Origin of the sequence: Dermabacter hominis NBRC 106157, from assembly GCF_001570785.1 — a bacterium.
GTDB classification, from domain to species: Bacteria; Actinomycetota; Actinomycetes; order Actinomycetales; family Dermabacteraceae; genus Dermabacter; species Dermabacter hominis.
On the sequence record NZ_BCSI01000004.1, the window covers coordinates 57,202 to 113,742 of the forward strand.

Below are 56,541 nucleotides of genomic sequence, written 5' to 3' on the forward strand. Positions count from 1 at the left end.
CGGATTATCGGCAAGGGGCCGAGTACCGGACGCGTGGGTGCTGTTGCTTTTAGCGTCGAGGGGCGGCACCCTCACGACATCGGCCACGTTCTCGACTCCCTTGGGGTTGAAGTACGCGTGGGGCATCATTGCGCGTGGCCGCTTCATCGTCGATATGGTGTTCACGGAACGACGCGCGCAAGTTTCAGCGTGTACAACACAATCGACGAAGTTGACCGCCTCGCGTCTGCACTCGAGGAAGCCATCTCGTTTTTCAAAGGATTTGATCGATGAACCTCAATGCGATGTACTCCGAGCTCATTTTCGAGCACGACAAGCGCCCCCAGAATTTTGGGCTTCGCGAGCCGTTCCAATCCGAAGTTCACCACGTCAACCCGACGTGTGGGGACGAGATCACGCTGCGCCTCCAGCTTGATGGCGACGCGGACAACCCGACGATCACGGATCTGTCCTATGACGCGACGGGGTGCGCCATGAGCCGCGCCTCCGCCTCCATCATGAGCGATCTGCTCATCGGCGAGAGCCTCCAGGATGCACAGAAGACGTTTGACCACTTCGACGAGGTCATGCACTCTCGCGGCAAAAACGAAGGCGACGAAGACATCATTGGTGATGGGATCGCACTCGTGGGCGCAGCAAAGTTTCCCGGCCGCGTGAAGTGCGTGCTCATGCCGTGGAAGGCCTATCAGGCGGCCCTCGCCGAAGCTCAAGCTGCGCGCGGATCGCAATCCTGACTCTCGTTCACCGACAACCGCTGAGGTACAACCCATGACGACCATCGACCGCGTGACCGCGCTGCTCGAGAGCCTCTACCCGCTCCAATGGGCGGAAGAGTGGGACCGCGTGGGCCTCGTGCTCGGGGACCCCTCCTGGGAGGTTCAGCGGATACGCCTCGCGGTGGATCCGACGGTTGCCGAGGCTCGCGAGGCTGCGAAGCGTGAAGGAACGCTCCTCATCACGCACCACCCGTTGCTGCTACGAGGCGCGAACTTTCTGCCGGCAACGACGGGTAAGGGGGCGGTGGCGACCGAGATCCTCCGCTCACGCGGAGGGCTGTGGTGCGGTCACACCAACAGCGACCGTTCGCGAAACGGCACCGTCGGGGCATGGCTCGAGCTGCTGGGCCTTTCCGACGCCAGGGCGCTTGAGCCGGGTAGGCCCGTGGACGATGAGTCCTTCTTCGGCCTTGGTGCCGTGGGAGAGTGTGCGCAGCCGTCGACCGTCGGTGACGTGGCCCGGCTTATCGCGAAGAGCGTGCCCGCCACTGCTCAAGGGGTCCTGTATACCGGCGAAGCGGATCGCGAGGTGCGCAGTATTGCGGTGTGCCCGGGCGCCGGGGACTCTTTTCTTGAGGCTGCAACGGACGCGGGGGTGGATCTTTACATCACGTCGGATCTTCGCCACCACCCGGCGCTCGAGCACCTCGAATCGCGTGCGGATCACTCTCGCGTGCCCGCGCTCATCGACCTTCCGCACTACGCGAGCGAGTACCTCTACCTGCCGCATCTCGCGGAAACTCTCCGGGCAGAGTTCCCCGACCTCGAGGTCGAGGTATCCGAAATCTCGAGCGACCCGTTCACGGGAGCAGCGCGATGAAGCCTCTCGTCAAGCCGGCGTCCGTGCGCGAGGGTGACAAGGTTGCCGTGCTCTCGCCCGCGTGGGCCGCACCGGCGTATTTCCCGGCCATCCACGAGCAGGCGATGAGACGGCTCGAGGAGATCTTCGGGCTCGAGGTCGTCGAATACCCCACGACCCGTGCACTTGGCGCGAGCCCCGAGGAGCGTGCCCGCGACGTGAACGCCGCTTTTGCCGATTCCGAGATCCGCGCGGTGGTCTCAACCATCGGCGGGGACGATCAAATACGGATTCTTCGTCACCTTGACCCGACGCTTCCCCTCGCCGACCCAAAACCGTTCTTCGGCTACAGCGATAACACGAACCTGAGTAACTGGCTTTATGCACAGGGCCTTTCGAGCTACTACGGCGGCTCGACCCAGGTGCACCTCGGTAGCGGCCCGACGGTTGATAGCGAACACGTCGCCTCCCTTCGCGCGGCGCTCACGGGCACGGGGGATATCGCCTATACACTTCCGGCCGATAGCCAAGACTACGGATACGACTGGAGCGAGGAGCGCGCCCTCACCGAGGCCTCTCCCCGCGAAGCCTCGGCACCGTACGAGTTCTACGGCGCGAAAACACGTGTACGCGGGCGAACGTGGGGAGGCTGCCTCGAGGTGCTCGACCAACTCGCGTGGGCGGACCGTCTGCCCGACCCGGCCGAACTCGAGGGCGCAATACTCGTGTGTGAAACATCGGAAATGCTCCCGAGCCCCGACCTCGTGGGCCGCTGGATCCGTGGAATGGGAGAGCGCGGCTACCTCGAAGTCGCCGCCGGGATGCTCGTCGCGCGGCCCGTCGTCGACGACCGGGACCAACCCGCTCCCGAGAATGTGCGCGCGGCTCGCCGTGCGGCGCAGCGTGATTACGTGCTCGCCGAACTTTCGCGATACGCGCCGGGTCTTCCCGTGTGTTTCGGTGTTCCTTTCGGACACACGCGCCCGCAGTACGTCATCCCTTACGGTGGGGACGTCACCATCGATACGGGCCGGAAAGAGGTCGTGGGCCACTACGGGCAGTGAACGTCAGCGGCGCTCCCAATCGTCGATCACGGTGAGCGTCCGTCGAGTTTTGCCATCGGTGATCTCGAAATCTAATGCATCGCCGAGGGCGGAGGTGAGCACGTCGAGGACGCCCTCAGCTGTTGTCGCAGCCTCTGGCGCCGCGCAAAGAGCACGCGCAACGAGGCCTCGGTAACGCTTAGCGTCGTGGCTGATCACCTGACGTGTGCCATCGCGCACCGCTACCGGGGACACCTCGAGAACCTGTGCGCCCTTAAGTGGCATCATCGAGCGATACGCACCAGAGCGGCAATCGATCACGATCTCGCCGCTTTCCTCGATTGCTGCGCCAATGTCTTTGAGATGCTGCTTCCACCACGTCGAGACTTTTCCGAGTCCCAACACTTCGCTTGCCGCTGAAAGACGATAGGCAGGGATGAGGTCCTCGGTGCAGTCGACCACCCCAAAGAGTGCGGACTGGACGAGAAGCCGGCAGCCGTCGGACACGGAGACCGTGCCGAGGGCATCGTAGAGAACTCCCGAATACACCTCGAGTGGCGGCGCGACCGGTTCCCGCTCGAGGTGGGCCATGCGCTCGCGCAGCTCCGGTTGAGTAGTCGGGATTTTGAGTGCGCTCATCGCGGTGTCGCTCTCGGCAGTGAGCTTTGCCGCGCCCAGCATGTCCTCACGTGCTTCACGTAGTTCACCCCACGACATCGAGGCGAGATCGAGACTCGGTGCTTCGAGGGCGGTGGGGCGAGTTTTCGTTTCCGAGGGTGGTAAGAGAATTAACATCTCGCGCGTGCTCCTGTTGGGCGGGCGTGGAGTAAAGTTGAGGACTGGACCAGTCAGCTGGACAGTCGCGAGGTATTGCCTCGAGGAAAGTCCGGGCTCCCCCTGGCACGGTGGTGGGTAACACCCACCCGGAGTGATCCGCGGGCCAGTGCCACAGAAAGCAAACCGCCTGCTACGCAGGTAAGGGTGAAAGGGTGGTGTAAGAGACCACCGCGGCGCCAGCGATGGTGCCGGCACGGTAAACCCCACCGGGAGCAAGGTCATGCAGGAGGCGCCAAGGCTGCCAGGCCGAGTCTCCGGGTAGGCCGCTCGAGGTCGTCGGTAACGGCGATCCTAGATAGATGACTGTTGAAACAGAACCCGGCTTATAGGCTGGCTGGTCCGCGCCTTAGGCGCCCCCGATACCCTTCGCCTCAGGCCTCTTCGACCGACTCAGCAGCGAGTTCCGCCGCCGATTCGTTCTTCTTGTCTTTTTTGGCCTTCTTCTCGCCCTTGTCTTTTTTCACTTCGAGCTTACGCTCGGCGTGCGCAAGTGCGGCCGCACCGATGATGCCTGCTTCGTTGCGGAGTTTCGCGGGCACGATCTCGGTTTTGAGATCGAGGAAGTGAAGGTACTTCTTCGCGTCTTTCGACACGCCACCGCCCACGATGAACAAATCGGGGGAGAAAAGGAACTCAACGTGGCCGTAGAACTTTTGCAGGCGCTCCTTGGCCCATTCCTCGTAGCTGATACCGGCCTTCTCGAAAACCGAGCTCGCGGCGAACTTCTCAAAGCTCTTTCCCTCGTACGTGAGGTGGCCGAGTTCCGAATTAGGAATGAGCTTGCCGTCCATAAACATTGCCGAGCCGATTCCGGTGCCGAGAGTCGTCATGATGACAAGGCCGGACTTGTCCTTGCCTGCGCCAAACTCCATTTCGGCGATGCCGGCGGCGTCAGCATCGTTGACAACGAAGACCGAGTGGCCCGTGACCTCAGACAGGAGGGTATCGACATCGGTGCCGATCCACGAATCGTCGACATTTGCCGCTGACTTCGCGACCCCGTGCTGAATGATCGCGGGGAAGGTCACGCCCACGGGCATGTCCGCGGGAACATCAAAGGAGTCGATGAGCTCCTTGACCGTTTTCGCGACCGCATCGGGGGTTGCCGGTTGAGGCGTGGGGATGCGCACGCGCTTGTGGGCGAGTTCCCCCTTCTTCAGATTAACGGGCGCACCTTTGATGCCGCTGCCGCCGATATCGATTCCGAATGCTTCCTTGGCCATGGTGAAAGGTTTCTCCTTGCGGGGTGACAATGTCCTTTAGTCTACGCGGAAATCTCAGCGTCCGGATCGGTCAGAACCTCGTAGCCGTCCTCGGTGATGAGGAAGGTGTGCTCAAACTGCGCCGTATAGCCCTTATCGCGTGTCGTGACCGTCCAGCCGTCGTCCCACTGATCCCACTCACGTGAGCCGAGCGTCACCATTGGCTCGACCGTGAAAATCATGTTGGGTTCGATGACGTCGTCGTAATGAGGCGCGGAATCGTAGTGGGGGATGATCAGGCCGTTGTGGAAACCCTCGGCGACACCGTGCCCCGTGAACTCCCGGACCGATTCGTAGCCGAAGCGGCCCACGTACTTCTCGATCACGCGGCCCACGACATTGACCTCGCGGCCGATCTTCGCGGCTCGGATCCCGCGGAACATCGCTTCCTCAGTGCGTTCGATGAGATCCGCTGCTTCCGGAGCGATCTCGCCGACGGGGAATGTCGCGTTCGTATCGCCGTGCACGCCATCGAGGTACGCGGTGACATCAACGTTGAGAATGTCGCCCTCTTCCATGACGGTGGAGTCGGGGATGCCGTGGCACACCACTTCGTTGAGGCTCGTGCAACACGACTTCGGGAAGCTCAAATATCCAAGCGTCGAGGGGTAGGCGCCGTGATCGAGGATGACCTCGTGGACGATGGCATCGATCTCGTCGGTCGTGATACCCGGTTGTGCCGCCTTGCCCGCTTCTCTCAGCGCGATTGCGGCAATGGCGGAGGCACGGCGCACGCGCTCGATGACCTCCGGGGTTTGCACGTAGGGGCCGCAATTATCGGATTTGGCCTCGTCTTTGAACGCGTATTCAGGTCGCGCGATCGACGGGGGAACCTGTCGAAGGGGGCCGATGGTACCCGGTTCAAGCACGGAACGGTTTTCGGGGCGAAGCCAGTGGTCTACAGTCATGGTTACCAGTTTGGCAGGTTCATCTGGATAACGACTAACGAAAGGCCGTGTGATGAGCGAGTTCTATTACAACACCAAGACCTCTGAGATCGAAGAAGGTATGCAGAGCCCGGCGATTGAGCTCATGGGCCCGTACCCGACCCGCGAAGCGGCTCAGCACGCGCTTGAAAGCGCGGCTGAACACAACGAACAGTGGGAGGAAGAAACCGAGGAGTGGAACGAGTACTACCGCGACGACGATCAGGACGACGAAGACCGGTAGTGCATCGACCTCACTATTGTTCGAAGGTGTGCTCGGGCGCGGGGAAGCTTTTCGCGCGCACAGCGTCGGCGTATTCTCGCGCCGCCCTTGACAGTTCGGAGCGCAGGTCGGCAAACGCCTTGACGAATCGAGGTTCGAAGCCGCTCAGCCCCGCCATGTCTTGCCACACGAGTACCTGACCATCGCATCCTGCCCCCGCGCCGATGCCGATCGTTGGTACTTCGAGCGTTTCGCTCACGCGTGTAGCGAGAGGAGCCGGCACGAGTTCGAGGACGACGGCGAAGGCGCCAGCCTCTTCGAGAGCAACCGCGTCGGCCAGGAGAGCGTCGGCCCCCTCCCCGCGGCCCTGCACCTTAAACCCACCGAGCTGATTGACCGACTGAGGCGTGAATCCCACGTGCCCGCACACGGGGATTCCCGCGTTGACGAGCGCCTCAACCTGGGGAAGGATTTCACGGCCGCCCTCGAGCTTGACCGCGTGTGCCCCCGCCTGCATGAGTTCGACACCGTGACGCACCGCGTCCTCAACACTCGCTTGGTAAGTCCCAAAAGCGAGGTCGGCAAGAACTAGGGGCCGCGTGCACGAGCGAGCAACGGCCCCCGTAAAGCGCACGATGTCCTCATGCTTGGTGTACACGGTCGAGTCGTACCCGAGCACGGTGTTTCCGGCAGAATCTCCCACGAGAAGAACATCGATACCGGCCTCATCGAAAATGCGGGCGCTGAACGTGTCGTAGCTCGTGAGCATCGTGATTGGCCGGCCCTCCCTCTTGAAATCGTGGAGGGTGTGGGTGCGGACCTTGCGCGGTGTGGCGCTCTCGCTCACGGGAATTCCTTTCGTGCGTGTCCAATGCAGCGGGTGCGACCTCAGCGTAGTCGGCTCGGCGGGGGACTTCTGAGGCGCAGTGGGTGTGGGGCACAATTGATGTATGGAACGCCACCAGGATTCAGTGCTCAGGCAGGTCGAGGAACAGGGGATCGATTACATCCGCCTATGGTTCAGTGATGTCGTGGGGCGGCTCAAGTCGATCGTGATTTCTCCCCACGATCTCGACAAAGCCTTTGACGAAGGGATCGGAATTGACGGGAGCGCGATCGAGGGCCTGACCCGCTCCTATGAATCCGACATGCTTTTGCGCCCAGATCCCTCGACCTTTCGGGTTATGGGGGCGCCGCGCGGAGGCGAAGCGGGCGTCATGATCTGTGATGTCTTCACGCCCGATTCCGAGCCGGCAGCTTCGGATCCTCGCCGGGTTCTTCGCGATGCCCTCGCGCGTGCCGAAGCCAAAGGCCTCGAATTTTTTACCCATCCCGAAGTGGAGTTTTACCTGTTCGAACGGGCCTATGAACAGGGGGTTGGCCTTACCCCCGTCGATCAGGGCGGGTATTTTGACTACGTGCAGCGAGTCGACGGTAGTCGGTTTAGACGCGACGCTATGCGAGAGCTCGAGCGCATGAACATTCACGTCGAGTACTCCCACCACGAGGGCGGGCCGGGCCAAAACGAGATTGACCTTCGCTACGCGGACGCACTCACGACCGCAGACAACCTCCTCACGCTTCGCGCCGTCGTGAAAGGCATCGCGCTCAGCGAAGGAAAATTCGCGAGCTTCATGCCGAAGCCCATGATTGAACACCCGGGTAACGGCATGCACACTCACCTGTCTCTTTTTCAAAACGGCACGAACATTTTTCACGAACCGGGCGCCGAGTACGGGTTGTCGCGAACAGCGCGCCACTTCATCGCAGGATTGCTTGTGCACGCGCGCGAGTACTCGATCCTCACGAACCAGTTCGTCAATTCCTACAAGCGTCTGTGGGGAGAACAAGAAGCCCCGAGCTACATCGTGTGGGGGCACAACAACCGCAGCGCCCTCGTGCGCGTCCCGTTCCATAAGCCTACGAAAGGCACGAGCTCGCGCGTCGAGTTCCGCGGTCTCGATTCGGCCGCCAATCCCTACCTCGCATTCGCGGCGCTCTTAGCCGCGGGCCTCAAGGGCATCGAGGAGGAATATCCGCTGCCAGAAGGTGCAGAAGACACCGTGTGGGAGCTGACTGAACGGGAAAGAAAAGCCATGGGCATCGAGCCGCTCCCGTCGGATCTTCTGCGCGCGATCGAAAGCTTCGAAACCTCCGAGCTCATGGCTGACGTCCTCGGCGAGCAGGTCTTTGAATACATCCTGCGTGATAAGCGCCGTGAGTGGGAGGGGTACCGCCGCCAGGTCACCGACTCAGAGCTGCGCACGACCTTCGATATTTAGACCACGCATGAGACTCGAGACCGGCGCGATTCAGGCGCTCCAGGCGGGCACAGACGAAGGCGAATTCAGCCACTTCGATCTGGCGCGCCTCGGTTTCGTCCGCACGGAAAGGAGCGCCGCTCTCCTCGCGAGTGATGCTCTCTCTCGGGTTCCTCCCGCGCTTGTGCGAGACATGGGCGCGTCGGCGGACCCGGACGAGGCGCTCCTTGCTCTGACGCGCCTTGCCGAATCTGCAGCGGAAGCCGGCGAAAGCGCGCAGTTTGACAGGGTCGTTGCGGATGAAGCACTGGGGCGCACGCTCGTGAGGATCCTCGGCAGTTCGGTCGCGCTCGGGGATGCGCTCGCACGTCACGTGGATGCACTCGAAGAAATCCTCGAGTGTCCGACGCTTGCCGGCCCCACGCGTGAGCGTTTTCGCGAGGTGATGCTCGCCGCCGTCGGCACCCACCCGGATGCTGCCGTGGCCGTGGCGAAAGAGGGGCCCGCGCCGCGTCATGCTTTCCGCCGCGCGTACTATTTTCTCCTCGCTCAAATCGCGGCTCTCGATGTGTGCGCAACCGATCCGTTTGCGCATCAGGAAGAGATCTCGACGCTCCTCAGCGACCTCGCCGACGCGGCCCTCGAGGGGGCGCTCGCCCTTGCTCGCGCGGCAACACCCGAGCACGACAAGGTGCGACTCGCGATCATTGCCATGGGTAAAGCTGGCGCGCGCGAGTTGAACTACATCTCAGATGTTGACGTCATGTATGTCGCTGAAGCCGCTCGTGGCGGCGTGAGTCAAGAAGAGGTCTCCGCCATTGGCAGTGCCCTCGCGCGTGAGGTCGCGCGCGTGTGCGCGGAACGGACAGCGGAGGGAAGCCTGTGGCAGATTGACGCCAACCTGAGGCCGGAGGGGCGTAACGGCGAGCTCGTGCGAACGCTCGAATCGTATGCCCAGTACTATCGAAAATGGGCTCATTCGTGGGAGTTCCAGGCGCTGTTGAAAGCCCGCGCATGCGCGGGAGACACCGAACTCGGTGCGGAGTTTGAGCGCCTCACGGCGCCGCTCGTGTGGCAGGCTTCGACGCGTGAGGGGTTTGTTGAGGACACTCGCGCGATGCGCGCCCGCGTGCTTGCCAGGGCCGATGCGGACCGGGATCTCAAGCTTGGTCGCGGGGGACTGCGCGATATTGAGTTCACCATCCAGCTGCTCCAAATGGTGCACGGGCGAACAGACGAGCGAATCCGCGAAGCTGGCACCCTGAGCGCACTGGACGCGCTCACCCGGGGTGGGTACGTGGGCCGAGAGCACTCGGTTGAGCTCGCCGATGCCTACCGCTACTTGCGCGTATGCGAGCACAGGCTCCAGCTTTGGCGCCTTCGGCGCACACACATGCTGCCGTCATCAGACCCCGACGAGCGGCGCCTCGCCCGCGGCATTGGCACGCGGGTGGAGAACCTTCGCGCCGACATCGATGCCGTGCGCAGGCGCGTGCGCCAGCTTCACGAGGAGATCTACTACCGCCCGCTTCTCGTGACATCCGCGCGCCTGAGCGATGGCCAGATTGCGCTAAGTCCCAATGAGCAGCGCGCTCGCCTCGAAGCGATCGGCTACCGAGATCCTAAGCGCGCACTTCACCACATCGATGCGCTCACCAAGGGGCTCAGCCGAGCATCCGCGATTCAAAAACAGCTGCTGCCCGCCTTCCTCGAATGGTTCGCGAACGGTGTCGATCCCGACCTCGGCCTGCTGTCCTTCCGGCGACTTTCGGATACCCTCCGCGAAACGCACTGGTTCCTTGGGATGTTGCGCGACTCCGGCGCAGCCGCCGAGCGTCTTACGCGCATCCTCTCGAGCTCTCGATACGTCGGCGAACAGCTCGTACTGCATCCCTATGCCGTGCGCTGGCTCGCGAACGATGCTCAATTGACGCCCTTGAGCCGCGCACAGCTTTCGGGCGAGCTTGACGCGATCGCGGGGCGCGCGGACAGCGAAGACGACGTGATTGACGCCCTTCGAACCGTGCGCGCGCGAGAAATCGTCCGTATCAGCATCGCGCACCTATGCGGTCTACTCGACCTGCCGTCGCTAGGGGAGTCTCTGACGACCCTTGCCGAGGCAATCCTCACCTTCACGGTTGAATTCGTGCAACGGGATACAGATGTCGAGCTCTGCGTCGTCGCGATGGGGTCGTTCGGCGCTCGTGAAATGGGTTTTTCCTCCGATGCAGACGTCCAGTTCGTGTGCGCGAGAGACGCGGAAGAAGCGATCGCCGCCGCTTCACGCGTGCAGAAAATACTCAACGCCCCCGCCTCGGGCATCAACATGCGCGTCAACGCCGATCTCCGCCCCGAAGGCCGTTCCGGCCCGCTCGTTCGCACTCTCGCGAGTTTCGACGACTACTACGCCCATCACGCCGAACGGTGGGAAAGCCAAGCACTGCTGCGTGCCCGCGTCATCGCAGGCTCCGAAGACACGAAGGCAGCCGTGACCGCAGTCCTGGACCGCGCGAGATACCGCGCGGGCGGTATGGACGATTGCGATCGGCGCGATTTTGCACGGATGAAGGCCCGCATCGAAGGGGAAAGGCTCCCGCGAGGCGTGAAATCGACGCACCACCTCAAACTCGGTCGCGGCGCGACGACCGACGTCGAGTGGAGCGTCCAACGGCTTCTTCTTGAATACGCGGGGGACGACGTAAGCCTCCGAACCGTCGGAACCCTCGACGCGCTCGCCGCCCTCGAGACCGCCGGGCACCTGAGTAGCGCCGACGCAGAGGCGCTGCGTCGAGCATGGCTCCTCGCATGGGAGCTACGCCGCGCACTCTTTTTGTGGCGGGGGCGTGAAACCGATGCACTCCCTACCGACCTGGTCGACTTGCGCGCGCTCGCAGCACTCGTGCACGAACCCGTGGACAACGCCCGCGCAATCGAGGAGAGATACCTCAAAGTCACGCGCCACTCGCGCCAGGTAGCTGAACGCCTGATCTTCGGCGAGTAGCCTGAAGAGGTTATGACCTCACCCGAATTGAGCGCCCAAACCGCACGCGGACGCATGTATCGCATGGAGCCCGGAGGAAAGCTCATCCATCCCTCCATCACCACGGTCGCCGGGATGCGCGCAAAAGATCACCTCAACGGATGGTACGCGCGCATGGCCTCGAAGCGTGCCCTCGAGATGTTCTCGTACCTCGACCGCAACCCGTCGCGTGCCTTCGACGAAATTCGCCGCGTCAACCGCAACAGCTGGACCACCCAAAAGCGCATCGCAGAAGCCGCCCCCGACTACACGAAAACAACGGCAGACTTCGGCACCTACGTCCATGCCTTGTGCGAGGCGTGGGAGCGATCGGGCGAGCGCCCCACTGATGCCGACATGCGCGATCTTGCCACCGAGATGCGCAGCGGCGGCGACCTGTTGAGCATGGAGACGAACCTCGGCGAGCTCGTTCGGCGTGCCAACGTACGCCTCGATGGCTTCGCGGGCTTCCTCGACGATTTCCAACCGGAGTTCATTGAGATCGAACAAACCGTGGTGAACCGCACGGTGGGTTATGCCGGCACGACGGACGCGATCGTCAAAATCGGCAACACCCTCCTCACCGGCGACATCAAAACCTCCAAAAAGGTGCGAGGAGACTACGCGCTGCAGGCAGTCGCGGTCATGAACGCCGAGAACCTCCTCGACAATGACGGAACCCTTCGCGACATGCCAGAGCTTACGGGCGCCTTCATCATCCACCTGCCCGAGTCCGGCGGCTACAGCGCTGTTCCGCTGCGCACATCACAAGCCGAGTGGGAAACCTTTAAAGCCTTGCGAAAGGCGTGGGACTTCGCGCCAGATGACTGCGCGCTCAGCGAGGCACAGAGCCCAAAAGAACTCTTGCTAACGCTGCTGAACGCCAAGCTCTAGCACGAAGCCCCACGGCTCTAGCTCCGCTTACAGGTCGTAGTAGAGCTCGAACTCGTAGGGGTGGGGGCGCAGCCTAAACGGCTCGACCTCAAACTCACGCTTGTACGCGATCCAGGTCTCGATAAGATCCTCCGGGAACACGTCCGCTTCGGTGAGGAAGTCGTGATCGCGTTCGAGCGCGTCAAGTGCCTCCTCGAGCGAAGCGGGAAGAGTCTTGATCTCCGCGTGTTCTTCCGGCGGAAGCTCGTAAAGATCCTTATCAATCGGCTCGGGCGGCTCGACACGGTTCCTGATCCCGTCGATCCCCGCCATGAGCTGGGCTGCAAACGCAAGGTAGGGGTTTGCCGAGGGGTCGGGCGCACGGAACTCAAGGCGCTTCGCCTTCGCCGAACTGCCCGTCACGGGAATGCGAATCGCTGCGGAGCGGTTGCGGGCCGAATAGACCATGTTGACCGGAGCCTCGAAGCCCGGCACGAGGCGCTTGAAAGAATTGACGGTGGGGTTCGTGAACGCCGTGAGTGCGGGGGAGTGTTCGATCAAGCCACCGATGTACCAACGGGCGAGGTCCGAAAGACCGCCGTAGCCGCGCTCATCGTAAAAGAGAGGCTCTCCGTTCTTCCACAGCGATTGGTGGCAGTGCATACCTGAACCGTTATCGCCGAAGATTGGCTTCGGCATGAACGTCGCCGAGCGGCCGTTCTCCCACGCAACATTCTTGATGACGTACTTGAACTTCATGACGTCGTCGGCAGCCTGAAGAAGCGTCGAAAATCGATAGTTGATCTCCTGCTGGCCGCCCGTGCCTACCTCGTGGTGGGCGCGCTCGACCTCGAGCCCGACCTCGTCCAGGACACGCACCATTTCGTCGCGCAAATCAGCCATTTGATCCACGGGAGCAACGGGGAAGTACCCGCCCTTCATCGCGGTCTTGTAGCCCTGATTACCGAATTCTTCCTCGCGACCCGTGTTCCAGGCAGCCTCGTTCGAATCAATCTCGTAAAAAGCGCCTTTGGCTTCGGTCTGGTACCGAACCGAATCGAAAATGTAGAACTCGGCCTCGGCGGCAAAGAAGGCGGTATCGGCGATGCCGGTCGAACGAAGGTATTCCTCTGCCTTCGCGGCGACCGTTCGCGGGTCACGGCTGTAAGGCTCATCGGTAAACGGGTCAACGATGGCGTAGTTGATGACAAGGGTCTTTTGGTCGCGGAATGGGTCCACGTAGGCGGTGCTCAGATCCGGGATGAGCTTCATATCGGACTCGTGGATTGCCTGAAAGCCGCGAATCGACGAGCCGTCGAACAACTGCCCCTCAGCGATCGCCTCTTCGTCGAACGTCTTTGCCGGAACATTGAAGTGCTGCATCACGCCTGGCAGGTCGCAAAAGCGGATGTCGATGAATTTGACGTCCTCTTCCTCGATAAACTTCACGGCTTCGCTGGGATTGCTGAACACGTATCCTCCGTCCGTGCTGGGTGCACGATTGCTATGAGTGTTTTGCGCGTCCTAGTTTACGTCCCCACATTGGACGGTTTGCGCACTGCGGGTGCTCGAACGTACGGTTCAGGGATGAATAGCAGCCTCAATAGTGACGAGTCAGTCTCCAGCGCCAGTAAGTCTGACTCTTTCGCGGGTGCGGGTCTTGGCCTGCCAGACCAAGGGTCCGGCTCGCTCGCGCCCATCCCGCTTCGCTTCTTATCCACGTGCATCGATTGGGCTGCCGCGGCGGCGGTGTCGGCCGCTGTTTTTCACTACGACCCGCTCGCCACCCTTCTACTTTTTCTCGCGCAGATCATCTTCATGCAAACGCTCTTCGGGGCGAGTATCGGGCAGTTCGTCACCTCACTTCGAGTACTCCCCGTCACCGGGCGCTCACCCATGATCGCCCGTGCCGTCGTGCGCAGCGCGGTCATGCTCAGCATCATCAGTGCTTTCGTCGTGAACGATAATCGGCAGACCCTTCACGATCTCGTTGCAGGTGTCGTTGTCGTGCGTGCATAAACGCTCGTGTCCACATACAGGTTGGCCCCCGCGAGTCGAGACTTGCGGGGGCCGCGTGTGAATGAGTACCGCCTTAGCGGCCGCGCATCGCTTTGCGATTCGGGCGCGCACGCATTGGATCCACGCCCTTCGGGATCGCCTGACGAACGGGGTTCGGCAGAGCGTGAAGACGGCGCCCAATCTCGCCCGCCTCAGCCTTCGTAAGCTCGTTCTTCATTCCCGTGAGGTGGCGGTTGAGCTTCGGAAGAGGAACCTCCCCCTCGCTGTGGCCAACGAAAACCGCGTGAACGGGCACATTCGGGAACATGCGGTTCATGCGCTTGACTTCTTTCGCCATGAGCTTTCGCGAGCCGCCGCCGGAACCCTCAGACACCAGTGCGATGCCTTTACGGCCGCTCGCCCGGAAAAGCATCGATCGACTACGCGCATCGAAAGCGGCAGGCTCCTGCTCGACGTTCCACCCGCGCGAAATTTGCTGCATCACCGCGATCGAAGCGCCGGGCTGATCCTCGATCTTTGCGTACGTTGCTTTCTGTGCCTTCCGGCCAAGGATGATCATCGCGATGAGAATGCCGAAACCGAGCCCGATGAAAGCGCCGTAGATCGGGTGACCGAAAGCACCGAACACCAGGGCGAGCACGACGGGGAGCCCCACGATTGAGAGAACCATGAGCGGGGCTGTCGAGCGATCGTACGCCTGTGTCTCCTTGAAGACGTCGATCGTCTGCCGGATGCGGCCGGGCTTTTTCGCCTGAGCGGGGGCGTCGGTCGTATTCTTGCGTGCCATTAATCCTTGTCCTTAACGCGATGCGAGTGATCCGAAGACCACCCCTAAGCATAGCGGGGTTGAGTACCTAGGCGTTCGCCGCAGCCTTGCGCGCAGCGCGCTCCTTGTCACGCTTTTCACGCGCCGCCTGACGCTCCACAACGCTCGTCGCTTCCTGAAGGGCAGGCGCCGAGGAATTGAGGTGAGAAAGTTCCTCGGGGATCTCCCGCCCCAGCTTCTCCATGGCTTGTGCCCACAGGCGGCCGGCGCGATACGACGAGCGCACCATGGGCCCCGCCATGATGCCCGCGAAACCCATCTCGTAACCGGCCTCGGATAGCTCGAGGAATTCCTGAGGCTTGACCCAGCGGTCGATCGGATGATGAAGCTTCGACGGTCGCAGGTACTGAGTGAGGGTGAGGATATCGCAGCCATGATCGCGAAGGTCCTGCATCGCGGCAAGGATCTCCGCGGTGTCTTCACCCATGCCGAGGATGAGGTTCGACTTGGTGATCATGCCGTTGTTTTTTGCATCGGCGATCACGCCGAGGCTGCGCTCATAGCGGAAGGCGGGGCGAATCTTTTTGAAGATTCGCGGCACGGTCTCGAGGTTGTGGCCGAACACTTCTGGCTTCGAGTCGTACACCTGTTGCATCGCGCTCGAGTTGCCTTTGATGTCGTCGATGAGCAGCTCGACCCCGGTGCCGGGGCTGATCGCGTGGATCTGGCGGCACGTCTCGGCAAAGAGGCCTGCGGCTCCGTCTTCGAGGTCATCGCGTGCCACGCCGGTCACGGTTGCATACTTCAGCCCCATCTCCTTGATGGACGTCGCCACCTTAAACGGCTCGGCGGGATCGATGGCTTGCGGCTTGCCGCTTGCGATATCGCAAAAATCGCACCGACGTGTGCACGTATCGCCACCGATGAGGAACGTCGCCTCGCGATCCTCCCAACACTCGAAGATGTTGGGGCATCCAGCCTCCTCGCACACCGTGTGCAAACCGCGCGAGTGCACGCGCTTTTTCATGTCGGTGTACTCGGGGCCCATGTTCGCCGTGGTTTTGATCCAGTTGGGCTTGCGTTCGATCGGGGTTTCCGCGTTGCGGGCCTCGACCCTGAGCAGGCGGCGTCCTTGAGGTTCAACTGCCACGTCACACTCTCCTTGCGAATAGGGGTCTCAAGATTCTAGTGGGCTTCACTGCCCAGGCCGCACAGCATTGGTGTGATCTCCGCGGCCCAATGGTGTTTAGTTAAGGCCGCGTTCGGCCTCGAGCTCTCTCATGACGTCTTCGACATCGGCGAGGACATCTCGAGGACGCACCGCGCGTCCGCTTTCGACGGAAAGCGATGTCACGCCCGCGTCGTCGATGCCGCAGGGAATGACATTCATCGCCCATGAAAGATCGTTTTCACAGTTCAATGCGAAGCCGTGCATGGTGCAGCGCTTAGCGACCCGCAAACCGATCGCACAGACCTTGCGGTCCATTCCAAGCTCATCGAGTACCCAGACACCGCTACGGCCCTCCACGGGCGCGGTTGCAACTCCGGCGCGAGTGCAGACCTCCATGATGGCTTGTTCGATGCCGCGCACGAAGCCCACCACATCGATAGGGGCGGGAAGCTTCACGATGGGGTAGCCCACGAGTTGGCCCGGGCCGTGCCAGGTAATCTTTCCGCCTCGATCGACATCGACGACGGGGGCGCCATCGCGTGGACGTTCGATATCGAGTGTGCGGCGACCCGCGGTGTACACGGGCTGGTGTTCGAGGAGGAGAAGCGTGTTGGGGCGCTCGCCCGCAATCACTTCGGCATGAATTTTCTTTTGGACATCCCACGCTGCGTTGTAGTCAACGGGGCCCGGGGGAAGATCAAACTCTTCGTGAGCGGATTCGATCCCGGAATCTTCTGAAAACGCGAGGTGGATGATGTCAAGCACCACCCCATGCTAGTTCGCCAAGGGCCTGCACAAAAGTTTCCTATGAGCGATCGAACGAGTGCCGGCACCGACTTATCCACAATTTCGGATATCCACTGAAAAGGTACCGGAATGGGGCTCGAATAGAGACATGAGCCTTTACCCATCGCGCCTCAGCGCCATCGTCAGTAACGGTCTGCGTCCCGTGCGCCTCATCCGCAGCGAGGAGGGCCGGCAGGTGTGGCACGCCCGCGATCACAGGGGCCGACGGTTGACGCTCGTCCGTGCCCGCTCAATTCGCGCGCTCAAGAAGGTGCGCCAAGAAATCGGGCTGCTTCGCGCGTTGGGCGCCCGCAACACCCCAGCCGTGCCAGTTCTTAAATGGCGCGGTGTCGCGGCCTATGCCATAGCGGAAGGACCGAGCGCTCTCGCCCCGCCGCGAGGCAAACGCGCCGAGCGCGGTCCGATTGCCGGTGCGGGCGCAGGCGAAGCACAGGCAGCGTCGGATCTCACCGCGCTTTTGTCCACCCTTCACTCGCAGAATCTGGCCTTGGGTCTCCAGGGCGTCCGGGGGCTTGAACTTGCGCCAAACGGGTGCGTCGTTGTCACGGATTTTTCACGCGTGACGGACCTTACGCCTGTGAGCAAACGACATGATGAGCAGTGGCGCGAGAGGCTCACAAGCGGAAGTGGAACCTACCGATACGCCCATCGTCGGGCCGGGGCCGTGACCGAAGCTCCCTCCTCAAACCCACAAGAGCGGGCTACTTTGCCAACGCGTTCCGAGGCCGCGCGTGCGGATCGCGCTACAAGGGTCGTGCCGCGCTCTCGACACCAAGACGGGCATTCGCGGCGAAGCGGCCGGAACTTTCGACGGCTATCCTTCGGGCTCGGAGCGATCGCCGTTGTTGCATGCGCCTTACTTGTAGGGGCTACCGCGCCGGCGACGGCGCCCCAATCTTCGGCAACGGCGGCCTCACAACACGCGGTAATGGAGGACCCCGCTAGCGTCATCACGGCTCTCGCCGCCGCGCGCCACCGCTACCTCGTGGGTGTGACGAGCGAAAACACCTCTGCCGCTCCCGGAAGCGAGGCGGAAGTGGCCGATGAGAAACTTCGCGCAGCCATCGCACACGCACACGTCGATGGTGGAGACATTCGCATCCTCAACGCCCGGATACTTGATTGTCGAGATAACAGCGCCCGTGTGCGTGTTCGTGTGATCGACTCGGGCGCCCGCATCACGGGTGCAGGGGAGTATCGCGAGCTGTCCGAAAGCGAGCCCTATGAGCTGGACGTGCAGCTTGAGCGTGTGCGCGGTGCATGGCGTATTTCCTCGACAGCACCCGTGAGCGACGGCCAGCGGCGCTTTACGTGAAAGCCCGGGCCATACTTTCTTGCGAAAGTATGGCCCGGGCACATTCAGCGTGTCAGGCTCAGAGGCCGAGGTCTCCCTCGAACGCGCCGTCCTCAAGCCGCTTCTTCATCGTCGAGAGGAATCGAGCAGCGTCGCCGCCATCCACGAGGCGGTGATCGTAGCTGAGGAACAGGTACATCATCGAGCGGATCCCGATCGTCTCGTTACCGTCCGCGTCCTTCACGACAGCCGGGCGCTTGACGATCGTGCCGCAGCCGAGAATACCCACCTGCGGGTTCGGAACGATCGGCGTATCGAACAGAGCGCCGCCCGAACCGGTGTTGGTGATCGTGAACGTCGCACCCTGCAGGTCGTCCGGCGTGAGCTTGTTGCCCTTCGCCTTCGCACCGAGCTCGCCGATCTGGCGAGCGAGACCGGCGAGGTTGAGATCCCCGGCGTTCTTGATCACCGGCACGACGAGTCCGCGTTCGGTGTCCGCGGCCATGCCGATGTTCTCGACGCCGTGGTACTTGATCATGTCGCCCGCGATCTCCGCGTTGAGCTTCGGGTGTGCCTTGAGGGCCTCGACAGCCGCCTGCATGATGAACGGGAGGAACGTGAGCTTCGCACCCTCACGCGCGAGGAAGTCGTCCTTTGCGCGAGCACGCAGGGCGGCGATGCGCGTCATGTCGACTTCGACGGCGGTCGTGAGTTGTGCCTGAGTCTGGAGCGACTCCACCATGCGCGACGCCACAATCTTGCGCAGGCGGCTCATCTTCTCCTCGGTTCCGCGAAGCGGGGACACCTCGACCTTGGGCGCTTCCTTCTTCGAGGGGGCTGCGGCGGCAGCCGGCGCGGCTGCAGGCGCGGGAGCCTCGGGCTTTGCCTTCGCGTCGATCGCATCCTGCACATCCTGCTTGCGGATGCGGCCACCGATTCCCGAGCCCTTCACCGAAGCGAGATCGATGCCGTTGTCGGCAGCGAGCTTACGCACGATCGGCGTGACATACGCCTGGGAGTTGTTGCTGGAGGAAACGGTCTGCGAGGCGCTCGCCGCTGGGGCGCTGCTCTCTTCAGTCTTGGGGGCCGGCGCATCGCTCGAGGCCGCAGGGGCGGCCGGAGCCGGGGAAGCGTCGGACGGTGCACCCGAACCGATCACGGCAATCGCCGCGCCGACCTCTGCCTCTTCATCTTCCTGCACGAGGATCTTCTGGAGCGTGCCGGAAATGGGGGAGGGAACCTCGGTGTCGACCTTGTCGGTGGACACCTCAAGGAGTGGCTCATCGGCCTCAACCTCGTCGCCCACTTCCTTGAGCCAGCGCACCACGGTGCCCGAATCAACGGATTCACCTAGTGCGGGCATCGTGACTTCCTGCCCGTCAGCCGCACCCGAGGCCTTCGCGGCTTCAGCAGGGCGCTCGCTCTCGCCGGCGGGAGTCTCCTCAGCGGTCGATGGAGCCACCGTCTGGTCCGAGGCGAGGTTGTCGCCCTCGCTAGGCGCTTCAGTACCGGAGCCATCGCCCACAACTGCGAGATCAGCGCCGACCTCCGCGTCCTCATCTTCGTTCACGAGGATCTTCTCGAGAACACCCGCAACGGGTGAGGGGACCTCGGTGTCGACCTTGTCGGTGGAAACCTCAAGGAGTGGCTCATCGACGGCGATCTCCTCGCCGACTTCCTTGAGCCAGCGGACAACGGTGCCCTCGGTGACGGACTCACCGAGCGCGGGCATCTTAACGATTTCAGACATGTTCGTTTCTCCTCGTGATCAGGCGTGGGCGTGAAGCGGCTTGCCAGCGAGAGCGAGCGCGGCCTCGCCCATCGCCTCGTTCTGAGTGGGGTGGGCGTGGATGAGCGAAGCAACATCCTCGGGCTCCGCCTCCCAGTTGACGATGAGCTGCGCCTCGCCGATCTGCTCGGACAAGCGTGCGCCGATCATATGGACACCGACAATCGGGCCGTCCTTCTCGCGCACGAGCTTGATGAAGCCCTGCGTGCCGAGAATCTGCGACTTACCATTGCCGCCGAGGTTGTAGTCGTATGTCGCGACATTGTCCTCGCCGAACTTCTCCTTGGCCTGCTTCTCGGTGAGACCGACGGAACCGATGTTCGGCTCGCAGTAGGTCACGCGCGGGATGCCGGATTCGTCGATCGGCTGGGGATTGAGGCCGGCGATCTGCTCGGCTACGAAAATGCCCTGCTGGAAGCCGCGGTGAGCGAGCTGAAGACCAGGCACGATGTCGCCGACGGCGTAGATACCGGGAACATTCGTTTCGAGGGTCTCTTTGTTCGCGAGCACGAACCCGCGATCCATCTCGATCCCCTGCTCTTCGTAGCCGAGGCCCTTCGTCTGCGGGCCGCGGCCCACGGCGACGAGAAGGTAGTCACCCTCGTAGGTCTTGCCGTTGGCGAGCGTGACCTTGACGCCGGTCTCGGTCTGTTCGGCCTTTTCGAAGAAGACGCCGAGCGAGTACGCGATCTTGCGCTTCTTGAAGGCGCGCTCGAGGTTCTTCGAGATGGCTTCGTCTTCGTTTGCAACGAGGTGCGGCAGGCCTTCGATGATCGTGACCGATTCAGCGCCGAGCGACTTCCATACCGACGCGAACTCGACGCCGATCACGCCGCCGCCGAGGATGATGGGGTTCTTCGGGACTTCGGGGAGCTGAAGCGCAACCTCGGAGTCGATGATGCGGCCACCGAGCTCGAGTCCCGGGAGGGTCTTCGAGAAGGAGCCGGAGGCGAGGATGATGTTGTCACCGGTGAGGGTCTGCTTTGAGCCGTCCTCGGCTTCAACTTCGATTGTGTTCGGGCCAGTGAGGCGACCGAAACCGTTCACGAGGGTCGCGCCGGAGGCGCCCACGAGCCCCTGGAGGCCCTTGTAGAGGCGGCCGATGACCTTGTTCTTGAAGTCGAGCATCTTTTCGGTGTTGACCGCGGAGGCAGTCATCTCGATGCCCACGGCCTTAGCTTCGGTCGGCGTATCGGCGATCTCGCCTACGTGAAGCAGGGCCTTGGTGGGCACGCAACCGCGGTGCAGGCACGTGCCGCCGAGCTTGTCTTTTTCGACGAGGGCGACGCTCTTTCCAAGCTGGGTGGCGCGCAGCGCGGCCGCGTAGCCGCCGCTGCCACCTCCCAGAATCACGATGTCGAACTTCTGGTCTGTGGAGGTATCCGCCACGTTCAGCTCCCTAACTGTTGAGGATTGGGGGCATGTCGCCGAAAGTCCCGGCCTCGAACGCTAAGCCAGCCGGTGCGGCATGCACGTCCATTATCGTAAGACACGCCCCTGGATGTCGCCGTGGGTGGACCGTGAGCGGGGCCAGAGTGTGGGAAAGCCCCCAACTTCGCTCGCGGCTGCGGGGCAAAAGCGGGGGCTTTCCGACGGTTGCTGCGCGTGAATCGCGCAACGTTTTACTTGGCGGCTTCGCGCTCAATAACCTCAACGAGAGTGCGCATGCTCATGCCGGTTCCGCCCACATTCGAGTACCCAAATGCTTTCTGGGTGAAGGCAGGCCCGGCAATGTCGACGTGTGCCCACTTGGTCTCGCCGACGAATTCCTTGAGGAAGATGCCCGCGCTGAGGGCGCCACCGGGGCGCTCGCCGATGTTGCTGAGGTCGGCAACACGGCCGTTGAGGCCTTCGCGCAGCTCTTCGGGGAACGGGAGCGGCCACATGGGTTCGCCAACCGCCTTCGATGCTTCCCATACCTCGTCGCGAGCATCGTCGGTGCCCATGACTCCCGCGGTGCGGTTGCCAAGCGCGACGATAGCGGCACCCGTAAGCGTCGCAACGTCGATGAGGAGATCCGGTTCGAGAGCGGCGGCGTCCACGAGGGCGTCTGCCATGACCATGCGGCCCTCGGCGTCGGTGTTGAGTACTTCGACGGTCTTGCCGTTACGCATCGTGACGACGTCGCCGGGGCGCTGCGCGCCGCCACCGGGGAGGTTCTCGGCGAGCGCGAGGAACGTCGTGACGTTGACGTTGAGTTCGAGCGCGGCTGCGGTGACGGTCGCGGCCAGAACGGTTGCGGCACCGCCCATGTCCATCGTCATCTCATCCATGCCGGCGCCGGGCTTGAGGGAAATGCCGCCCGAATCGAACGTGATGCCCTTGCCGACAAAGGCGACGTGGCGCTTGGCGCGCTTGGGTGCGTACGAGAGCTTCACAAGGCGTGGCGGGCGAGTCGAACCCTGGCCCACGCCCACGATGCCGCCGTAGCCGCCGTCGGCAAGTGCCTTCTCATCGAGGACCTCGATCGTCACGGGCAGCTTCTTCGTGAGCTCCTTTGCGCGCTTCGCGAAAGACTCGGGGTACAGAAGATTCGGCGGGGTATTGACCAGGTCGCGAACGAGGTGAACGCCTTCGGCAATCTTTTCAGCGCGATTCGCCGCGCCTTCGAGGGCCTTGAGTTCCTTCTTATCGGCGACGGCGAGAACGATCTCCTCAACGGGCTTTTGGTCGTCCTTGAGGTCACTCTTGTATTCGCCGTAGGCGTAGGCGCCGAGAGCTGCACCTTCGAGAGCCGCAGCGATGTGTGCCTCGGAGGCGGCCGGGAAGGCAAGGGCGATGCTTGTGTGGCCGGTGAGGGTTCGCGAAGCGGAACCAAAGGCGTAGCGGATGTCTTCGCACGTGACATCTTCAAGGGCCTCGGCGCCGAGGCCAACGCCGACGATTGCGTGAGCGTGGTAGGCAGCGGGCGCCGGGATCGTCGTGAGCGCACCCTTGGCGCCACTGGCCTTGACGGCAGTGAAGGATTCTTCGAGCGATGAAAGCCCAACCGGGTTTGCCGGTGCATCCTTTGCACCCTTAAGGAGGGGGACGACGAGGACGTCCGTCGTGATCGAGTCAACGTTGCTGATGCTCAGAGTTATATGTGCCATGTGTTTATCGTAGGGGAGTCACTCGAGTTTGAGGTGGGAGTGGGCAAATGCTGATCGCCCTGTACGTTGTTGCGGCTCTCGTAGCCGTTCTCGGCGCGGTCTACGTCATCAAGGACCTTGCAGCAGACCTGTTGCTCATGGGGGCCTCGCTCGCCCTAGCGCTCGTGTGGCTCATCGGAGCTCTTGCGTGGCTACTCGCTCCGGAGAGCCCTGGCGATGCCGTGATTTTCTGGGGCTATGTTGCCACCGCAATCGCGCTGCCGATCGCGGGCGTGTACATCTCGTTCCTCGAACGTACCAAGTGGGGGTCGTTCGCCATTGCCGCCATCGCGCTCACATGCGTCTTTCTCGCCTACCGTCTGCCCCAGATCTGGCCCGCGGGGTTCGCGAAATGACGCCCGCCGGTTCGACGAAATCGTCGATAACGCAGGAGAATTCACGCGGCTTCCGCATGGCCCTGTTCGTGGTGTACGGGGTGTTTGCCGTATCGGCGACGGCGCGTGCACTCGTGCAGTCGATTCGCGATTTTTCCGAGGCGCCGCTCGCCTTTTCCCTCAGCATTGTTGCTGCGCTTACGTACGTCGCGATCGCGGTCTTGCTGTTTCGGAAGGCTCCCCACTGGCGAGCGATCCTGATTCTCGTTGGTGTCGAACTCGTCGGCGTTGTCGGCGTGGGCGCTTTGAGTTTCGCGCAGCCCGAGTGGTTCCCCAAGGCGACGGTCTGGTCGCACTTCGGCGAGGGATATGGGTATGTTCCACTCGTGTTGCCCCTTGTCGCGGGTATCTCGATCATCGTTGCTCGGCGGCGCGAATCTCGCGCGCCCTCGCTACGCTAGACGTGTGGACGACGATCTTTTTTCCCTCAAGCCAGGCGTGCAGGCCCCAAAGACTCTCGCGGACCGCAACGTCGATCACCGCGCGCCGCTAGCCGCCCGTATGAGGCCGCGTTCGCTCGAGGAAATCGTCGGTCAAAAGAACGCTCTTGCCGACGGCTCACCCTTATTTCGTCTCGTGGGGGAGGACGATTCGCATACGGCCCCGAGCTCAATCATCTTGTGGGGCCCACCCGGAACAGGCAAAACGACGATCGCTTACGCCGTCGCGCGGGAGGGCGACCGCGAGTTCGTCGAGATTTCAGCGGTGCTTGCGGGAGTCAAAGATATCCGTGCCGTTGTTGATGCGGCGCGCTCGCGCCTGCGCACGACTGGCCGCGAAACTATTCTCTTCGTCGATGAGGTGCATCGGTTTAATAAGTCGCAGCAAGATGCGCTTTTGCCGTCGGTTGAGAACCGGTGGGTGACACTGATCGCCGCGACGACCGAGAACCCCTACTTTTCAATCATTACCCCGCTGATCTCGCGCTCGATTGTGCTCACCCTCGATTCGCTCGGTGGAGAGGAGATTGATGCACTGCTGACGAGAGCGCTCGCCGAGGAGCGGGGGCTCGGCGGTTCGGTCGAACTTGAGAGCGATGCCCGCGAGGCGCTCGTGCGTCTCAGCGGAGGCGATGCCCGCAAGGCCCTCACAGCGCTCGAGGCTGCTGCTGCTTCAGCACTGAAGACCCCAGATAAGCGGATCACGGGCGACATCCTCGCCCACGCGATCAACCGTTCGATGTTGACCTACGATCGCGAGGGCGATCAGCACTACGACGTCATCAGCGCGTTTATCAAGTCGATGCGGGGAAGCGATCCGGATGCGGCCCTGCACTATCTGGCCCGCATGATTGAGTCGGGTGAAGACCCGCGGTTTATCGCGCGGCGAATTGTGATCGCAGCGAGTGAGGAAGTCGGCATGGCCGACCCGACCGCGCTTCAGGTTGCCGTGGCTGCAATGCAGGCGGTGCAGATGATTGGGATGCCCGAGGGGCGGATCCCGCTCGCCCAAGCGGTGGTGCACATCGCAACGGCCCCGAAGTCCAATGCGAGTTACGTGGGGATCAATCGCGCGATCGCCGATGTGCGCGAAGGAAAAGGGCGTTCGGTTCCCGCGCATCTTCGCGATGGGCATTACAAGGGCGCCGAAAAACTTGGGCACGGCGTTGGGTACGTGTACGCGCACGACGAGCCGCGGGGAGTGGCACGTCAGCAATACGCCCCCGACGACCTCGTCGGCGTCAACTATTACGAACCAACGGATCGCGGTTTTGAAGCGCGTGTGAAGAGCTCGCTTGAGATCTTGCGCTCGCTCACGCGCGGCGCAGGTGGGGTGCAGGGGTCCGACGGTTGACGCGCGGTGAGCGATCCCACAGAGGCTTGAGTCTCCCAAGCCTCCGAAACACTTGAGGCTCGGCACCCGGCACGGTAAAGTTTTGCGCTGAATCCGCGGCTGCCAAATGGATTCATCGCATCGAAATTGAGGTAACTTACGTGACCAGTGTCACCAAAGCACGTCGTACCGCACGCCTTTCGCGTGCGCTCGGTCTTGCGCTTACCCCGAAGGCCGTCAAGTACTTCGAGAAGCGCCCCTACCCGCCGGGCCAGCACGGTCGTGGCCGCCGTTCGAACTCGGACTACGCGGTTCGTCTGACCGAGAAGCAGCGCCTTCGCGCTCAGTACCAGCTTCGTGAGAAGCAGCTTCACCGCGCCTACTTCGAGGCCAAGAAGCTCCCGGGTCTGACCGGTGAGTCGATGATCGAGCTTCTCGAAACTCGTCTCGACGCCCTTGTTCTTCGCGCGGGCTTCGCTCGCACGATCCTTCAGGCTCGTCAGTTCGTCTCGCACCGCCACATCCTCGTGGACGGCGAGATCGTGAACATCCCCTCGTACCGTGTGAAGCCGGGCCAGACCATCCAGGTCAAGCCGAAGTCGCAGACTCTCGAGGCTTTCGCGGACGCCGCTGAGGGTTCGAACTCCGACGTTCAGGCGTCGGTTCCTTCGTACCTCTCGGTGCAGCTCGAGGAACTCAAGGCTCAGCTCGTTGCTCGCCCGAAGCGCTCCGAGGTCCCCGTGACCTGCGACGTCGCGCTCGTCGTCGAGTACTACGCTCGCTGATTTCCTTATGAAGGAGGCCTCACGGCCTTCTCTTCAGGCGGCTCCGACCAGTACGAGAACGTACACTTGGTCGGGGCCGCTTTTTCGTTAAAGGCCCAGCCCAGTCCACGCCCGCGAGGGCTTAGGGAAGGAAGAACCCATGCAGACAGCCGAGGTTTCACGCCGGTGGCTCGAATTCTTCAAGAGCAAGGACCACGAGATTGTCCCGAGCGACTCGCTCGTCTCCTCTGATCCTTCGATCCTTTTTACGGTTGCCGGCATGGTGCCGTTCATTCCCTACATTGTTGGCACGGATACGGCTCCGTGGCCGCGTGCGGCGAGCGTCCAAAAGTGCATCCGAACGAACGACATCGACAATGTCGGCAAGACCACGCGTCACGGCACGTTCTTCCAGATGGCCGGGAACTTCAGTTTTGGGGATTACTTCAAGGAAGGCGCGATCGACTTCGCGTGGGAACTTCTCACGACGAGTGTGGATGAAGGCGGGTACGGGCTCGACGGTGACCGGCTGTGGATCACCCTGTGGGAGAACGATAATGAAGCCTACGATCACCTCACCCGTGTAATCGGTATCGATTCTCGCCACATTGTGCGCCTTCCGAAGGAAGAGAACTTCTGGTCGACCGGCCAGCCGGGCCCGGCCGGCCCGTGTGCCGAATGGCACTACGATCGTGGCCCCGAGTTCGGACCCGAGGCCGAAGGAGGCAGCGTCGACCCGGGTGGCGATCGCTACCTCGAGATCTGGAACCTCGTCTTTGACCAGTACATGCGAGGCGAAGGTAGCGGGAAGGACTACCCGCTGATCGGTGAACTCGACCGCAAGGCGATCGATACCGGTCTCGGCGTTGAGCGTCTCGCCTATCTCTTGCAGGGCAAGAACAACATGTATGAGACCGATCAGGTCTTCCCCGTTATCGCGCATGCAGAGGAACTGACGGGGCTTCGGTACGGGACGGGCGACGAGCAATCGGATGTGCGCATGCGCGTCGTTGCCGACCACGTTCGCAGCGCCATGATGCTTGCGTCGGATGGCGTGCGCCCAGGCAACGAGGGGCGCGGTTACGTGATGCGCCGACTTATTCGGCGCGCGGTGCGCTCGATGCGTCTACTTGGGTTTGATAAGCAGGCGCTGCCGGAGCTGCTGCCAGTCTCGAAGAACGCCATGGCGGCGTCGTATCCCGTTCTCGAGGAGAAGTTCGCGAAGATCGAAGAGGTACTGTACACGGAAGAAGATGCCTTCCGTCGCACACTCTCCAACGGCACGCAGATTTTCGAGGGCATGAGCGCGAACCTCAAGAAGAGCGGATCGGATCTGCTCGCGGGAGATGACGCCTTCACGCTCCACGACACCTACGGCTTCCCAATCGACCTCACCCTCGAAATGGCTGCAGAGGCTGGTCTGCGCGTTGACGAGGCTGGCTTCCGGACAGCGATGCAGGAGCAGCGAGAGCGCGCCCGCGCCGATGCCCAGGCCAAGAAGGCAGGGCACACCGATACGGCACTGTTCAATGACATTGTGAACACCAACGGCCTCACGCGCTTCGTTGGGTACACGGACGACACTGTCTCGACGACAGTCGGCTCGATCCTGGTCAACGGTGCTCTCACTGAAACCGTCAGCGCTCCCGCCGATGTGGAAATCGTTCTTGCGGACACACCGTTCTACGCCGAGATGGGCGGTCAGCTCGCCGACCAGGGCACGATCAGTCTTGCCGGCGGCGGCATCATCGAAGTGGACGACGTCCAAGCGCCCGTCAAGGGGCTTTCGGTCCACCGAGGTCGCCTCATCGAAGGGACTGCCCGTACCGGCGAGTCTGCGATCGCACGCATTGACACAGAGCGTCGCGGTGCCATTGCCCGTGCCCATACGGCAACGCACATGGTGCACCAGGCGCTGCGTGAAGAGCTTGGCGAAGGCGCGACCCAGGCCGGTTCCGAGAATTCGCCGGGCCGTATGCGCTTTGATTTCCGCTACGGCCAGGCCGTTCCGCAGAGCTCCCTCGCGCAGGTCGAGGGCAAGGTCAACCAGATGCTGCAGCAGAACCTCGAGGTGACAGACGCGCAGATGCCGATCGACGAGGCGAAAGCGCTCGGCGCTCAAGCATTGTTCGGTGAGAAATACGGCGACATCGTGCGCGTCGTGTCGATCGGTGGCGACTGGTCGCGCGAGCTGTGCGGCGGCACGCACGTGCCCGTCACCGGCAGCCTCGGCTCAGTCCAGCTCGTTTCGGAGGCTTCGATCGGTTCGGGCGTCCGTCGCGTTGACGCGCTCGTTGGCGAAAGTGCCTATAAGTTCCATTCGAAAGAGCACGCGCTTGTCTCGCAGCTCGCGGAGATTTTGAAAGTGTCTACGGACGACATTCCGGGGCGTGTGCAGGCGCTTACGAAGCGTGTGAAGGAGATGGAGAAGAATCTTCAGCAGATGCGAGGTCAGCAGCTGCAGGCCGAGGCAGGCAAGCTCGTGGAGTCCGCCGCTCCCGTCGGCGGCGTGCGCGTGATCGCCCATGACGCTGGCGAGGGAGTGGCAGCGGGGGACTTGCGTACTCTCGCGACGGATTTGAGGGCGCGCCTTGGAGAATCAGAGCCCAGCGTGGTGGCACTCGCAGGGGAGTCCGATTCTCGCGCAGCGCTCGTTGTCGCCACCAATGCCGCGGCGCGCGAGGCTGGCATCAAGGCCGGGGCGCTCTTGCGCGACGCTGCCGCAGCGATGAACGGTCGAGGGGGCGGCAAGGACGACCTCGCTCAGGGCGGTGGCGGCGAGCCGTCGCTCGTGCCCGTTGCGCTAGAGACGATTACCGCGGCACTTCGCGCCCGCGTATGATGCCTCGGCGATTTGTGCGGATCGGCGTCGACGTGGGCGATGCCCGCGTCGGTGTCGCCCGCAGTGACGCCGACGGCCTCCTTGCGACGCCAGTCGACACGTTCCCGCGCGAGGAAGCCGCCCCGAAGCTCCAGGCTCTCATCGCCGAACTTGGCGCCGAGCGACTCTATGTCGGCAAGCCCCGCTTGCTGAGCGGCGAATGCGGCACGGCAGTTGAGAAAGCTCACGCGTTCATCGCAGAACTCGCGGAACTCGAACCAATTGAGTCGGAACCCGAGTACGACGTGTACCTTGTAGACGAACGCATGAGCACCGTGAGTGCTCACCGTGCACTGAGCGATTCGGGGCGCCGACATCGCGCACACCGACCGGTGGTAGACCAGGTCGCTGCAGTCATGATTCTTCAGACTGCTCTTGATTTCGAACGCGCGCGTGGAGCTGCGGCTGGAGAGCCGTGGAGCTACAGCGATCCCCAGTAAGGAGTATTCGTGCCAGATTCTTCCCTTGAGGACCTGCTGGGTTCGTCGGGTCACCATGAGCCTCGATCGAGGCGCGGCAAGCGTCGGAACCCGAAGCCGAGCCCGGTGAAGCGGTTCTTGCCCGCTGTGTTGGTGCTCGTCGTCCTCGGAGCGCTCCTGGGCGGCGGATACTTCGGCTACTCCTGGATTTCTACCAACGTGGATGTGTCGAGCGCAGCGAAAGACTACGAAGGCGAGGGATCCGGCGAGGTCCAGATTGTCGTGAAGGATGGCGACAGTGGCTCGGACATCGCGACAACTCTCGTCGACGCTGGCGTGATCAAAACGAAGGGCCCGTTCGTCAACGCCTTTGCGGCGAGCCAGGATGCCCCGAACATTACGCCCGGCACCTACAAGCTGCGTAAACAGATGAGCGGAGCTTCAGCGCTAAGCCTGCTGCTCGATCCTGCGAGCCGCGTGGGGATTCGCGTGACTATCCCTGAGGGACAGACCACTCGAAAGATGTATGAACGGTTGAGCGAGGCAACGGGCATCCCCGTCAAAGAGTTTGAAAAGGCCGGAGCTGATTATGAGGCACGCGGCGTGCCGAAGAACCCAGCGAAGTCAATCGAAGGGTACCTGTGGCCCGGTACCTATGATTTTCACGAAGACGATTCAGCCGCCGATATCCTCGACACGATGGTCTCCCGTATGACCACGAAGCTCAAGAAGAAGGGGATTCCCGAGGACAAGTGGCACGAGACCCTCACGATTGCCTCGATCGTGGAGAAGGAAGCACGCAATCCCGAGGACTACGGGAAGGTCGTGCGGACGATCGACAATCGTCTTGCCGGCGTCGGCGAAGCGGGTGGTAAGCCCATGAATCTCCAACTGGATTCGACGGTCGCCTATTTCAGCAAGAGCGAAACGATCTCCACGACACCCGAGCAGCGGGCGACTGACTCGCCTTACAACACGTACAAGCACCCCGGGCTTCCCATCGGCCCTATCTCCAATCCCGGCGATGCCACCCTCGATGCCGTGAAGAATCCGCCAGAAGGGCCCTGGCTCTACTGGGTGACCGTCAATACGGATACCGGCGAGACGAAGTTCGCTGCCACTAAGGCAGAGCACGACAAGAATGTGGCGCAGTGGCGCGAATGGGCGAAGAAAAAGTAAGCGGTCATCGACTGAGGTTTGCCGTGATCGGGGATCCGATCGCGCACTCGCGCTCGCCCGAACTGCATGAGGCGGCCTATCGCGCGCTCGGGATCGAGCACGCGAGCTACGAGCGGGTCCACGTGCCACGCGGAGAATTTGCGCGTTTCGCGCGCGACATACTCCCGCTCTACGACGGCGTGAGCGTGACGATGCCTCACAAGGCTCATGCGCACGAGCTCGCCGTGGCTCACGGTGCCCATGCTGAGCTCGGGATCGCGAATACTCTGCTCCCGATCGGCTCGGGCTGCAAGCGGCGATACGTCGCCTTCAACACCGACGTCGCGGGAATTCAGGGGGCGCTCGATTCTGCGGGCATCTCGGGGATCGAAAGCGCGACGCTTCTTGGATCGGGCGCAACCGCCCTTTCACTCGCCGTGGCCCTGTATGAAGCAGGGTGCAGGCATTTTAGTCTTCTCGCGCGCTCACGCCAGAAACTCACCGCCCTCGAATCACTTCTCACGAGCCGGGGTGTTCACGTGCGCGTGGGGGACTGGGATCATCCCGCACGAAGCTATGATGCCGACATCGTCGCGAGCGCGCTCGCGCTCGAGGGTGCCAAAACAGCTGCATGCCGCGTCCTTGACCATCTGGACGAGGTAGCGCGAATACCGTCGGCTTTTTTCGATGCGCTGTACTTCCCGGACCCCACCCCGCTCGCGCGAGTTCGCATGGCTCTCGCCGACCGCATGGATTGCGCGACTGCGCCGGCATTCGCGACCGGCGCGCACATGCTCGCGCATCAGGCCGCCCGGCAGGTCGAACTCATGTGCGGCGTTGAGGCTGCTCCCGCCGAAGGGATGTACGAAGCAGTATTCGGAGTCGGGATCTAGAGCGCGCCGGAGTAGCCAAGCTGACGCCACGCCTCATATACGGCGATTGAGGCGGAATTAGCGAGGTTCAGCGAGCGGCGCCCCTCGAGCATAGGAATACGTACGCACTTCGTGATGCGGGGGTGCTGCAGCACCCACTCGGGAAGTCCTGTGTCTTCCCTTCCAAAGAGGAGAACATCGCTTTCACGGTAGGTGACGTCGTGGAAATGCGCATCTGTATGTCCCGTGAATGCGAATACGCGCGAATCCGGGAGGGTGGCGAGGGCGTCGTCGAAGCTCTCGTGAACTGTCATGACCGCGAGATCGTGGTAGTCGAGGCCCGCGCGGCGCAAATGCGCGTCGTCAAAGTTGAAGCCGAGCGGCTTAATGAGGTGAAGCGGCGCCCCCGTCACGGCGGAGAGCCTGATGGCGTTGCCGGTGTTACCGGGGATGAGAGGTTCAAAAAACATGATGTGGGGCATAGGTTCGAGTCTCTCACGTCGCTCATTCTTACCCGAACCTCCGTCGGCGCGTGATTCCGTTCACGAATCCGCAAAAAACGAGCTCTGAATTTCCTCCGACGTGCGCACGGTGGTAATCTCATTGAGTCGCAAACGAAGGAGCGACAAAAACCCGGTCCGGGTGGCGGAATAGGTAGACGCGCTAGCTTGAGGTGCTAGTGCCCGCTTAAGGGCGTGGGGGTTCAAGTCCCCCCTCGGACACCGTGGAGAAACCCTCCGTGCGCAATCGCAGCACGGAGGGTTTTTTGTTGCGCATACTCACGCCCTGCAGCGCGCGTGTTCGGGAGCTTTGCATCCGCGAACGTTTACCGAAAGTTATTTCTTGTTCAAGCAGAAGTCTTGTTGCCGTTTGTCGACCCTGCTTCTATTGTGATGGGCGTCTCGCGGGGGCGGAGAGACGAGTTCCAACCATGCGGAGCGGGCATGCGCTAACGCACCTGCGGTGCGAAGGCAAGGCGGGGGCCTTCCTTCTCCACTTACGCTGCGGCATGAATGACGACCGGTTGGAACCGCGGGCGAAGCCGTGCATACCGATATGAATGGAGCTTCGCCCGCCCCGCCCGCACCACTGCGCCTCTCCTCTGCCGTTCACTCGCACGCGAGTCGAGGATTGTGACCGAGGTGCGGCTCGGGCCGGAAAATCCGAAAGTGAGGGCAGTGGCCAGCCCTGGGTTCCTTAGATCAAGCGGCGCTAAAAAAGACCGAGGATCGCGAGTCCGAGGCCCGCGTAGGGAGCACTCAGGATGATCGGGCCGAATGCAAAACGGGCCTTGGTGCTTCTCGTTCTGACAAGCTCCCAAAGTGCTGCGAGTGCCCCGGCGCCGCATATCCACGCTAAGGATCCCAGAAGGACCGGTATGCCGCCGAGTCCCGCGAGTACAACGGTGGCCGGGGTGACTTTCGCATCGCCCATTCCGATACTCCCGGGGGACAGGAGCGCAAAGACAAATACCAACGCGCCAACAATGACGGCCATGGCACATGCTCCGAGCACGCGCTTCTCGACCGCGGGAATCATAAGGGCGGTCACCGCCGCCGTACAGGTCACTGCACCGGTGATCGCGAGCGTGAGTTTGTTGGGTAAGCGATGCTCGCGGATGTCGATGTACGACAGGGGGATCGCAAACGTGAGGTGCGCTAAAGCCACGATTGCAAAGAGTGCCGTTGTGTCGGCAGAGTCGAAAATACTGATCACGCTTCTCAGTTCACCACATGACATCAGGCATTGCTGCCTGGACGCCTATTCTGTGGACAACCATTACGGTGCGGTGACACGCATGATGCGTCGGCGCAGCCACACCTTTTTTCCGCCGCCGATGAACTTCTGCGTCCGGGCAAGTTCCCAGCGCCCGTACTCGGCCTCGTCCGTGAGGGCCTCGCGGGCCTGACCAATCGACGTACCCTTCGGGATCGTGAGCACCTGAAACTCGTAGTCGCGCGCCGAGCGTCCCTTCGCCACCGGAGCGTGAAGCAGGCTGGAGGGGGTGGAGACCTTCCACTGAGGAGGAAGGATCGATGTGCGTGATCGGTCCGGAATGTTTGTCATGAGCGCTCCTTTCCTCGAGCGAGTCTGCCACCTTGCGTGCCGCACAAAAAATTGCCGCCAAATTCCGGGCAATCCGCTACCTTTTGCGGGGGTTTCGCGGTATTTTCGTTGCATGAACACGAAAGATCCTCGCGCCGCACTGACCGCACTGATCGCTGCCCTTGAGCGCCACTTCGATGTCATCGCCGCCACGAATGGCGAGGATGAAGACCAGCTCGACGTTGCCACCGAACGTCTCTCGCTCGCATTTGAGAATTACGACGACGCACTTTTCGATGCCTACAACGTCGCGACCCCATTCATTATCTTTGACGACGATGAGGACGACTATGACGAGGACGACGATTTCGACGACTTCGACGATCTCGACCTCGACGATGACGACGACTATGACGATGAGGACTGAGCGTCCGGCGTCGATCCCGTAATCGATCACACACTGCGCGGTGCCTTCCAGGCGGAGAGGTGCCGCGTAGTGTCGCATTGTGGCGAAATCGCCCGGCGTGCCGCGCATGGATCTGATGCCCACGCAACTTGATAAGGAGTCGTTGAGTTGAGTTTCCTCGATGCGGTGATCCTGGGCATTGTCCAGGCGCTCACCGAGTTTCTTCCCGTGTCATCGAGCGCTCACGTGCGCGTCGTTGGTGAACTTCTGAACCCAGGGCAGGATCCCGGGGCGGCATTTACGGCAATCATGCAGCTAGGAACTGAGCTCGCCGTCCTCATCTACTTTTTCAAGGACATCGTCCACATCATCGCGCAGTGGGCAAAGTCGCTCGTAGGTAAGGTTCCGCATTCGGATCCTGATGCCCGCATGGGGTGGTTCGTCATCCTCGGATCGATTCCAATCGGAGTTCTCGGGCTCTTGTTCGAGAAGCAGATCGACCACGCGCTTCGTAATCTGTACATCACGGCAGCGATGCTGATCCTCTTCGCGGTGTTTCTCGCGTATGCAGATGCACGCGGTGCGCAGGAGAAGAATCTGGAGGACTTGAGCCTCAAAGACGCGATCCTCTACGGCCTCGCGCAGGCTCTCGCCCTCATCCCTGGCGTGAGCCGCTCCGGTGGCACGATCACGATGGGCCTCATCTTGGGTTACAGCCGCAAAGCCGCGGCGCGTTACGCTTTCCTCCTCGCGATTCCGGCGGTGTTCGCGTCTGGCCTGTACAAGGCGTACAAGGAGGTGCCGGCCCTCTTGAGCCCTGAGGGGCGCGCCGCCGCTATGGCAGCGGGGGAGCCAAGCCTTTCGGCAATCATCGTCGCAACGCTCGTGGCGTTCGTGCTCGGCTATGCGGTGATCGTGTGGTTCATGCGCCTCATCGAGAATCACTCGTACTCGGTGTTTGTGTGGTACCGCCTCATCGCAGGTACGGTTCTTCTTCTCCTGCTCGTGTTCGGGGCGGTGTCCCCGCTCGGGGGCGTGTAGAGTTTCCAGAACCGACGTAAGACGGCGGCGCGCCTAGTGCGTGTCGCCGTCTTCGCGTCTGCGGAGGAATTGCTCGAACTCGGAAGCGATCACATCGCCCGATGCTTCCGGCAGTTCCGTCGCATCCCTCATCTGTTCGAGCTGCTCAACGTACTGCTTGATGTCCGCCTCTTCGTCGGCCATGGCGTCCATACCGCGCTCCCACGCGCGTGCATCCTCCGGGAGCTCGCCGAGGGGAATGTGCAGGTCAAGTTCGCGATCGAGTGCGGTCAGGAGTGCGAGGGTGGCCTTGGGGGCGGGGTTTTGGCCTACGTAGTTCGGGACCTGGACCCACAGGGAAAGGGTTCCGACGCCAGCGGTGTGGGCAGCGTCGTTCAAAATGGCGGGGATGCCGATGGGGCCCTCGTAATCGTCGGCGTCGGCAACCCTCGGGGTTTGCGAACCCCACGTTGTCGATGTTGGCAGCGGCCGCGTATGCGGGGTGTCGGCGAGCAGGGCCCCCAGTGTCACGAGAAGCGTGCACTGAGCGGATGTCACGTGCGTGAGGATGTCTTCGCAGTAGCCCGTCCAGTTGAAGGAGGGCTCGGGGCCGGTGATGATGAGGATCCGCGTGCCTCGGTGGGGCTTGAGGGGGATGATGTGCGTGTGCGGCCAGGTCACGCGGCGTTGGCCTTCGCTATCCCTGGCCAGGAGCGGGCGGTTGATCTGGAGGTCGACGTAGTGATTAGCGTCGATGGTGTGAGGTGGGCGTTCCTCATCGACGCCGATCGTGTTCATCAGGTGGGTGAGGGCTTCACTACTGCCGGTACCTGCATCGTTCCAGCCGCCGAAGGCTGCGATGGCTATTGTGCGGTTGACCTCGTCGCGAGCGGGGTTTTCGGGCACGCATTCCTCCTTCAGCTACGCCGTTAGGCGTGTCGTGCAAGTATAGTTCTCGACGCTGCAAGGTCGAAACGAGGCGGATATGGGAGCTGAGCTGGAACGTACGATGCCAAAGGTCTCCGTCGGGGCCGGAAGTATTCTTTTTGCGGTGTTGCTTGCGGTGATGATTCAGCCGCAGTTCGCCCAGTACTTGCCGGGGGCCTTTGCCATTGGCGCGGCAGCCATCGCAGCAGTGCTCTTTTTGCTCTCGGTTGCTTTGCACGAGCTCGCACACGCGTGTGTCGCGCGTGCCTTCGGGGCTCGGGTGCGTGAGATCGCCCTGACCTTGTTTGGCGGGCACACGAAGTATGAGGGACCGCGTCTGAGCCCTTCGCGCTCGATGCTCATCTCACTTTCGGGGCCGGCCACGAATGCCATCCTTGCCCTCATCCTGAGCGCCGTCGCTCGGGCCCTGACGCCCGTGCTCCTGAACGCCGATTCGGGAGCATTCGCGATGTGCGTGCTTGCGTGCCATTTTGCCTCGACCCTCAACTGGGCGCTCGCGATCTTCAATGTCCTCCCGGGGCTGCCCATGGATGGCGGGAGGGCTCTGGAAGCGATCCTACGTGCGCGTGGAACCAACGCTGCCCGGGCAACGATCATCACGGGTTGGGTAGGCCGTGTGATCGCCGTCGGCGTCGTGGTCGTCCCACTCGCGCTCTCCGCCGTGCGCGGAGACCTACCGTCCCCGCTATGGACGGTGTGGAGCATTCTGATCGCGCTATCGCTGTTTCAGGGAGCCTCGCAGGCTATCGCCCACGCGCGCTTTCTCGAGAGCGCCGATATGCTCCACATCGCGCACGTGTCGCAAGAGGTTCGGACGCTTTCGAACGCAGCAACGGTTGAGCGGGAACGGTCCTACCTTGAACGCGGTGGGCTCTACGTCGATCCCGACGGCGTCGTCCTCGCCCCGGCTGCCGCGATCGCTGAGGCGCCTGCGGACTATCCGGTTCACGCGGTGCTCTCACCCGTGGTGAGGGCAACGGTGCTCGATGGGCGTCCCGAGGGGAGCGACCTTCTCGCTGCCATGCAGGCTGATGAGGCGCCCGCCTATCTCGTGCGCAACGACGCAGGTCAGTTTGTGAGCGTGATTTTTGCGCAGGATGTAGCCCGCGCGCTGAACGCTCGCGGGTGAGGTGCGCAAAAGCCACGTAGACTCACTGTCATGACTTCGCCGCACGAAACCGACCCCACCGTCACTGCACGCCTCGACCGTACGGGGCCCTTCGTTGTGGGGGACAAGGTCCAGCTCGCCGACCACAAGAATCGCCTCAACACGATCACGCTTAAAGAGGGCGGGGTGCATCATTCCCACCGCGGGTTCCTTCGCCATGACGACCTGATCGGCAAGAGCGATGGCACGGTTGTCGAGAACAGCGCTGGCGTCGCCTTTCAGGCGCTGCGCCCGCTCTACAACGACTACATGATGGCGATGCCTCGCGGCGCGGCGATTATCTACCCGAAGGATTCCGCGCAGATCCTCATGTACGGGGATATTTTCCCGGGGGCACGCGTTCTTGAGGCAGGGGTGGGCTCGGGCGGGCTCACGATTGCGCTTTTGCGGGCGCTTGGGCCCGACGGCTCTTTGCGCTCCATCGAACGCCGCGAAGATTTCGCCGAGGTCGCGAAGGCTAATGTCGAAAGTTTCTTCGGTTCCGTGCCCTCGTGGTGGGACTTGAGCATCGGCGATTTCCAGGACGGCGCGCATGAGCTCGCGCAGCAGGGCGAGCGCGTCGACCGTGTCGTGCTCGATATGCTCGCGCCGTGGGAGTGCGTGGACAGTGCGGCAGAGGTGCTTGAGGACGGCGGCGTTTTTCTCGCGTATGTCGCGACGGTGACGCAGCTGTCTCGTACGGTCGAGGCGCTTAGGGATCACGGCGAGTTCACCGAGCCCTATGCGTGGGAAACGATGATGCGCCCGTGGCATCTCGATGGCCTTGCGGTGCGCCCTGAGCACCGCATGAACGCCCATACGGGGTTTTTGTTGACGTCCCGCCGCACGGCTCGCGGCTGCAAGGCACTGCTTCGCAAGCAACGCCCGGCCCCCGGTTCGCGGGATGAGGCGGAGCTCAACGACCCCGCAAACGAGGGCTTCGGTGGCTCGAGTCATGAATGGACGAGCGAGGACTTCCGCGAACGCAACGTTGCGCCACGCAAGACGAAGCGGGCACTTCGAGACATTAGGCAGGGGAGGACGCGGTGAAGACCTATCAGGAGCTGAACGAGGAACTGTCTAAGCTTGCTCGCAGTAACGAGCAGCTCGTGAAGTCGCTGTCGAAAGCGCGCGAACAGATCGTGCAGTTGCGAAGTGATCTCGAGTCACTCGCGGATCCGCCGTCCTCTTTCGGCACGTTCGTTGCGAAAGTCGAGGATAACCAGATCGATATCCTCCACAATGGTCGAAAGCTGCGCGTACTCGTTGCCGCCGACATTGACGTCGAAGCGCTTACACAAGGCCAAGAGGTGCGCCTCAATGAGAACCTCATAGCCGTTGAAGCATTGACGCACGAGACGACGGGTTTTGTCGCGACCGCCGTAGAGCAGCTCGAGGATTCTCGTGTGCTCGTTCAGGTTCACGCCGATGAACAGCGTGTCATGAACGTCGTTCCGAAACTTCTGGACAGTCGTATCAATAGGGGCGATCACCTCATGGTCGACCCGAAATCCTCCCTCGTTCTCGAGGTTCTTGAACGCAAGGAAGTTGCGGACCTCATCCTCGAGCACATTCCGGATGTGTCCTACAGCGATATCGGTGGCCTTGGCGACCAGATTGACGCGATCCGCGACGCCATCGAGATGCCGTTTCTGCACCAGGAGCTCTTTCATGAGTATGGTCTTCGCCCGCCAAAGGGCGTGCTCCTGTATGGCCCGCCCGGATGCGGAAAGACGATGATCGCCAAGGCTGTTGCGCACGAACTCGCCCTCAAAGCAGCACGTCAACGCGGCCAGGATCCGAGCGAGGTTGTGAATCGCTCGTGGTTCCTGAACGTCAAGGGACCGGAAATTCTCAACAAGTATGTGGGCGAGACGGAACGCTCCATTCGGCTCGTGTTCGAGCGCGCCCGTGAGAAGGCAAGCTCGGGCAATCCGGTCGTCGTGTTCTTCGACGAGATGGACTCGCTTTTCCGCACGCGCGGGTCGGGGGTGAGCTCGGATGTCGAGTCAACGGTTGTGCCCCAACTTCTTGCCGAGATCGACGGTGTGGAAAGTCTCGAGAACGTCATCGTCATCGGGGCCTCAAACCGCGAGGACATGATCGATCCGGCGATCGTTCGGCCCGGGCGACTCGACGTCAAGATCCGCATCGAACGCCCTGGCCCCAAGGCGGGCGCGGAAATCCTGCGGCTCTACCTCACGCATGACGTCCCGCTTGCCGAAGAACTCGACGTTCTCGTGGATTTCGCTATCGAGCGTATTTACGCGCGCGACGACGATATGGCCTATGTCGACCTCGAGTATGCGGATGGGACAACCGAGGTGCTGTATTTTTCGGAGTTCATGTCCGGTGCGATGCTTCGCAACATTGTGGACCGCGCGAAGAAGCTCGCGATTAAGGCGGAGCTTTCCGACGGTGAGCGGGGGATTTCTCGCGCTCACCTTCTCGAAGCAATCCACACTGAGTTCAAGGAAAATGAGGATCTTCCCTCGACCGCAAATCCTGATGATTGGGCTCGAGTTTCGGGTCGTCGCGGCCAACGTATTACCCGCATGACGCCGCGCCGCGCAGCGAGCAGCGAGGAGGTCGCGGCACCATGAGCTCGGTCATTCCGCCCCTGACAACTCGGCGCCCAATGGGCATCGAAACGGAATTCGGCATCGTTCACACGTCTGATTCCGAGCGTGAACGTTCCGGGGCGAACGCGTCAATTCGCCTCTCGCACTATGCCGTCGCAGCTTATGCCCTGCTCGAAGACTCACCGAAGCGCCGTGTCCGCTGGGACTACGGCGACGAAACTCCTTTGCGTGACGCGCGTGGGTTTGAAGTTCAGCGCGCTGCCGCACACCCTACTCAGCTCACCCATGAAGCGCACGATGCGCACGTCCCAAGCGTCGACGCGGATTTCGAGATCACGGTCGGTGACGATATTCCGCTCGACCTCGACGACGCCGCGACCCTGCATTTTGCGGAACGCCGTGCGATCGGAAACGCGGTACTGACCAACGGTGCTCGACTCTACGTCGATCACGCCCATCCCGAATACTCTTCGCCAGAGGTCATGACCGCCCGCGAAGCGGTCGTGTGGGATAAGGCGGGGGAGCGTATCGCTCGGCTCGCCATGGCTCGCATCGAGGAGGCCGACGGCATCCCGGCCCTCGCGCTGTTCAAGAACAACACCGATGGCAAGGGCCAAAGCTATGGGACGCACGAGAACTATCTCGTGGACCGGGGTGTCCCTTTTGAGCGCCTTTGCCAAATTCTGATCCCCTTTTTCGCGACGCGCCAGATTCTCGTGGGGGCGGGACGCGTCGGGATCGGCACCCGCGGTGAGATCGACGGCTTTCAGATTAGCTCACGCGCCGACTTTTTCGAAAACGAGGTGGGGCTCGAGACGACACTCAATCGGCCTATCGTTAACTCTCGCGACGAGTCCCATGCCGATTCCTCGCGATTTCGCCGGCTGCACGTCATTATTGGCGATGCGAACCTCTTCGAAACCTCAACGTTCCTCAAGCTCGCGATGACATCGCTCGTTTTGAGCCTTGCGGAACGGGAACACGCGACAGGTAAGTCGCTCCTTCCGGACATTCAGCTTGTCGATCCTGTCGCGGCCGTCCACGAGATTTCGCATGATCTGGGCCTCGCGAAAACCTATGCCACCACGGATGGTAGGCAAGCGTCGGCCCTGGATATTCAACGCGCCTACTTGAGCGCCGTGAAGAATTCGCTCGAGGGAGACGAGGCCGATGAAGAGACCCTCGAGGCGATCGCGCTGTGGACCGAGCTTCTGGAGGTGCTCGAGCGTAATCCACTGGAAGCCGCGGATCGCATCGAATGGGTGGGCAAGTATGCCCTCGTTAAGGCGTTTCGGGAGCGGCACGGCCTGGAGTGGTCCGACCCCCGGCTCGCGGCGCTCGATCTCCAATTCACGGATGTCCGCGAGGATAAATCCATCTACGAGAAGCTTGCGAAGGCGGGGCGCGTGCGCCGACTCGTGCGCGATGACGAGATCTCGCACGCGGTGACACACGCTCCCGAATCGACCAGAGCGTACATACGGGGCGGCCTTGTCACGCACCACCGCGACGATCTTGACTCGGCAGGGTGGGACGTCGTTACGGTGCGACATGAGGGTGCGGCCATGCGCGTGCGTCTCGCCGATCCAACGGTCGCGTCGAAACAGTGGTGCGAGGCGCACGGGGTCGATCCAAGCGGGGAGATTGCGACTCTCCTTGAGAGTTTTCGGAAGGCCGCTGATGAGATGCGGTGATGGCGCGCCCCGTCGCGGGGCGCATGTAGCGTGGACACGAATGAAGAGAAAGGACGTCACACCATGACACAGTCGCAGATTCACGGTTCCGGTGGCGGCGATGAGAATGACGAGCCGCTTATCGACCAGAACTCCGGCCAGATTCAAGCGTCGATCGCCTCAAGCGACGATCTCCTCGACGAGATCGACCTTGTGCTCGAGTCCAACGCGGAGAGTTTCGTGAAGTCCTTCGTGCAAAAGGGCGGTCAGTGACCAACCTTGGCGACCCCCTCACCTCGCTTTCGGCGCACTTGAAGGCGGAGGGCCTTCTGGCCCCCGAGCTTTCAGGTGTAAGCAACGCTAACGTGACTGTTGCCGAGGCGACGACGATCATTGCCGTCCGCCATACGGGTGGGAAGGCCGTCACGCTCGCCGCTGATCGACGTGCGAGCGCCGGCTACCGGATCGTCAAGGACGACATGATGAAATTGTTCCTTGCCGATTCTCACTCGGCCATCGGTATCGCGGGCACCGCCGGACTCGGCATTGAGTTTGCGCGCTTGTTCGCCCTCGAACTCGAGCACGTCGAGAAAATCGAAGGGCACGCGCTTAGTCACGAAGGCAAGGTTCGAAGGCTGAGCATTCTCGTGCGCGCGCACCTCCAGCTTGCTCTGCAGGGCCTCGCCGCCGTCCCGCTGCTCGCCGGCTTCGATGAGCGCCTGGGCATGGCGCGTGTGCACACCTTCGATGCAACCGGAGGATCGTACGAGGAGGAAGAGACGGCGGCCATCGGCTCGGGCAGCGACATCGCGCGGGCGGTGCTCGATGCACGGCGAAACATTCTCGACTGCGACCGCGACGAAGCCCATCGCCTTTCCCTTCAGGCACTCGCGTCCGCCTCCCGTCGAGATTCGGCAACCTCGGGCCTTCGCGGCGGGTCACTTCCCGTTCTTGTCGACGTCGATGCAGACGGCGCGCGCTTCGTGGATGCGGATCGGATCCTGGAGCTCGCTAAGGAGCTTTCATGAGCATGCCGTTTTACGTCGATCCCGAACAGCTGACGAAGGATCGGGCCGACTTCTCCCGTCGCGGAGTGTCGCGTGGTCTGCCGGTTATCGCCGCGAGCAGCGCCGATGGCATTGTCATCATCGCCCTCAATTCATCGACGTCTCTCATGAAAATCGGCGAGGTACACGACCACATCGCCTTTGCCGGCGCAGGAAAGTTCCACGAGTACGAGGCGCTCAGGCTCGCGGCCGTGCGGTGGGCCGATACTCGCGCCTACCAGTATTCCCGCCGTGATGTTTCGGCGTCCTCGCTCGCCAACGCTCTCGCCCACGCCATTGGCGAGGCATTCGTCTCCGCACCAAAACCGCTGGAGATTGCGCTCTTGCTGCCGGAAGTCGGGCAGGCGCCAGAGTTGGATCGTATTTTCTCTTTGAGCTTCGATGGATCTTTGAGCGATCACGGCACATTCGCCGCAATCGGCGGTGTTCCCGAGGGACTCGCACAACGTGCCTTCGACAGCGCTCTTCATGAGCGCGATGCCGGGGCCGTGATCGATTTTTGCGTACGCGAGCTTGCGCGAACCCACGCCGATGACAGAATCCATGCCGAGATTGCCCTGCTTCGACGTGGAGTTGAGTTGCGTTCGTTTGAGAGGCACACTCCTGTCAGGATGGCCAGGGCGGAAAGGTCGCATCTATGAAACGACGCGTGGGCGGATTAGAGACAGAATTTGGGCTTCTCGCGGTAACCGCCGATGGGCGGCAAGCCCTCGAACCTGAAGCCGCAGCAAGGGAACTGTTCCGGCCGGTCGTCGCGTGGGGGCGTTCCTCGAACGTGTTTCTGACGAACGCGGGCAGGCTCTATCTCGACGTTGGCTCCCATCCCGAGTATGCGACCGCGGAATGCGATGACCCGTGGGACATTGTCGCCCAGGAGCGCGCGGGCGAGAGGGAGCTTCACGCCCTCGTCCATGAGGCCAACGCGCGGCTGAAATCCGACGGCCGCGACGCACGCATCCATCTGTTTAAAAACAATGCTGATTCGCAGGGCAATTCCTTCGGAAGCCACGAGAACTACCTCGTGGAGCGCAAAGGCGAATTCACACGCCTGCCAGCATTGCTGCTGCCATTCCTCATTACGCGGCAAATCGTCACGGGGGCCGGGGGAGTTCTCGAAGGCGAGGGCGGGCCGGTTTTCGGCTTCTCGCTGCGGGCCGACCACATGTGGGAGACGGTTTCGTCCGCGACGACCCGTGCACGCCCGATCATTAACACGCGCGATGAACCCCACGGCGATCCATCGCGCTACAGGAGACTGCACGTCATTTCTGGAGACTCGACCATGAGTGAAGTCTCCACCTGGCTGAGGTTCGCGATGACGTTCGCCGTGTTGCGATTTATTGAAGACGGGCACGCTTTTGCAGACTTCGAGCTCGCAGACCCGATCAGCGATATTCGCCGAATTGCGCGAGACCTCACGGCGAGCGAACCACTCCAGCTGAAGAACGGCGGCGTGAGCACGGCGCTTTCGATTCAGCGCGCCTATTTCTCCGCTCTCGAGCGCACATACGATGACCTCGATCCTCGAATGATGGACACGTGGGACAGAGGGCTGCGAGCGCTCGAAACGGGGAATTTCTCGCTCGTCAATCGCGAACTCGACTGGGCGATTAAGCACGAGCTGTTTACGACGGTGGCGGATCGGCGTGGGCTCGCGCTCAACGCCCCCGAGATTCAGCGCCTCGAACTGGCCTATCACGATATTGATCCCGATCGAGGCGTGTTCTATGCACTCGAGCGCCACGGACTTGCGACGAGCGTCCTGAGCGACGAGCGAATTGAGGCCGCCCGTCGACTGGGTCCGGCTACGACTCGCGCGCACTTGCGTTCACGAGTCTTGACACTCGCACGGGAAAAGGGGATCGACGTTGCGGTGGATTGGACGACCGTGCGACCGAACACACCCGGCGCTCTTCCCATCACACTGCTCGATCCGTTTGAGGTCGAAAACCCAGAAATCGACCGCTTGCTCGATAGTCTTGAAGAATATTCATCGGCACCCGCCGAGCTGAAAGGACTCCAGTGATCAACCGTCGCTCGCTGCTCGCTGCAGCTGCTTCCACTTCCGCCCTTGTCACCCTTGGGGCGTGCGCGAAAAAGCCGTCACCTACGGTGAAGGGCGCTGCTCAAGCATCGGACTCGGGCGCATCCACGGCTTCGGATGGCGGCGGTAGTGCGGCCGACGAAGCCAATGTTCTTGACCGCGTGAAGGTCACAAGTGCGTTTGGTGAGGATCCGACTGTCGATTTCGACGCCCCGCTGAAGTTTTCTAACTTCCACTCAACCGTGGTGAGCAAGGGCGACGGCCCTGCAATCGCCGAAGGCGATTTCATCGTGACCCGTTCCGCCTACTTTGATCCGGAAAGCGCGGAAGTCCTTGCTTCGCAGTGGGAGGAGGGGACGTTCTCTCCTTTCAAGGTGGATAAGCAATCCGTGGGCCAAACGGCGACCGAATTCTTTACGGGGTTGACCTCCCATTCGCGCTTTCTCATGGCCGGCGTGGCCGGGACCCAAAAACAAAAGGTGCTCCAGGTCGGGGACGTCGTCGGCGTTGCATTGAAGCGAGCTGAGGGCGACGCACAGAAGCTTCCCGCGGAGGTTCCCGGTTTCGCCCTCGGTGAGGACGGCGCTCCAAATCTCACCGCCAAACCGAACGGTACCGCTCCCACTAAGCAGGTTGTCGCCCCCGCGATCAAAGGTCACGGACCGGCCGCGAAGAAGGGCGACACGCTCATCATGCACTACCGCGGTTGGGACTGGGCAACCGGAGAAGAGTTCGACTCGTCGTGGGGGCGTGGCACCCCGTTCTCGTTCAAGCTAGGCGACGGCCAGGTCATTAAGGGCTGGGATGAGGGGCTCGAGGGTGCAACGCAAGGTAGCCAGATTGCTCTGATTCTTCCGCCGGCGTCGGCCTACGGGGAAGCGGGCGAAGGCAATCAGAATCCTCTCGCCGGCAAGACCCTTCTCTTTGTCGCCGATGTTCTGTACGTGGCCTCGCCCGAAGCCTAAGCACTAAATCTCAGGAGAATCATGTCGAAACCAGTTGTGAGCGTTGAAGGGTGCGAAGCGCCCGAGGAACTCGTCATCATCGATGAGAAGGTCGGTGACGGTGACGAAGCCAGGGCCGGCGACGTTGTCGACGTCCACTACGTGGGGGTAGGCCTCAGCGATGGCAAACAGTTCGATGCGTCGTGGGATCGAGGTGAGCCACTGCGCTTTACGCTCGGCGTAGGCCAGGTCATCCCCGGCTGGGACCGTGGCGTGCAGGGAATGCGCGTGGGCGGGCGCCGACGTCTCGAAATCCCCTCGTCGCTTGCGTACGGTCCCCGCGGTGTCCCGGGCGTTATTAAAGGTGGGGAAACCTTGATCTTCGTCTGCGATCTCGTTGGGGTGACCGGGCGCTGACCCAGGAGCCACCGGCGCTCTTTGACTCCGCGACGCCCAAGAGCGAAGACAGCAGTCGCAACGGACGACCGTTCGAAACCACCGCGGGCTTCGCGCTCGCGACGGATCGGCCGGTCGTCTCTGTTCACGTGCTCGGTACTCTCGCGCACCTCGATCGCCCCTTCGAGTACGCGGTCCCCGCGGCTCTCGATGCTGTTGAGCCCGGGATGAGGGTGCGCGTGCGATTCTCCGGGCGCGAGCACGAGGCGCTCATACGGGCACGCTACGAAAGACCCGACACTACCCGGCCGCTCGCACCGCTCGTGTCCGTCGTAAGCGAGGACGTTCTCCTTTCGGAGCACATGTTTCGGGTGTGCGAGGACGTTGCGCAGCGGTACGCGGGATCGCTCAGCGACGTGCTGCGACTCGCCGTTCCCGCGCGCAGCGCAGGCGCGGAAAAGGCACACCGGGCGCGCATGGAGCGCCGCGCACGCGAAAAATCTGGCGCACCTGATAAGAAGACTGCTTCGAGCGGTAACACTAGCCCTCAGAGCGAGAAGTACCGTTCCAAATTCGCGGGGCTCGGGGCTTTCCTCGAGCACTCATGCGGTGGAGACCGCACTCCGCGGGCGTCGATCGTTCTCGATCCGGTGGATTCGTGGATTGAACTCGTGCTCGAATGCCTCTCGGGACTTGAGGATGATGCGGGAGCGATCATCCTCGCGAGTGATCAGCGCGACGTCGATCGACTGGCAAAGGCCCTCACGGCGCACGCGATCGACCACGTCCAATTCGGTAGCGCACAGGGCCCTCATGCGCGGTACACGGCGTTTCTGTCCACACTCCAGGGGCGCTCACGCCTCGTCATCGGGACGCGCAGCGCTGTTTTTGCTCCCGTGGCAAACCTCCGCATGATCCTTGTATGGGATCCGGATGACGACCTCTACGAAGAACCACGAGCGCCCTACCCCCACGCGCGCACTGTCGCCCTCACGCGAAGCTTCCACGAAAGCTGTTCCCTGCTCTTCGTTTCGCGGGCACCGTCGGAATTCGCCCGCTACCTCACCCTTGCCGGCACTCTCGCGGCTCTCGAACCCGTGCCCGCCGCCCATGCCCATACTCACCCACGTATCGAGCTCATGGACGCGTACTTGCGTGAGAGAGAGGGGGCAAGCGGGTTTTCGCGTTTGCCGTCGCACGCCCACGCGGTTATACGCCGAGGGCTTGCGGAAGGGCCCGTGCTGGTCCACGTGCCGCGAGCGGGATACGCCCCGGCACTCGCGTGTCGATTCTGCGGGACCAAGGCGACGTGCGTGCATTGCCACGCGACGCTCGCTGCGCCTGGAAGAGGGGAACTATCGTGCAGCGTGTGTTCTCGTCGGTACGGCCACTATCGGTGCCAGGAATGCGGGGGAGCGGATCTGCGCCCCATAGTCCTCGGCCAAGAACGCACCGCTGCCGATTTGAAGCGCTCCTTCCCGAACGCAACGCTCCACGTATCGGGCGGGGCCTCCGGAATTGTGGAGGATTCTGACGTTCGCGACGGCGACCTCGTGATTGCAACGCCGGGCGCAGAGCCGCAGCCCGAGGGCGGATACGCGGCGTCGGTGATCATCGACGCGGCCGCCTCCCTCGGCAGAGCCGCCTACAACGCCGACTGCGAAACAATCCGCCGTTACTCCCATGTGATCGGCCAGACCCGCACGTTCGACAAGGGCGGGCAGGTGTTGATCGTTGGACCCGATCAGCACCCCGCACTTCGTTCGCTCGTTCTCGTGCGCTCGAACGCATTTATAGACCGAGTGTTGGAAGAACGCGCCGAACTCGGGCTTCCCCCTGCGTTTAAGGTCCTCGAGGTGCGAGGAGACCGAACGGCGTGCACCGATTTCCTCGAACGGATCGATGCGCCGCGAGGCGTCGACATTTTTGGCCCCACGGAGGTCGAGTCTTCCACCATTGATGCCGAAGCGCGCGTCGTGCTCCGGTGCCCGGTCAAGCACGCGCCTGCATTGGTGGAGGCGGCGCGAGCCGTCATGCTCGTGCGTAGCGCAAAGAAGCATCCGGGCTCCCTTCGCCTTCAGGTTGACCCCCCGCATGTCTTCTAGGCGTGGCCGTTAGACTTGGGCATCATGCGAATTCTTTTTGCCGGAACGCCCGACGTTGCCGCAGCCTGCCTCTCCGCCCTCGCCGATTCCTCCCACGAAGTCGTCGGCGTACTCACGCAGCCCGATGCCCGCGGCAAGCGGGGGAAGAGCCTCGTGCCCTCTCCCGTTGCGGTCCTCGCGCAAGAGCTGGGAATCCCAACGTTCAAACCCGCTGACGCGCGAAGTGCAGAAACGCGCGAGTGGATCCGCGAGAGCGGTGCCGAGGTAGCGGCCGTCGTCGCTTACGGTCAGATTCTCGAGCGCCCCGTGCTCGAGTCCCTTCCCGACGGGTTTTTTAACCTTCACTTTTCGCTGCTTCCCGCGCTTCGCGGCGCGGCACCGGTACAGCGCGCGATTGAGCAGGGCCTTCAGGAAACGGGCCTTAGCGTGTTCAAACTTGACGAAGGCCTCGACACGGGCGCGTTGGCGCGCCAGGAGCCGCACTCGATTGCCCCGCTTGCGACTGCGGGAGAGCTCCTCGAAGACATGGCCGAGCATGGCGCCCGGGTTCTTGTCGAGGTCATGGATGAACTCGACCGCGGTACTTTGACTCTCACCGCGCAAGAAGAGGAGGGAGCGAGCTACGCTCGCAAACTTCGAGCCGACGAAGCACGGATTAACCCGGCGCGCCCCGCACGGGAGGTTGCCGCTCACATTCGCGCTTTTGCCCCCAATCCTGGCGCATTCACGAGCGTGAGAGGTTCGAGGCTCAAGGTCCTCGGCGTAGGAAACACAGAGGCCCCCGAAGGCATGAGCCTCGCCCCCGGCGAATTCGGTGTCACGAAGAAGCACGTGTTCCTCGGCACCGCCACCGAGCCTCTCGAGCTGACGCTCGTGGGGCCGGCGGGCAAGAAACACATGGCCGCTGCTGATTGGGCGCGCGGCGTACGACTGGAAACGGGCGAGCGCATGGAAGAGGAGAACGCGGCATGAGCGAGGAGCGACAGAAGCGTCGCGGGGGACATACCCAGCGTCACCGGAACGACGCGGGTCACGAGCGGAGCGGTTCGCGCGGCAGGGGCGGCCCTCGACGCGGTTACTCGCGCAAGCGCCCGAGCGAACGCCGCCGCGAAACGACCCCCTCAAGGCTCGCCGCATACGAGGCAACGCGACGTGTGAGCGAGGAGGATGCCTACGCGAACATCGTGTTCCCCACCGTTCTTCGTCGCCATCGTGTGGAGGGACGCGATGCCGCTTTTGCCACGGAGCTCTTCTACGGGTCGCTTAGGGCACAGGGTCGGCTCGACGCAGTTCTTGCGGAATGCGTGGATCGCCCGCTTTCGAAAATCGAGCCTGCCGTTCTTGACGTTCTTCGCCTTGGCGCATACCAGATGCTTGATATGGGGGTCGCGGCGCACGCTGCTGCCTCTGAGACGGTGGGCCTTGCACGTGAGGTGACCGGGGCAGGCTCGGCAAGCCTAGTCAATGCCGTGCTTCGCCGCGTGGGGGAAAAAACACTCGAGGAATGGCTTGCCATTGTCGTTCCGGCCCGCGAGGACGACGAGGACCGTTTCCTTGCGATCACCTATTCGCATCCGGAATGGATCGTGCGCGCGCTGCGGGAGGCCCTCAAAGCTCACGGGCGGGATCCACGCGAGATCGACGCCCTGCTGGCCGCCCACAATGACGCGCCTTCGGTCAGCCTCGTCATGCGGCCCGGTCTAACCGACGAAAACGAGCTTGCCCAAGCCGGTGCACAGCCCGGCCGCTGGTCGTTGTTTTCGATGGCGTGGCCAGGCGGCGATCCGGGGACGATTCCCGCGGTTAATGAGGGACGTGCCGCTGTTCAAGACGAGGGCTCGCAGCTTGTCGCACTCGCGCTTGCCCTCGGCGCGGATAGCCTCGTCGTGGAGCCCGACCATCACTGGCTTGATCTCTGCTCGGGGCCCGGGGGTAAAACCGCGCTTCTCGCCGGTGCGAGCATCACCCACGACGCCGAGGTGCTGGCGGTCGAGCTACAGGAACACCGCACGCGCCTCGTCGAGCGTTCGGTCCACACGCTCGTAGAAGCGGGTGCGGAGGTCGAGACGCTCACCGCCGACGGCCGCTCGATCGGCGAACGTTTCCCCGAACAGTTTTCGCGCGTCCTTGCCGATGTCCCGTGTTCGGGCCTCGGCGCGCTACGGCGCAGGCCAGAATCGCGGTGGCGTAAGCAACCCGGTGATCTCGGTTCTCTCGGGCGTTTGCAACGCGAGCTTCTCGACAGCGCGGTCGCGGCCACCCAGGTAGGTGGCGTGATTGCCTACGTCACGTGCTCGCCGCACGCTAATGAGACGCTCCTCGTGGCAAAGGCGGCGCAGCGCCGGCACGGGGATCTCGAAGTTCTCGACGCTCGTGAAGCGCTGCGTGCCGGGCTTCGTAGCGATGCGGGTGACATCGACCTCGGCAACGGCCCCTTTGTGCAGTTGTGGCCGCACGTGCACGGCACAGACGCCATGTTCCTCGCGCTGTTTCGCAAAATCGATCCAGAATCCTGACCTTCCACCACGATAGGAGAGCCTCCCGTGTACTCGACGTCGTCAACGAGCATCCACCCATCCATTCTCAACAGCGACTTCATGCACATCGGTTCCGAACTCGACAAGATTTCCAATGCCGAGGCCGCCCACATCGACGTCATGGACAACCACTTCGTGCCCAACATGACGTTCGGCGTCAGCATGGTCGAGCAGATCGCGAAGCGCTCACCGATCCCGCTTGACGCCCACCTCATGATCGATTCGCCCGACCGCGATGCCGTGGCATACGCCGAGGCTGGAGCACAGTCGGTGACGTTCCACCTTGAGGCCTCGAATGCTCCCGTGCGACTCGCGAGGGAGCTTCGAGCGAAGGGTGTTAAGGCCGGCGTTGCGCTGCGCCCAGCGACACCGGTCGAGCCTCTCGTGGACATCCTTGGAGAGTTCGACATGCTCCTCGTGATGACGGTCGAGCCCGGCTTCGGTGGGCAATCGTTTATCGACTCGATGCTCCCCAAGGTTCGACGAGCGCGTCGCGCTATCAGTGAGCAGAACCTCGAAGTGTCGATTCAGGTTGACGGCGGCATCTCACGCGCGACGATCGAGGGAGCCGCTGAGGCCGGGGCGAACGTGTTCGTCGCGGGAAGCGCGGTCTATAAAGCAGCCGATGCGGAGGCTGAGATCGACGCCTTGCGTGAACTCGCACGCACCCATCGTCACGATTAATCCCCCATGCCTGCCGCTTCGCACATCCCAGAACTACCGCTCACGTATCGTCCCCGTGCAGTACGCAGGTGGGGGTACATCGTCGCCGCAGTGTTCGCCCTTGCGTGCCTCGTGATGGCCGTGTCGCTTCCGCTTCTCACCCACAAGGTTTTCGATTCGCTCGGTTTCGTGCTGCTCGCGCTCGCAGTGGGGTGGTTTTGCCACCGGCACGCTAGCGTCCACGTGCGAGCCGACGCCGCCTGCGTGACGGTGCGCAATGCTTTTTCGACGCGCCGCTTCGAATGGGCCGAACTGATCGGGGTGAGCTTCCCCGAAGGAGACCCGTGGGCACACCTGGATGTGGCCGATGGCGACACGTGTGCCGTCATGGCCTTTCAACGGGCCGATGGCGAAAGAGGCGTCGTCATGGCGCGGGAGTTCAACGCGCTCATCGACACGCACTCGCTTAGACCGTAGGCACCTCGGCGGCAATCCGGCCCGCCAGAGCGCTGTAAAGGAAACTCGCCCGATCTTCCTCGAGCCCGCGGCCCATGGTCGATACGCGTATCGGTAGCGCGCGTATCGCGTTTTCGAGGCCCTCGCCAGACGTGGCGGTGATTCGATGGGCGGGCAACCCGCGGGCGGCCCGCACCGAGTTCATGTGTGCGTAGCTTTCGGCTATCTCGCGATCGATATCGCTGCGCTCGGATGGGGATAGGCTCGGTAGCTCGACTCCCGCAAAAAGCATGCGCTCGAGCACGGTCCTCGAGTGGTGGGAGAGGCCCACGTGGCGCGAGCGCGGGTCAGCCTCGGATACGCGTGGCGCACAAATGGCTCGCGCCCCCATCGCAGCAGCGGCGTGGAGGGCATCCGCGACGGCGATTGACCCAAAGCCCCAGCGTGTACCGGTCCCGAGGTTTCCGGGCCCCTGCGCAACGATGACGGCGTCGGCCTCGAAGTGTGCGCGTGCCGCGGCAAGAGCCGAGGGCACGGACACTGCTTCGGCGTCGCCCCCGAACGACTGCCCGGCGCTGATGGTGGCTGAAAGGATTCCCTCCTCGCGAAGGCGGGCATTAGCGCGCGAGTATGCCACGGGTAGCGCAGCCCAATCCGTGTGGACATACACGAGCCGCGCCCCCGGCCGCACCGCGTGAAAGCCCGCGGCGATGGGGCCGACGGCTGAATGCAAACCGGCGACGATGACGCTCATCCCGTCGAGGCTCTCCACGGCGTCAATCGCCTCGTGGGCCGGGGAAGCAGGGTCGTCGATGGCATCGACCATCATCTGCTGCGGGGTATAGCGGGCCTTCATCATGTGGCCTTCGGGAAGCTCTCCGCGCTCGTACGCATCAAGATTGGCGATGATGAAAGCGTCGCCTCCCGTCCCGAGGCTCTTTCGAAGGGCATTGGTATTGAGCAGGAGGCGATCGCCCACCGCCGGCGCCGCGACCATGTCGAGATAGGCGAGGGCGCTCACGCGGGTACCGTCGGAATCGAGCGCGGCCCACACGCGGCAGACACCCGGCCATGTATCTCGGTGCTCGAGCACCGTTCCCGTTTCCTGCGCGATCATGGTCCCAAGCTTACCGAGCCGGGACGCTAGGGTTGAGATGTGCCACCTACGCAGAATGTCGAGCGACTCCTGAGTCTCGCACTGACCCTCACGTCGAGCACACGCGGCCTCACGCGGGAGGAAGTGACGGAGCTTGTGCCGGGGTACGAGCGCATGAATCCCACGAGTGTCCGCCGTCAATTCACCCGTGATCTCGCTCGACTAGCCAAGCTCGGAATCGATGTTGATTCCACCCCCGACCTCGTCAATCCCTCTACGCTCAGGTACACGGCCTCCGTTCGCGATGCTGCGTCGTCGACCGGCACGTTTGACGCACACGAGCGCCTCATGCTCGGGGCCGCGGCAGCGATGTGGAGCACTCAGTCCGCGGGAAGCCTCGGAGCCCGCATCCGCGCAAAGCTCGCCTCGTTGGGAGTTCCGCCAGTCTCGGGTATTGCGCGCGGAGCGCTCGGCTCCTCGCCCGCAAGCACCCCTCTCCTCGAGGCCCTTGAGTCCGGCAAATCCGTCACCTTCGCCTATCGCTCCTCTGCGGCGGCGGCTATCCATAAACGGCGCGTGGAGCCGTGGGCCTTCGACGTGGTTCATGGACGTGAATATCTCTACGGCTACGACCTCGACCGGGATGCTCCTCGACTCTTTCGCGTCAGCCGCATCGAATCGATCCCTGTCGAAGGACCGGCCGCGCGGCACGCGCGTGAGCCGCATCCGCCGATCCGATCGCTCCTTTCGAACGATGGGACGCTCGCCGGACAGTCGAACGAGAGCGCCGAACGATTGCGCGTGCGCATCGCGCCCTACAAAGCGCTCGGCTTGCGCTCTCAACTCGGCATGGACGCCGAGAGTCTGGTTGCCGAGGTCCCACAGTGCAAGGCCGACGGGATTCTTAGCGCAGCATGGGCCGAGCCGCTATGGGTGGCACTGGAAGGAGACCACCCTCTCGCTACGACATGGGCGCTGACGAGAGCAAGAATCGCCGCCCTCCACACTGGGTCCGCCTCACTGACGTGGGAGCGCGCATCCACGTTTGACACCGTCAAACAAAAGCGCGCACGCGACGTGGGCACGGGCGATGGCGAACTGACACGCCTGAGTGCCGAGATCGCCTACCTTCATTCGTTCGGAGACGTTGCCGTAGCCGACATGGCCCGCGATTTTGGGCTCACGGTAGACGAGCTCAATGCCGACCTCGACATCATTTACAACGCGGGGGACTACTCGCGCGGGTACGACGAACTCGTCGAAGTCTCGCGCGCTGACGGATACGTCTCCATCGCTGGAGCCGACCCGCTCGCGCGTCCCATGACCTTCACCGCTAGTGAAATCAGCGCACTCCTCATGGGCCTCGAGGCCGTCGCCGACTCGCGCACCGGGTTTTCGGGGTCCGCGATCGAGGCTCTTAGGACCAAGCTTGCCGCGATGGTGCCCGAGGGTGCCGCTCAAGGCGGGCAACCGTCGGAGGCTTCTCGTGACCACGAGAATCCCACCCTCACACGCATCCTCGATGCGCACGCTACGAAACGCCCCGTGCGCATCATGTATTCGCCTGCCGCTCGGCACGGCATCAGCGTTCGTGACATCGAGCCACGCGAGGTCACATCAAAGTACGGCGCTCTGTATGTACGCGCGTATTGCCGGCTCGCGGGGGCCGAAAGGGAGTTTCGCTCCGACCGCATCGTTGACTCGTGGGAATGCACCGATCCCGCCGCTCCCGCAACCGGTGATTTCACGACGCCGCTTGATGTCGCGCTCGAAAACTGGCCGACTGTCACTCTCGCCATCGGCCCTAAAGCGAGATGGATTCTCGATGCCTTCAACGCGAGCGAGCTTCGCGCCGAGCCCAATTCCACTAGAGTGATCGCGCGCATCACGCCTTCGTCGAGCCATGCACTCCTTGCCGCGATCTTCGAAACCCACGGCGAAGCAGAAGTTCTTGACCCGGATCACATTCGATCCGCAATCAGGGGCGTGGCTGAGACCAAGGTCGCGCATCTAGGGGAGTAGGCTGGAGCGGCCGAGACGATCCGGACCGACCGGTGGTGTCTATGCGAAAATTATCAGCGTGCCGGGTTCTCGGCACTTACATCACACGCTATGGATGGTGATTTGACGATGCCTAGCAACTTTTTCAAACCTTGGACCATCGCGATCCTCTTGCTGCTGGTTGTTCTGCTCTTCGGCGCGAACAAGCTCCCGGGCCTCGCACGCAATCTTGGTGAGTCCATGCGCATTTTCAAGAACGAAGTTTCCGAAATGCGCAAAGAGGATGACGACGACCACGCCGAGGCGTCCATCAATGTCAAGCGCGATCGCGAAGGTGCGCGTCGCGACGACCGTTCCTACGACGCCCGCGATGATCGCGACCGCGACTACCGACGTGACGACCGCGACTACCGACGTGACGACCGTGACTACCGTCGGGACGACCGCGACGACTTCCGACGCGAAGAACCCGTGCGCGAGGCTCGCGATCGCGAGGACTTCCTCGGCGACGGCCGCTCTGACGACCTCTACCGCCGGGACTGAGACGAAACGCATCTAGCGTGCCCGGTCCTCCACTGGCGAGGGCCGGGCAGAAACTGAGGGTAGGACGACACACGTGGCAAAGAAGAAGAAACGCCCCCGCGATCCAGAAGGGCGCATGAGTCTTGGCGAACATCTCGCCGAACTTCGTGACCGCATCTTCATCGTCGCGTTATTCGTGGTCCTCTTCTCGATTGCCGGTTGGTTCCTTTACTACCCGCTTTACGAAGCACTCGCCGTACCGTTCCGCGAGCTCAAGGGGCTCGGATACAACGTTGCGATCAATATTGGTGGTGTCGCCGGCACGTTCGAAACGCACTTGAGGCTCGCCGCCTACATTGGCGTGGCACTGAGCATCCCGGTGATCGTGTACGAGGCGTGGGCATTCATCTCACTTGGGCTCAAAAAGAACGAGAAGCGGTGGGCTCTTTCCTTCCTGTTCTCTTCGGGGCCGCTCTTTCTCGCCGGCGCCATTTTCGGGTACTTCGCGATCACAAGAGCGATCCCGATCCTCATGACTTTCGGTCCCAACAAGGAAGTTCTTCAGCTCGTCGAGTTTCGCGACTACATCGAGCTTGTCGTCAAGACCTGCATGGTTTTCGGCGTCGCCTTCATCTACCCGGTATTCCTCGTCGCGCTCAATATCGTGGGGATTCTTCCGTGGCGCACAATCCTCAAGGCCTGGCGCTGGGCTATCCTCCTCAGCTTCATTTTTACCGCCGCGATGGTGCCGACGCCTGAGCCAATCACGCTTCTTCTCGTGACCTCTCCCTTCCTCATTCTCTTCTTTGGTGCCGTGCTCGTCGCCTACATCCTTGAGACGCGGCGCGAGAAGCGCCTCAAGAAGCAGGCAGCCTTTACGGAATCCGGCGAATACGTGCCGTCCCAAATTGCGCTTCCCAAGTCGCTCGATGACGCCTACGCCGATTCCCGCAAGGACACCGGCGGTTCCTCAGAATCATGAGCCGCCTCCGAGTAGGTGTTATTGCGAACCCCTACGCAGCCAAGCGCCGCTCAGGGAATATCGGCCACGACGTCTGCGCTCTGCTCGGCGCCGCGGGTGTGTCGGTAATCGACCTTTCTGCCCCCGATGCCCTCACGGCGAAGCGGCGTGCCGAAGCCGTCATCGACACCCTTGACGCTCTCGTAGTCGTTGGGGGTGACGGCACCGTGGCTCTCGGGGCCTCTCTCGTGTGCGACACGAGTATTCGCCTCGGCATCGTGCCGGCAGGCTCTGGGAATGACTTTGCACGCGCGATCGGGCTGCCCCTTGATGATTCCGACGCCGCCGTGCGCGTGATCGTCTCCGCGCTCGCACGGGACGAGCAACGAATTGACGCGATCGAGGCACACTTTGAAGGCGGGCCGGAGGGCAGCAGCGTCATCGCCCTCGGCAATCTCAACATGGGCTTCGACGCGATTGTCAATGCGCGCGCGAATCGATCCCGCTACGGCTATTCAGGGGCCGTCGCACGAGAGCTCCTTTCGTACAGGCCGCACCGATACTGGGTCGAACTCGACGGCGGCGAACGTCAGCACATCGACGCTTCACTCGTGACGCTCAGCAATGCTGGCTACTTCGGTGGTGGGATGAAGTACTGCCCCGTCTCAA

55 protein-coding genes, 1 tRNA gene and 1 other RNA gene (2 of these 57 cut by a window edge) are annotated in these 56,541 nt (G+C 62.4%); 41 read left to right on the forward strand and 16 right to left on the reverse strand.

Annotated elements, in window-relative coordinates; genetic code table 11:
- The 4 genes in view from DEHOM01_RS05660 to DEHOM01_RS05675 are tightly spaced (at most 34 nt apart) and all read left to right on the forward strand, a layout consistent with a single transcriptional unit that may run on beyond the window.
- Positions 1-273, forward strand: the final stretch of a protein-coding gene (locus tag DEHOM01_RS05660) for an aminotransferase class V-fold PLP-dependent enzyme (RefSeq protein WP_061211891.1). 1,020 nt of this gene lie to the left of the window's left edge; 273 of the gene's 1,293 nt are visible here — the last part of the coding sequence; its start codon lies beyond the left edge, outside the window; the stop codon is at positions 271-273.
- Positions 270-734 (forward strand): Fe-S cluster assembly sulfur transfer protein SufU, encoded by a 465-nt coding sequence (gene sufU, locus DEHOM01_RS05665; protein ID WP_016664504.1) that lies wholly within the window; start codon positions 270-272, stop codon positions 732-734. Before DEHOM01_RS05660 ends, sufU begins: the two co-directional genes overlap by 4 nt.
- 34 nt (positions 735-768) lie before the next feature.
- Positions 769-1,596 carry a Nif3-like dinuclear metal center hexameric protein gene (locus tag DEHOM01_RS05670; protein WP_061211892.1) on the forward strand — a complete coding sequence of 276 codons (828 nt, stop codon included), beginning with the start codon at positions 769-771 and terminating at the stop codon, positions 1,594-1,596.
- Positions 1,593-2,639 (forward strand): S66 family peptidase, encoded by a 1,047-nt coding sequence (locus DEHOM01_RS05675; protein ID WP_061211893.1) that lies wholly within the window; start codon positions 1,593-1,595, stop codon positions 2,637-2,639. The genes DEHOM01_RS05670 and DEHOM01_RS05675 overlap by 4 nt, the downstream gene beginning before the upstream one ends.
- 3 nt (positions 2,640-2,642) lie before the next feature.
- Here the strand turns inward: DEHOM01_RS05675 and yaaA are convergent, their stop codons facing one another.
- Complete coding sequence (yaaA, locus tag DEHOM01_RS05680; RefSeq protein WP_061211894.1) at positions 2,643-3,413, reverse strand: peroxide stress protein YaaA; 771 nt, start codon at positions 3,411-3,413, stop codon at positions 2,643-2,645.
- A gap of 49 nt (positions 3,414-3,462) precedes the next feature.
- Between yaaA and rnpB the strand changes: the two genes are divergently transcribed.
- An RNA gene (rnpB, locus tag DEHOM01_RS05685) (RNase P RNA component class A) lies at positions 3,463-3,797 on the forward strand.
- A gap of 29 nt (positions 3,798-3,826) precedes the next feature.
- On the opposite strand, the gene ppgK is transcribed toward rnpB, so the two are convergent.
- Positions 3,827-4,678, reverse strand: coding sequence for a polyphosphate--glucose phosphotransferase (gene ppgK / locus DEHOM01_RS05690; protein WP_061211895.1), 852 nt, complete (start codon positions 4,676-4,678; stop codon positions 3,827-3,829).
- Between the two features lie 41 nt (positions 4,679-4,719).
- Entirely contained in the window at positions 4,720-5,625 is a 906-nt protein-coding gene (map, locus tag DEHOM01_RS05695) for a type I methionyl aminopeptidase (protein WP_061211896.1), read from the reverse strand.
- Positions 5,626-5,677: 52 nt separating this feature from the next.
- On the opposite strand from map, the gene DEHOM01_RS05700 reads away from it, so the two are divergent.
- Positions 5,678-5,887, forward strand: a complete 210-nt coding sequence (locus DEHOM01_RS05700) for a hypothetical protein (protein ID WP_061211991.1) — start codon at positions 5,678-5,680, stop codon at positions 5,885-5,887.
- A 13-nt stretch (positions 5,888-5,900) separates the two neighbouring features.
- Here the strand turns inward: DEHOM01_RS05700 and panB are convergent, their stop codons facing one another.
- Positions 5,901-6,713: a 3-methyl-2-oxobutanoate hydroxymethyltransferase gene (panB, locus tag DEHOM01_RS05705; RefSeq protein WP_061211897.1), complete on the reverse strand. Its 813-nt coding sequence runs from the start codon at positions 6,711-6,713 to the stop codon at positions 5,901-5,903.
- A gap of 103 nt (positions 6,714-6,816) precedes the next feature.
- Between panB and DEHOM01_RS05710 the strand changes: the two genes are divergently transcribed.
- The 3 genes from DEHOM01_RS05710 to DEHOM01_RS05720 are packed head-to-tail and all read left to right on the forward strand — an operon-like array spanning position 6,817 to position 12,040.
- Entirely contained in the window at positions 6,817-8,148 is a 1,332-nt protein-coding gene (locus DEHOM01_RS05710; protein WP_061211898.1) for a glutamine synthetase family protein, read from the forward strand.
- Positions 8,149-8,155: 7 nt separating this feature from the next.
- A complete protein-coding gene (locus tag DEHOM01_RS05715; protein ID WP_061211899.1) occupies positions 8,156-11,128 on the forward strand; it encodes a bifunctional [glutamine synthetase] adenylyltransferase/[glutamine synthetase]-adenylyl-L-tyrosine phosphorylase in 2,973 nt (990 codons plus the stop codon).
- Between the two features lie 12 nt (positions 11,129-11,140).
- Complete coding sequence (locus DEHOM01_RS05720) at positions 11,141-12,040, forward strand: hypothetical protein (protein WP_034373094.1); 900 nt, start codon at positions 11,141-11,143, stop codon at positions 12,038-12,040.
- 27 nt (positions 12,041-12,067) lie between these two features.
- On the opposite strand, the gene glnA is transcribed toward DEHOM01_RS05720, so the two are convergent.
- On the reverse strand, positions 12,068-13,492 hold the full coding sequence (gene glnA / locus DEHOM01_RS05725) for a type I glutamate--ammonia ligase (RefSeq protein ID WP_061211900.1): 1,425 nt from the start codon (positions 13,490-13,492) through the stop codon (positions 12,068-12,070).
- 114 nt (positions 13,493-13,606) lie between these two features.
- On the opposite strand from glnA, the gene DEHOM01_RS09775 reads away from it, so the two are divergent.
- Positions 13,607-14,038: an RDD family protein gene (locus tag DEHOM01_RS09775; RefSeq protein WP_167346650.1), complete on the forward strand. Its 432-nt coding sequence runs from the start codon at positions 13,607-13,609 to the stop codon at positions 14,036-14,038.
- Between the two features lie 73 nt (positions 14,039-14,111).
- Here the strand turns inward: DEHOM01_RS09775 and DEHOM01_RS05735 are convergent, their stop codons facing one another.
- The 3 genes from DEHOM01_RS05735 to lipB form a co-directional block, all read right to left on the reverse strand.
- The gene (locus tag DEHOM01_RS05735; protein WP_061211902.1) at positions 14,112-14,825 is read right to left on the reverse strand and encodes a DUF4191 domain-containing protein; all 714 of its coding nucleotides are present in this window, start codon (positions 14,823-14,825) and stop codon (positions 14,112-14,114) included.
- Positions 14,826-14,892: 67 nt separating this feature from the next.
- Positions 14,893-15,954 carry a lipoyl synthase gene (lipA, locus tag DEHOM01_RS05740; protein WP_061211903.1) on the reverse strand — a complete coding sequence of 354 codons (1,062 nt, stop codon included), beginning with the start codon at positions 15,952-15,954 and terminating at the stop codon, positions 14,893-14,895.
- 96 nt (positions 15,955-16,050) lie between these two features.
- On the reverse strand, positions 16,051-16,740 hold the full coding sequence (lipB, locus tag DEHOM01_RS05745; protein ID WP_040386960.1) for a lipoyl(octanoyl) transferase LipB: 690 nt from the start codon (positions 16,738-16,740) through the stop codon (positions 16,051-16,053).
- Positions 16,741-16,870: 130 nt separating this feature from the next.
- On the opposite strand from lipB, the gene DEHOM01_RS05750 reads away from it, so the two are divergent.
- Positions 16,871-18,097: a hypothetical protein gene (locus DEHOM01_RS05750; protein ID WP_061211904.1), complete on the forward strand. Its 1,227-nt coding sequence runs from the start codon at positions 16,871-16,873 to the stop codon at positions 18,095-18,097.
- A 58-nt stretch (positions 18,098-18,155) separates the two neighbouring features.
- On the opposite strand, the gene sucB is transcribed toward DEHOM01_RS05750, so the two are convergent.
- The 3 genes from sucB to DEHOM01_RS05765 all read right to left on the reverse strand — a co-directional run bounded on the left by sucB (position 18,156) and on the right by DEHOM01_RS05765 (position 22,957).
- Positions 18,156-19,826, reverse strand: a complete 1,671-nt coding sequence (sucB, locus tag DEHOM01_RS05755; protein WP_061211905.1) for a 2-oxoglutarate dehydrogenase, E2 component, dihydrolipoamide succinyltransferase — start codon at positions 19,824-19,826, stop codon at positions 18,156-18,158.
- Between the two features lie 18 nt (positions 19,827-19,844).
- Positions 19,845-21,254, reverse strand: coding sequence for a dihydrolipoyl dehydrogenase (gene lpdA / locus DEHOM01_RS05760; RefSeq protein ID WP_061211906.1), 1,410 nt, complete (start codon positions 21,252-21,254; stop codon positions 19,845-19,847).
- 233 nt (positions 21,255-21,487) lie between these two features.
- Positions 21,488-22,957 carry a leucyl aminopeptidase gene (locus DEHOM01_RS05765; RefSeq protein ID WP_061211907.1) on the reverse strand — a complete coding sequence of 490 codons (1,470 nt, stop codon included), beginning with the start codon at positions 22,955-22,957 and terminating at the stop codon, positions 21,488-21,490.
- 47 nt (positions 22,958-23,004) lie between these two features.
- Here DEHOM01_RS05765 and DEHOM01_RS05770 point away from each other — a divergent pair, with 47 nt between their 5' ends.
- From DEHOM01_RS05770 to DEHOM01_RS05805, 8 genes are all read left to right on the forward strand, one after another.
- Positions 23,005-23,352: a hypothetical protein gene (locus tag DEHOM01_RS05770; protein WP_061211908.1), complete on the forward strand. Its 348-nt coding sequence runs from the start codon at positions 23,005-23,007 to the stop codon at positions 23,350-23,352.
- The gene (locus tag DEHOM01_RS05775; RefSeq protein WP_061211909.1) at positions 23,349-23,792 is read left to right on the forward strand and encodes a hypothetical protein; all 444 of its coding nucleotides are present in this window, start codon (positions 23,349-23,351) and stop codon (positions 23,790-23,792) included. Before DEHOM01_RS05770 ends, DEHOM01_RS05775 begins: the two co-directional genes overlap by 4 nt.
- Positions 23,793-23,796: 4 nt before the next feature.
- On the forward strand, positions 23,797-25,185 hold the full coding sequence (locus DEHOM01_RS05780; RefSeq protein ID WP_061211910.1) for a replication-associated recombination protein A: 1,389 nt from the start codon (positions 23,797-23,799) through the stop codon (positions 25,183-25,185).
- A 140-nt stretch (positions 25,186-25,325) separates the two neighbouring features.
- Positions 25,326-25,949: a 30S ribosomal protein S4 gene (gene rpsD / locus DEHOM01_RS05785; RefSeq protein ID WP_016664527.1), complete on the forward strand. Its 624-nt coding sequence runs from the start codon at positions 25,326-25,328 to the stop codon at positions 25,947-25,949.
- Positions 25,950-26,088: 139 nt separating this feature from the next.
- Positions 26,089-28,770 (forward strand): alanine--tRNA ligase, encoded by a 2,682-nt coding sequence (gene alaS, locus DEHOM01_RS05790; protein WP_061211911.1) that lies wholly within the window; start codon positions 26,089-26,091, stop codon positions 28,768-28,770.
- A complete protein-coding gene (ruvX, locus tag DEHOM01_RS05795; protein ID WP_311200653.1) occupies positions 28,770-29,249 on the forward strand; it encodes a Holliday junction resolvase RuvX in 480 nt (159 codons plus the stop codon). Before alaS ends, ruvX begins: the two co-directional genes overlap by 1 nt.
- A 9-nt stretch (positions 29,250-29,258) precedes the next feature.
- The gene (mltG, locus tag DEHOM01_RS05800; protein WP_061211913.1) at positions 29,259-30,407 is read left to right on the forward strand and encodes an endolytic transglycosylase MltG; all 1,149 of its coding nucleotides are present in this window, start codon (positions 29,259-29,261) and stop codon (positions 30,405-30,407) included.
- 23 nt (positions 30,408-30,430) lie between these two features.
- A complete protein-coding gene (locus tag DEHOM01_RS05805) occupies positions 30,431-31,279 on the forward strand; it encodes a shikimate dehydrogenase family protein (RefSeq protein ID WP_061211914.1) in 849 nt (282 codons plus the stop codon).
- Here DEHOM01_RS05805 and DEHOM01_RS05810 read toward each other — a convergent pair.
- Positions 31,276-31,740, reverse strand: coding sequence for a tRNA (cytidine(34)-2'-O)-methyltransferase (locus DEHOM01_RS05810; RefSeq protein ID WP_061211915.1), 465 nt, complete (start codon positions 31,738-31,740; stop codon positions 31,276-31,278). The genes DEHOM01_RS05805 and DEHOM01_RS05810 overlap by 4 nt on opposite strands.
- Positions 31,741-31,894: 154 nt before the next feature.
- On the opposite strand from DEHOM01_RS05810, the gene DEHOM01_RS05815 reads away from it, so the two are divergent.
- Positions 31,895-31,980 (forward strand) — tRNA-Leu (locus DEHOM01_RS05815).
- Positions 31,981-32,470: 490 nt separating this feature from the next.
- Here the strand turns inward: DEHOM01_RS05815 and DEHOM01_RS05820 are convergent.
- Positions 32,471-32,974, reverse strand: a complete 504-nt coding sequence (locus tag DEHOM01_RS05820) for a prepilin peptidase (RefSeq protein ID WP_061211916.1) — start codon at positions 32,972-32,974, stop codon at positions 32,471-32,473.
- 63 nt (positions 32,975-33,037) lie between these two features.
- Complete coding sequence (locus tag DEHOM01_RS05825; protein WP_061211917.1) at positions 33,038-33,325, reverse strand: DUF5703 family protein; 288 nt, start codon at positions 33,323-33,325, stop codon at positions 33,038-33,040.
- Between the two features lie 112 nt (positions 33,326-33,437).
- Here DEHOM01_RS05825 and DEHOM01_RS05830 point away from each other — a divergent pair, with 112 nt between their 5' ends.
- Together DEHOM01_RS05830 and DEHOM01_RS05835 are read left to right on the forward strand one after the other, a co-directional pair.
- Positions 33,438-33,731 (forward strand): hypothetical protein, encoded by a 294-nt coding sequence (locus tag DEHOM01_RS05830; protein ID WP_016664536.1) that lies wholly within the window; start codon positions 33,438-33,440, stop codon positions 33,729-33,731.
- A gap of 147 nt (positions 33,732-33,878) precedes the next feature.
- Positions 33,879-34,751 (forward strand): undecaprenyl-diphosphate phosphatase, encoded by an 873-nt coding sequence (locus tag DEHOM01_RS05835; protein ID WP_061211918.1) that lies wholly within the window; start codon positions 33,879-33,881, stop codon positions 34,749-34,751.
- 33 nt (positions 34,752-34,784) lie between these two features.
- On the opposite strand, the gene DEHOM01_RS05840 is transcribed toward DEHOM01_RS05835, so the two are convergent.
- A complete protein-coding gene (locus tag DEHOM01_RS05840) occupies positions 34,785-35,636 on the reverse strand; it encodes a PAC2 family protein (protein WP_061211919.1) in 852 nt (283 codons plus the stop codon).
- A 79-nt stretch (positions 35,637-35,715) separates the two neighbouring features.
- Here DEHOM01_RS05840 and DEHOM01_RS05845 point away from each other — a divergent pair, with 79 nt between their 5' ends.
- The 15 genes from DEHOM01_RS05845 (at position 35,716) to DEHOM01_RS05915 (ending at position 51,313) form a co-directional block, all read left to right on the forward strand.
- Positions 35,716-36,807, forward strand: a complete 1,092-nt coding sequence (locus DEHOM01_RS05845) for a M50 family metallopeptidase (RefSeq protein WP_061211920.1) — start codon at positions 35,716-35,718, stop codon at positions 36,805-36,807.
- A gap of 30 nt (positions 36,808-36,837) precedes the next feature.
- A complete protein-coding gene (locus tag DEHOM01_RS05850) occupies positions 36,838-37,875 on the forward strand; it encodes a tRNA (adenine-N1)-methyltransferase (RefSeq protein ID WP_061211921.1) in 1,038 nt (345 codons plus the stop codon).
- Positions 37,872-39,428, forward strand: a complete 1,557-nt coding sequence (gene arc / locus DEHOM01_RS05855; RefSeq protein ID WP_061211922.1) for a proteasome ATPase — start codon at positions 37,872-37,874, stop codon at positions 39,426-39,428. Before DEHOM01_RS05850 ends, arc begins: the two co-directional genes overlap by 4 nt.
- Complete coding sequence (dop, locus tag DEHOM01_RS05860; protein ID WP_061211923.1) at positions 39,425-41,101, forward strand: depupylase/deamidase Dop; 1,677 nt, start codon at positions 39,425-39,427, stop codon at positions 41,099-41,101. The genes arc and dop overlap by 4 nt, the downstream gene beginning before the upstream one ends.
- Positions 41,102-41,164: 63 nt before the next feature.
- Positions 41,165-41,353, forward strand: a complete 189-nt coding sequence (locus DEHOM01_RS05865) for a ubiquitin-like protein Pup (RefSeq protein ID WP_016664543.1) — start codon at positions 41,165-41,167, stop codon at positions 41,351-41,353.
- Complete coding sequence (gene prcB, locus DEHOM01_RS05870; protein ID WP_061211924.1) at positions 41,350-42,108, forward strand: proteasome subunit beta; 759 nt, start codon at positions 41,350-41,352, stop codon at positions 42,106-42,108. Before DEHOM01_RS05865 ends, prcB begins: the two co-directional genes overlap by 4 nt.
- On the forward strand, positions 42,105-42,788 hold the full coding sequence (gene prcA, locus DEHOM01_RS05875; RefSeq protein ID WP_061211925.1) for a proteasome subunit alpha: 684 nt from the start codon (positions 42,105-42,107) through the stop codon (positions 42,786-42,788). The genes prcB and prcA overlap by 4 nt, the downstream gene beginning before the upstream one ends.
- Positions 42,785-44,173, forward strand: a complete 1,389-nt coding sequence (pafA, locus tag DEHOM01_RS05880; RefSeq protein WP_061211926.1) for a Pup--protein ligase — start codon at positions 42,785-42,787, stop codon at positions 44,171-44,173. The genes prcA and pafA overlap by 4 nt, the downstream gene beginning before the upstream one ends.
- On the forward strand, positions 44,170-45,156 hold the full coding sequence (locus DEHOM01_RS05885; RefSeq protein ID WP_061211927.1) for an FKBP-type peptidyl-prolyl cis-trans isomerase: 987 nt from the start codon (positions 44,170-44,172) through the stop codon (positions 45,154-45,156). The genes pafA and DEHOM01_RS05885 overlap by 4 nt, the downstream gene beginning before the upstream one ends.
- Before the next feature lie 21 nt (positions 45,157-45,177).
- Positions 45,178-45,552, forward strand: a complete 375-nt coding sequence (locus DEHOM01_RS05890; RefSeq protein ID WP_061211928.1) for an FKBP-type peptidyl-prolyl cis-trans isomerase — start codon at positions 45,178-45,180, stop codon at positions 45,550-45,552.
- 128 nt (positions 45,553-45,680) lie between these two features.
- A complete protein-coding gene (locus tag DEHOM01_RS05895; protein WP_061211929.1) occupies positions 45,681-47,636 on the forward strand; it encodes a primosomal protein N' family DNA-binding protein in 1,956 nt (651 codons plus the stop codon).
- 24 nt (positions 47,637-47,660) lie between these two features.
- A complete protein-coding gene (gene fmt / locus DEHOM01_RS05900) occupies positions 47,661-48,608 on the forward strand; it encodes a methionyl-tRNA formyltransferase (RefSeq protein ID WP_061211992.1) in 948 nt (315 codons plus the stop codon).
- A complete protein-coding gene (locus DEHOM01_RS05905; protein WP_061211930.1) occupies positions 48,605-50,152 on the forward strand; it encodes an RsmB/NOP family class I SAM-dependent RNA methyltransferase in 1,548 nt (515 codons plus the stop codon). The genes fmt and DEHOM01_RS05905 overlap by 4 nt, the downstream gene beginning before the upstream one ends.
- Positions 50,153-50,179: 27 nt before the next feature.
- Positions 50,180-50,857: a ribulose-phosphate 3-epimerase gene (gene rpe, locus DEHOM01_RS05910; RefSeq protein ID WP_061211931.1), complete on the forward strand. Its 678-nt coding sequence runs from the start codon at positions 50,180-50,182 to the stop codon at positions 50,855-50,857.
- Between the two features lie 6 nt (positions 50,858-50,863).
- A complete protein-coding gene (locus DEHOM01_RS05915; protein ID WP_082738743.1) occupies positions 50,864-51,313 on the forward strand; it encodes a PH domain-containing protein in 450 nt (149 codons plus the stop codon).
- Here DEHOM01_RS05915 and DEHOM01_RS05920 read toward each other — a convergent pair.
- Positions 51,303-52,409, reverse strand: coding sequence for a DUF3866 family protein (locus DEHOM01_RS05920; protein ID WP_061211933.1), 1,107 nt, complete (start codon positions 52,407-52,409; stop codon positions 51,303-51,305). The two genes, DEHOM01_RS05915 and DEHOM01_RS05920, sit on opposite strands and share 11 nt — an antisense overlap.
- A gap of 39 nt (positions 52,410-52,448) precedes the next feature.
- Between DEHOM01_RS05920 and DEHOM01_RS05925 the strand changes: the two genes are divergently transcribed.
- The 4 genes from DEHOM01_RS05925 to DEHOM01_RS05940 form a co-directional block, all read left to right on the forward strand.
- Positions 52,449-54,410 carry a WYL domain-containing transcriptional regulator gene (locus tag DEHOM01_RS05925; protein ID WP_061211934.1) on the forward strand — a complete coding sequence of 654 codons (1,962 nt, stop codon included), beginning with the start codon at positions 52,449-52,451 and terminating at the stop codon, positions 54,408-54,410.
- Positions 54,411-54,518: 108 nt separating this feature from the next.
- Positions 54,519-54,932: a twin-arginine translocase TatA/TatE family subunit gene (gene tatA / locus DEHOM01_RS05930; RefSeq protein WP_061211993.1), complete on the forward strand. Its 414-nt coding sequence runs from the start codon at positions 54,519-54,521 to the stop codon at positions 54,930-54,932.
- A gap of 73 nt (positions 54,933-55,005) precedes the next feature.
- Positions 55,006-55,893, forward strand: coding sequence for a twin-arginine translocase subunit TatC (gene tatC / locus DEHOM01_RS05935; protein ID WP_061211935.1), 888 nt, complete (start codon positions 55,006-55,008; stop codon positions 55,891-55,893).
- Positions 55,890-56,541, forward strand: the 5' portion of a protein-coding gene (locus tag DEHOM01_RS05940) for a diacylglycerol/lipid kinase family protein (RefSeq protein WP_061211936.1). The gene runs 281 nt beyond the window's last position; the window shows 652 of its 933 coding nt (coding positions 1-652); it begins with the start codon at positions 55,890-55,892; the stop codon falls past the right edge of the window. The genes tatC and DEHOM01_RS05940 overlap by 4 nt, the downstream gene beginning before the upstream one ends.

Bases quoted from the DNA above. Each gene is read 5' to 3' on its own strand.
- sufU (WP_016664504.1), top strand. From the start codon at position 270: ATGAACCTCAATGCGATGTACTCCGAGCTCATTTTCGAGCACGACAAG.
- DEHOM01_RS05670 (WP_061211892.1), top strand. From the start codon at position 769: ATGACGACCATCGACCGCGTGACCGCGCTGCTCGAGAGCCTCTACCCG.
- DEHOM01_RS05675 (WP_061211893.1), top strand. From the start codon at position 1,593: ATGAAGCCTCTCGTCAAGCCGGCGTCCGTGCGCGAGGGTGACAAGGTT.
- yaaA (WP_061211894.1), bottom strand. From the start codon at position 3,413: ATGTTAATTCTCTTACCACCCTCGGAAACGAAAACTCGCCCCACCGCC.
- ppgK (WP_061211895.1), bottom strand. From the start codon at position 4,678: ATGGCCAAGGAAGCATTCGGAATCGATATCGGCGGCAGCGGCATCAAA.
- map (WP_061211896.1), bottom strand. From the start codon at position 5,625: ATGACTGTAGACCACTGGCTTCGCCCCGAAAACCGTTCCGTGCTTGAA.
- DEHOM01_RS05700 (WP_061211991.1), top strand. From the start codon at position 5,678: ATGAGCGAGTTCTATTACAACACCAAGACCTCTGAGATCGAAGAAGGT.
- DEHOM01_RS05710 (WP_061211898.1), top strand. From the start codon at position 6,817: ATGGAACGCCACCAGGATTCAGTGCTCAGGCAGGTCGAGGAACAGGGG.
- DEHOM01_RS05715 (WP_061211899.1), top strand. From the start codon at position 8,156: ATGAGACTCGAGACCGGCGCGATTCAGGCGCTCCAGGCGGGCACAGAC.
- DEHOM01_RS05720 (WP_034373094.1), top strand. From the start codon at position 11,141: ATGACCTCACCCGAATTGAGCGCCCAAACCGCACGCGGACGCATGTAT.
- DEHOM01_RS09775 (WP_167346650.1), top strand. From the start codon at position 13,607: ATGAATAGCAGCCTCAATAGTGACGAGTCAGTCTCCAGCGCCAGTAAG.
- DEHOM01_RS05735 (WP_061211902.1), bottom strand. From the start codon at position 14,825: ATGGCACGCAAGAATACGACCGACGCCCCCGCTCAGGCGAAAAAGCCC.
- DEHOM01_RS05750 (WP_061211904.1), top strand. From the start codon at position 16,871: ATGAGCCTTTACCCATCGCGCCTCAGCGCCATCGTCAGTAACGGTCTG.
- sucB (WP_061211905.1), bottom strand. From the start codon at position 19,826: ATGTCTGAAATCGTTAAGATGCCCGCGCTCGGTGAGTCCGTCACCGAG.
- DEHOM01_RS05765 (WP_061211907.1), bottom strand. From the start codon at position 22,957: ATGGCACATATAACTCTGAGCATCAGCAACGTTGACTCGATCACGACG.
- DEHOM01_RS05770 (WP_061211908.1), top strand. From the start codon at position 23,005: ATGCTGATCGCCCTGTACGTTGTTGCGGCTCTCGTAGCCGTTCTCGGC.
- DEHOM01_RS05775 (WP_061211909.1), top strand. From the start codon at position 23,349: ATGACGCCCGCCGGTTCGACGAAATCGTCGATAACGCAGGAGAATTCA.
- alaS (WP_061211911.1), top strand. From the start codon at position 26,089: ATGCAGACAGCCGAGGTTTCACGCCGGTGGCTCGAATTCTTCAAGAGC.
- ruvX (WP_311200653.1), top strand. From the start codon at position 28,770: ATGCCTCGGCGATTTGTGCGGATCGGCGTCGACGTGGGCGATGCCCGC.
- DEHOM01_RS05810 (WP_061211915.1), bottom strand. From the start codon at position 31,740: ATGCCCCACATCATGTTTTTTGAACCTCTCATCCCCGGTAACACCGGC.
- DEHOM01_RS05825 (WP_061211917.1), bottom strand. From the start codon at position 33,325: ATGACAAACATTCCGGACCGATCACGCACATCGATCCTTCCTCCTCAG.
- DEHOM01_RS05830 (WP_016664536.1), top strand. From the start codon at position 33,438: ATGAACACGAAAGATCCTCGCGCCGCACTGACCGCACTGATCGCTGCC.
- DEHOM01_RS05845 (WP_061211920.1), top strand. From the start codon at position 35,716: ATGGGAGCTGAGCTGGAACGTACGATGCCAAAGGTCTCCGTCGGGGCC.
- DEHOM01_RS05850 (WP_061211921.1), top strand. From the start codon at position 36,838: ATGACTTCGCCGCACGAAACCGACCCCACCGTCACTGCACGCCTCGAC.
- dop (WP_061211923.1), top strand. From the start codon at position 39,425: ATGAGCTCGGTCATTCCGCCCCTGACAACTCGGCGCCCAATGGGCATC.
- DEHOM01_RS05865 (WP_016664543.1), top strand. From the start codon at position 41,165: ATGACACAGTCGCAGATTCACGGTTCCGGTGGCGGCGATGAGAATGAC.
- prcA (WP_061211925.1), top strand. From the start codon at position 42,105: ATGAGCATGCCGTTTTACGTCGATCCCGAACAGCTGACGAAGGATCGG.
- pafA (WP_061211926.1), top strand. From the start codon at position 42,785: ATGAAACGACGCGTGGGCGGATTAGAGACAGAATTTGGGCTTCTCGCG.
- DEHOM01_RS05890 (WP_061211928.1), top strand. From the start codon at position 45,178: ATGTCGAAACCAGTTGTGAGCGTTGAAGGGTGCGAAGCGCCCGAGGAA.
- fmt (WP_061211992.1), top strand. From the start codon at position 47,661: ATGCGAATTCTTTTTGCCGGAACGCCCGACGTTGCCGCAGCCTGCCTC.
- DEHOM01_RS05905 (WP_061211930.1), top strand. From the start codon at position 48,605: ATGAGCGAGGAGCGACAGAAGCGTCGCGGGGGACATACCCAGCGTCAC.
- DEHOM01_RS05915 (WP_082738743.1), top strand. From the start codon at position 50,864: ATGCCTGCCGCTTCGCACATCCCAGAACTACCGCTCACGTATCGTCCC.
- DEHOM01_RS05920 (WP_061211933.1), bottom strand. From the start codon at position 52,409: ATGATCGCGCAGGAAACGGGAACGGTGCTCGAGCACCGAGATACATGG.
- tatA (WP_061211993.1), top strand. From the start codon at position 54,519: ATGCCTAGCAACTTTTTCAAACCTTGGACCATCGCGATCCTCTTGCTG.